Consider the following 53,124-nt stretch of genomic DNA (forward strand, 5'->3'; position numbering starts at 1 on the left):
TGCCAGCCGTACAGGGGGCCGTCAGCCACTGGCCTGCTCGCGTGCTGCGGCTCGGCGCTTCGCTCGCTGCTCAGCAATGTCATCAACCGCGTCCCTCCGAGAGGGAGCGCCCTTCATCCGTATGTCACACGGCCCGACGGACCGCCCCTACTGCGCGCCGGGACGCACCAACCCGCTCTCGTACGCGTACACCGCAGCCTGCACCCGGTCACGCAGCCCCAGCTTCGTCAGCACATGACCGACATGCGTCTTGACCGTCGTCTCACTGACGAACAGATCCGCCGCGATCTCCGCGTTCGACAACCCCCGCGCCACCAGCTTCAGCACCTCGACCTCACGGTCCGTCAACGTGTGCAGCGTGTTCGGCACCGGCTCGTCCCCGGACGGCAGATGCGTGGCGTACTTGTCGAGCAGCCGCCGCGTGATGCTCGGCGCGAGCATCGCCTCACCACCGGCCACCACCCGGATCGCCTGCACCAACTCGTTCGCCGGCGCGTCCTTCAGCAGGAACCCGCTGGCCCCCGCCCGCAACGCCTCCACCACGTACTCGTCGAGATCGAACGTCGTCAGCACCAGCACCTTCGCCGGGCCGTCCCGCCCCGGACCCGTGATCTGCCGCGTCGCCTCCACACCGTCCATCCGCGGCATACGGATGTCCATCAACACCACATCAGGCTGCAGGGCCCGCACCTGATCGAGCGCCTGCAGACCGTCGCCCGCCTCGCCGACGACCGCGATGTCCACCTCCGCCTCCAGAATCATCCGGAAGCCCGTACGCAGCAGCGGCTGGTCGTCCACCAGCAGGACGCGGATGGCCACGTAGATCTCCTTCGCTAGTCCGGCCCCATTCTGCCCTGCTCCCGCTCCCCGGACGCCTCCGCCCTCACCGGCAGCGGATACGGCGGGGGAGTACCCCCGAACTCCGGACAGTGCGCCTGGTGATCGCACCAACCGCACAACTTCGTCGGCCGCGGCCGCCACTCACCCGTCTCCGTCGCCAGCCGGATCGCCTCCCACAGCGCCAGCAGCTTGCGCTCCACCCGCTCCAGATCCGCGGGCAGCGGATCGTAGGTCACCACATCACCGCTGCCGAGATACACCAGCTGCAACCGCCGCGGCAGCACCCCCTTCAGCCGCCACACCACCAGCGCGTAGAACTTCATCTGGAACAACGCACCCTCGGCATACTCCGGCCGCGGCGCCTTGCCCGTCTTGTAGTCCACGATGCGCACCTCGCCCGTCGGCGCCACATCGACCCGGTCGATGATCCCGCGCAGCGTCAGCCCCGACTCCAGCTCCGCCTCGACGAACAACTCCCGCTCGGCCGGCTCCAGCCGCGTCGGATCCTCCAGCGTGAACCAGCGCTCCACCAGCCGCTCCGCCTCACCCAGCCAGCGCGCCAGCCGCTCGCCCCCCGGATCGTCCGCGAACAGCTCCACCACCTCGGGACGGCTCTCCCGCAACCGCTCCCACTGACCCGGCACCAACGACCTCGCCCGCGGCGCCGTCCGCTCCACGGCCGGCGCGTCGAACAGCCGCTCAAGCACCGCATGCACCAGCGTGCCCCGCGTCGCCGCCTCGCTCGGCCGCTCCGGCAACCGGTCGATCACCCGGAACCGGTACAACAACGGACACTGCATGAAGTCACTCGCACGCGACGGAGACAACGACGCGGGCGGCCGCGCCCCCGGCACCGACGCCCCCACGACCACAGCCTGCGGGTCCTGCCCTGCCGTACCGCCGTCGTCCGGCCGTCCGGCACCCTGCGCACTCGTCTCCATGCCCACAGACCATACGGCCAGCCACCGACAACGACCCAGCCACCGACAACGACCCAGCCCCGCCGCGACCGCGGCAGGGGGCGACCGGGCAAACACAGGGGGTGCCGGGGCCGAACGCGTCACCACGGCCGCATACCATCGACCACAGACCTTCCGTCCGGCAGGCGCGGAAGACGCTTCGAACGAGGGGACATCGTGGACGAGAGCGGCGGGAGCGGGCGGCCGCGGCCGGGCAACGACGAACCGGCCGAGCGCCACCCGGGCCACCCGGCCCCGGCAGACGGTTCCGTACACCCGGACCCCACCCCACGCGACCGGACCGCCGGAGCAGAACCCACCGGCCCCGGCACCCACCCCACCCCGGACACCCCCGCGGACACCACCCCCACGGACACCGGCCCGACCACGCCCGACCCCGCCGCACCCGAAGCGCCCGCCCCCGCACCCGGCACGCCCACAGCCCCCACCGGCACCGGCCACGACACCCCGGACACCCCCGGCCGACGCACCCTCGCGCACTCACCCGCCGGCCACAACCGGCCGACCCGACGCGCCCCCGAACCCCGCGGCGGACTCCTCATGGGACGCCCCTTCGGCGTACCCGTCTACGTCGCACCCAGCTGGTTCCTCGTCGCCGCTCTGATCACCTGGGTCTTCGGCAACCAGCTCGACCGCGTCCTGCCCGACCTCGGCGCCGCCCGCTACCTGGTCTCCCTCTTCTTCGCCGTCGCCTTCTACGCCTCCGTACTCGTCCACGAACTCGCCCACACCGTCGCCGCCCTCCGCTTCAAACTCCCGGTCCGCCGCATCCAGCTCCAGTTCTTCGGCGGCGTCTCCGAGATCGAGAAGGAAGCCGAGACCCCCGGCCGCGAATTCGTCCTCGCCTTCGTCGGCCCCCTGCTCTCCCTGATCCTCGCCGGCCTCTTCTACCTCGCCATGCGACCCGTCGAACCCGGCACCGTCCCCGGCGTCCTGCTCGCCGGCCTGATGATCTCCAACCTCATCGTCGCCGCCTTCAACCTGCTCCCCGGCCTCCCCCTCGACGGCGGACGCATGCTCCGCGCCGTCGTCTGGAAAATCACCGGCCGCGCCATGAGCGGCACCGTCGCCGCCGCCTGGGTCGGCCGCGCCCTCGCCGTCTCCGTCCTCATCGGCCTGCCCCTGCTCACCCAGTCCGGCGCCCTCGGCTCCACCGCAGAGGACAGCGTCGGCATGGACACCGTCTTCGACGCCCTCCTCGCAGCCATCCTCGCCGCCATCATCTGGACCGGAGCCGGCAACAGCCTGCGCATGGCCCGCCTGCGCGAACACCTCCCCGAGCTGCGCGCCCGCAACCTCACCCGCCGCGCCGTCCCCGTCGAGACCACCACCCCCCTCTCCGAAGCCCTCCGCCGCGCCAACGCCGCCGGCGCCCGCGCCCTCGTCGTCGTCGACGCCCACGGCGAACCCCTCTCCCTCGTCCGCGAGGCCGCCATCGTCGGCGTACCCGAACACCGCCGCCCCTGGGTCGCCGTCAGCGGCCTCGCCCAGGACCTCACCGACGGCATGCGCGTCTCCGCCGAACTCTCCGGCGAGGAACTCCTCGACGTCCTGCGCGCCACCCCCGCCACCGAATACCTCGTCGTCGAGGACACCGGAGAGATCTACGGCGTCCTGTCCGCCGCCGACGTCGAGCGCGCCTTCGTCAAGGCCATGGCCCGCCCCAGCTGAGACCCGCCCCACAGCCCCGCCCTCACACCGCCCGCATGGTCGGCGGCCCCTCCCGGGACCGGTAGGCTGGTCACATGTCCGAACCGACCGGTGCCGCCCGCAGGCGCGGGCCCTTCAAGGTCGGGGACCAGGTTCAGCTGACCGACCCCAAGGGCCGCCACTACACGTTCACGCTCGAAGCCGGGAAGAACTTCCACACCCACAAGGGTTCCTTCCCGCACGACGAACTGATCGGCTCACCCGAGGGCAGCGTTGTCCGCACCACCGGTAACGTCGCCTACCTCGCGCTGCGCCCCCTGCTCCCCGACTACGTCCTGTCCATGCCCCGCGGCGCCGCCGTGGTCTACCCCAAGGACGCGGGGCAGATCCTCGCCTTCGCCGACATCTTCTCCGGCGCACGCGTCGTGGAAGCGGGCGTCGGCTCCGGCTCGCTCAGCAGCTTCCTGCTGCGCGCCATCGGCGACCAGGGCATGCTGCACTCCTACGAGCGCCGTGAGGACTTCGCCGACATCGCCCGGCAGAACGTCGAGCGCTACTTCGGCGGACCCCACCCCGCCTGGCAGCTCACCGTCGGCGACCTCCAGGACAACCTGAGCGACACCGACGTCGACCGCGTCATCCTCGACATGCTCGCCCCCTGGGAATGCCTCGAGGCCGTCTCCAAGGCCCTCGTCCCCGGCGGCATCCTGTGCTGCTACGTCGCCACCACCACCCAGCTCGCCCGGACCGTCGAGTCCATCCGCGAGATCGGCTGCTTCAACGAGCCGACCGCCTGGGAGACGATGATCCGCAACTGGCACATCGAGGGCCTCGCCGTCCGCCCGGACCACCGGATGATCGGCCACACCGGCTTCCTGCTCACCGCCCGCCGCCTCGCCGACGGCGTCGAGCCGCCCATGCGCCGCCGCCGCCCCGCCAAGGGCGCCTACGGCGAGGACTACGCCGGCCCCAACGCCGACGGAGGCGCCGCCGGCCGCTAGCCGACACCCCGAGGCGGCCCCCGCCGCCCCAACAACACCGCGCCGTGGCCGAGTTGCCCCACCCCACCCAGGAACTCGCCGACCGGGCATACGCGGTGGCCGCAGGCCCCCACCGGGCCCCACCCGCCCCCGGGGACCCCCCCGCCCCCCCCGGCCCCCCCCGCCCGTCCGGTCAGTCCTCCGTGCTCGTCTTCGAAGCCGTCGCCGTCTTCGCGGCGGCCGTCTTCTTCGTGGCGGTCGTCTTCTTCGTGGCGGTCGTCTTCTTCGCCGCCGTGGTCTTCTTGGCGGCCGTCTTCGTCGCGGCGGCCTTCTTGGCCGGGGCCTTCTTCGCGGGCGCCTTCTTGGCCGTCTTCTTGGCGGGACCCTTGGCGCGCTTCTCGGCAAGCAGTTCGAAGCCGCGCTCCGGGGTGATCTCCTCGACGCTGTCGCCGGAGCGCAGGGTCGCGTTGGTCTCGCCGTCGGTGACGTACGGCCCGAAGCGGCCGTCCTTGACCACGACCGGCTTCTCGCTGACCGGGTCCACGCCCAGCTCCTTCAGCGGCGGCTTGGCGGCCGCACGGCCACGCTGCTTGGGCTGGGCGTAGATCGCCAGCGCCTCGTCCAGCGTGATCGTGAAGAGCTGGTCCTCGGTCTGGAGCGACCGCGAGTCCGTGCCCTTCTTCAGGTACGGGCCGTAGCGGCCGTTCTGCGCGGTGATCTCCACGCCCTCCGCGTCGGTGCCGACGACGCGCGGGAGCGACATCAGCTGGAGCGCGTCCTGGAGGGTCACCGTGTCCAGCGACATCGACTTGAAGAGGGAGGCCGTGCGCGGCTTGACCGCGTTCTTGCCGGTCTTCGGGGTGCCCTCGGGGAGCACCTCGGTGACGTACGGCCCGTAGCGGCCGGCCCTGGCGATGATCTGGTGGCCCGTCTCCGGGTCGGCGCCCAGCTCGAAGTCGCCGCTCGGCTTGGCCAGCAGCTCCTCCGCGAAGTCGACGGAGAGCTCGTCCGGCGCCAGGTCGTCCGGCACGTCGGCGCGCTGGTGGCCCTCGGCGTCCTTCTCCCCGCGCTCGATGTACGGGCCGTAGCGGCCGACCCTGAGCACGATGTCGTTGCCCACGGGGAACGACGACACCTCGCGCGCGTCGATCGCGCCCAGGTCGGTCACCAGTTCCTTGAGACCGCCGAGGTGGTCGCCGTCGCCGTTGCCCGCGTCGGCCGCTCCGACCGCCTCGCCCTCGCCGAAGTAGAAACGCTTCAGCCACGGCACGGCCTGCGCCTCGCCGCGGGCGATGCGGTCGAGGTCGTCCTCCATCCGCGCGGTGAAGTCGTAGTCGACGAGCCGGCCGAAGTGCTTCTCCAGAAGGTTGACCACGGCGAAGGACAGGAAGGACGGCACGAGGGCCGTGCCCTTCTTGAAGACGTAGCCGCGGTCGAGGATGGTGCCGATGATCGACGCGTACGTCGACGGGCGGCCGATCTCGCGCTCTTCGAGCTCCTTGACCAGGCTGGCCTCGGTGTAGCGGGCCGGGGGCTTGGTGGCGTGCCCGTCGACCGTGATCTCCTCGGCCGTGAGCGCGTCGCCCTCGGCGACCTGCGGCAGCCGGCGCTCGCGGTCGTCGAGTTCGGCGTTCGGGTCGTCGGCGCCCTCGACGTACGCCTTCAGGAAGCCGTGGAAGGTGATCGTCTTGCCGGAGGCGCTGAACTCGACGTCCCGGCCGTCGGCGGCCGCGCCGGCGATCTTCACCGTGACGGAGTTGCCGACCGCGTCCTTCATCTGCGAGGCGACGGTCCGCTTCCAGATCAGCTCGTAGAGCTTGAACTGGTCGCCGGTCAGACCGGTCTCGGCGGGGGTGCGGAAACGATCACCCGAAGGGCGGATCGCCTCGTGCGCCTCCTGGGCGTTCTTGACCTTCCCGGCGTACGTCCGCGGCTGCGCCGGCAGATAGTCGGCGCCGTACAGCTGCGTGACCTGGGCGCGGGCGGCCGTGACCGCGGTGTCGCTCAGCGTCGTGGAGTCCGTACGCATGTACGTGATGTAGCCGTTCTCGTACAGCTTCTGCGCGACCTGCATGGTGGCCTTGGCGCCGAAGCCGAGCTTGCGGCTGGCCTCCTGCTGGAGCGTCGTCGTACGGAACGGGGCGTACGGCGAGCGGCGGTACGGCTTGGACTCGACCGACCGGACGGCGAACCGGGTGTTCTCCAGGGCGGCGGCCAGGGCGCGGGCGTTCGCCTCGTCGAGGTGGAGGATGTTCGCGCTCTTGAGCCGGCCCAGGGAGTCGAAGTCGCGGCCCTGCGCGACCCGCCTGCCGTCGACCGACTGGAGGCGGGCGACCAGGGAGGACGGGTCCGACGGGTCTCCCGCGCGGCCGGTCGCGAAGGTGCCCGTCAGGTCCCAGTACTCGGCGGAGCGGAACGCGATGCGCTCGCGCTCCCGCTCGACGACGAGCCGGGTGGCGACGGACTGGACACGGCCTGCCGACAGCCGCGGCATGACCTTCTTCCACAGGACCGGCGACACCTCGTAGCCGTAGAGGCGGTCGAGGATGCGGCGGGTCTCCTGGGCGTCGACCATGCGCTTGTTCAGATCGCGCGGGTTGGCCACGGCCTCGCGGATCGCGTCCTTGGTGATCTCGTGGAACACCATGCGCTTGACCGGGACCTTGGGCTTCAGCACTTCGAGGAGGTGCCACGCGATGGCTTCGCCCTCGCGGTCCTCATCGGTGGCCAGGAAGAGTTCGTCGGAGTCCTTCAGCAGGTCCTTGAGCTTCTTGACCTGGGCCTTCTTGTCAGCGTTGACCACGTAGATCGGCTGGAAGTCGTGTTCGACGTCCACCCCGAGGCGACGGACCTCGCCGGTGTACTTCTCGGGCACCTCCGCGGCGCCGTTGGGGAGGTCGCGGATGTGCCCGACGCTCGCTTCGACGACGTAGCCGGGGCCGAGATAGCCCTTGATCGTCTTCGCCTTGGCAGGCGACTCGACGATGACGAGTCGGCGGCCGCCCTGTGCGGTCTCGCTGGTCGGGGACAACTTCGCTCTTCTCTCCGGTCGACGCTGGGGCCTCCCCAGGCCTTCTTCCCGGGGTCGGGTCATGGTGACGCTGCGGAGTGTGACGGTACATCCCGTCCCCGTGTCAAACGGGAAAAGCCCGCAACGGCCACTCGAACGGTAACCCGACTACCGCCATTCCTGCCGCCCGGAGTGTCCACCAGCCCTTTCGGGTAGATCCGGAGTGTGACCTCCCAGTTACTGGCAGGAGGAGGCCGGGGCGGCTATCGGACGCGGGCGATACACCATGCGGCGAGGACCAGCGCGGCCACTCCGGCGAGAGCGGCGAGGGTCGCCGATGCGACCGGGTTCACACCGAGGGCGACGGGTTCGCGACGCCTGACGCGGGTCGCGGTCCACACCAGCAACCCGGTTCCGAACAGGGCGAACACCGCTCCGGTGAAGATCGCCGGCCCGCTCTCCATGGTCTGCCGCGCCCCTTTTCCGCGGCCTTCGACGGGCCGCTGCCAGGAGACTGCCACGCGTGGGCGGCGCGCAGAAGAACCCGGGGTGAACGCGGGGCCGACGCGGCCGTGATCCCGCCACCGCCTCGGGCCGTGCCGGACAGGGTTTCTTTCCGGTCGTCCTCGCGTCGGCTGCGCGGCCGGCTCGAACTTGTTTCCGTGGACCGCGACGCCGTGACCGACGACGCACGTGCGCGCAGGGATTCGCATCAGCCCGTGCGGGCGCTGCGTGGGCGCCGTGCGGGCGCTGCGTGGGCGCCGTGCGGGCGCTGCGTGGGCGCCGTGCGGGCGCTATGCGAGCGCTGCGTGGGCGCCGCCCGAAGCGTCCGGCGCCGGCGGCATGTTGGCTGGTTTCACGTCCCGGAGCGGGACGCCGAGGCGGACGCCCGCGATACCGACGCGGACGCCCGGGATGCCGCGCGGCGGGAGCCGCACGGCACGGTCACGAGGTCAGCCGGTCACGGGGCCGCAGAGCCACCCGGGCGCCGGATCACCGCTCCGGTTCGAGGAAGCCCTGCTCCACCAGCAGGCGGATCTGGGCGGGGGTGCGGTCGCGCAGCAGCACCGGGTCCTCGCCGACGAGTTGGGCGATGGCGTCGAGGATGCGGCCCGCGCTCAGCGAGCCGTCGCACACGCCCGCGAAGCCCGCGCCGACCGTGTCCACCTTGGTGGCCCTGCGCATGCCCCGGTGCTGGCGCAGCACGACATGCTCCGGGTCCTCGGCGCCGGGCAGCCCGACCTGCTCCTGGACGATCTCGGCGGCGAGCCTGAAGTGACCGGCGAGCAGGGCGGCGTCGTCGTGCCCCCGCAGGTAGTCGAGGCGGTCGAAGTGCGCCCGGATCGTGTCGCCGAGCGGTTGTTCGACGGAGTGCGGCCACTCCTCCACGGTGACGGAGGGCTCGGCGGCCGTCCGGCGCAGGGTGATCCAGCCGAAGCCGACGGCCTTCACCTTGCGTGCCTCGAACTCGTCCAGCCATGCGTCGTAGCGCGCCTGGTACTCGACCGGGTCGCTGCGGTGGTCGCCCGCGTCCCTGAGCCACAGCTCGGCGTACTGCGTGACGTCCTGCACCTCGCGCTGCACGATCCAGGCGTCACAGCCGCGCGGGACCCACGCCCTGAGCCTGTCCTGCCAGTCCTCCCCCTCCACGTGCTGCCAGTTGGCGAGGAACTGCGCGAACCCGCCCTCGTTCAGCCGCTGTCCCGCCTGCTGAACGAGCGTGCGGCACAGATCGTCCCCGCCCATCCCGCCGTCGCGGTACGTCAGCCGGGCGCCCGGCGAGATCACGAACGGCGGGTTGGAGACGATCAGGTCGTACGTCTCGTCGTCCCGGACCGGGTCGAACAGCGAGCCCTCGCGCAGGTCGGCGGCCGGTGCGCCGGACAGCGCGAGCGTGAGGGCGGTGATGTGCAGGGCACGCGGGTTGAGGTCGGTCGCCGTCACCCGCGTGGCGTGCCGGGAGGCGTGCAGCGCCTGGATCCCGGAGCCCGTGCCGAGGTCGAGCGCGGAGCCGACGGGGGTACGGACGGTGATGCCTGCGAGGGTCGTGGACGCACCGCCGACACCGAGGACCACGGCGGTGTCCGCCTGCTGGCCCCGGCCGCCGATGCCGCCCGCGCCGCCGACCGCGCAGCCCAGGTCCGACACGATGAACCAGTCCTCGCCGTCGGGTCCGCCGAACGGCCGTACGTCCACGGCCGCGGCGACCTCGTCCCCGCCGGTGCGCACCAGCCAGCCGCTCTCCAGACACGCGTCCACGGGCAGCACACCCGCCACGCGCGCGTGCGGCACGGGCTGCTGGAGCAGGAACAGCCGGACGAGCGTCTCCAGCGGCGTGTCCCCACGGGTCGCCCGGAGCGCGGGGACGGTCTCGCTGCGCGCCAGCGCCGTGTACGCGGGGGCGCCGAGCAGTTCGAGCAGTCCGTCGGCGGTGAAGGAGGCACCGAGCAGGGCGTCGCGCAGACCGGCGACGACGTCGGGACGGTCGGCGGAGGGCAGGGGGATGAGGGTGGAGTCGGTGGAGTTGCTCACGTCCCCATTGTGTCCGCTCCGGATTGTGTCCGCTGCGGCCGACGGCATTGTGTCCGCTGCGGCCGACGGCGCGATCGCGCCCGCACCTCCGTCCCCCACCGTGCGTACTCCGGCGGAACGTGCACGGACCTGCCTGGAGGCCCCGGCACGCGCGCGTACCGGGGCCTCTGGGCGTATGGGGGGTCCGGGCCGGGTCAGCCCGCCGTCGCCGCCGCGGACGAGGACGCGGCGGACTTGCAGCTCGCCTGCTCGGCCATCGCCTTGCCGACGTCGCCCGCTTCCAGCTCCTTGAGGGCGCCGTTGCCGTTCTTGCTCAGCTTGTCGAGCTCGGTGGCGACGTCCTTCAGGCCGTCGGCGAACTTGGCCTGGTCCTTGGTGTCGAGGGCGTCGACCTGCTTCTTCAGGGAGGCGTACGACGCCGAGATGTCGTTGAGCTCCTTGACCGCGCCCTGCTGCTTCTGCTCGGCGTTCTTGGCGTCCCCGCTGTCCGGGGCTCCCGCCTGGTCGACGGCGGCGCCGATCGCCTTGTAGGCGTCCGACATGTCCTGGAACGCCTGGGAGTCGGTCTTCTGGACGTCCTCCGGCGCGCTGTTGTCCGAGGTCTGCTTCTGGATGGCGGCGTTGGCGGCCGCGATCTTCTTGGCCTGGGGCTGGACGGAGTCGCAGACCTGCTTGGCCCAGGCGCTCAGCTTCGCGCTGCTGCCGTCGTCGCTGCTGCCGCATCCCGACAGCGCCATTGCCAGTACCGCACCGCCGGACAGCGCGGCCGCGAGCTTCTTGTTCACCGGATTGGTCCCTTCCATGGCTCTCGGCCCCGGAACATACACGCCGCGCGGACGACGGACCCGAGACGAATGCCCTTTATGGGCACTGATGTAGCCATTTGCACCAAGTGAGAGAAGGCTCACGAGCAGGGGCGCGAACACACAAGAGGGCGGGGGCGGGGGGGCGGGCAGCCCCCCCCCCCCCCCCCCCAGCGCCCGCCACCGCCCGCCCGTGAGCCAGGCCTCGCCCGGACCGCCTACGAAACCACCGCAGGATCCGCCGACTTGGAGGCCCGCTCGGCGTTCTCCTCGTCACCCACGGCGATTCCGCGCCGCTTGGAGATGTACACCGAGACCACGATGACCAGGAGCGAGAGGACCGCGATCATGATCCGCACGCCGATGCTCTTGTCCTGACCGTAGGAGAACTTGATGACGGCCGGCGCGATCAGCAGCGCCACCAGGTTCATCACCTTCAGCAGCGGGTTGATCGCGGGGCCGGCGGTGTCCTTGAAGGGGTCGCCGACCGTGTCGCCGATCACCGTGGCCGCGTGGGCCTCGCTGCCCTTGCCGCCGTGATGGCCGTCCTCCACGAGCTTCTTGGCGTTGTCCCAGGCACCGCCGGAGTTGGCGAGGAACACCGCCATCAGCGTCCCCGCCCCGATCGCGCCCGCGAGGTACGCGCCGAGCGGGCCGATGCCGAGCGTGAAACCGATGAAGATCGGTGCCATGACGGCCAGCAGTCCGGGCGTGGCGAGTTCGCGCAGGGCGTCCTTGGTGCAGATGTCGACGACCTTCCCGTACTCCGGGGTCTCGGTGTAGTCCATGATCCCGGGCTTCTCACGGAACTGCCGCCGCACCTCGTACACCACCGAACCGGCCGACCGGGACACCGCGTTGATCGCCAGTCCCGAGAACAGGAACACGACCGCCGCGCCGGCGATGAGGCCGACGAGGTTGTTCGGCTGCGAGATGTCCATCATCAGGCTCATCGGCGCGCCCGCTCCGGTGAGTTTCTCGCCGACGTCCTGCGCTCCGGTGGTGATCGCGTCACGGTACGACCCGAAGAGCGCCGACGCCGCCAGCACCGCGGTGGCGATGGCGATGCCCTTGGTGATGGCCTTGGTGGTGTTGCCGACCGCGTCCAGGTTGGTGAGCACCTGGGCGCCCGCCCCCTGGACGTCGCCCGACATCTCGGCGATGCCCTGGGCGTTGTCGGAGACCGGGCCGAAGGTGTCCATCGCGACGATCACACCGACCGTGGTGAGCAGGCCGGTGCCGGCCAGCGCCACCGCGAACAGCGCCAGCATGATCGACGTACCGCCGAGCAGGAAGGCCCCGTACACACCGAGGCCGATCAGCAGAGCGGTGTAGACGGCCGACTCCAGGCCGACGGAGATACCGGCGAGGACGACGGTGGCCGGGCCGGTCAGAGAGGTCTTGCCGATGTCCCTGACCGGGCGGCGGCTGGTTTCGGTGAAGTAGCCGGTCAGTTGCTGGATGACGGCGGCGAGCACGATGCCGATCGCCACCGCGACGAGGGCGAGGATGCGCGGATCGCCGCTCTTGCCCTTGATCGCCGCGTCGGTGACACCGTCGAGACCCGCGTACGACGACGGCAGGTAGACGAAGACCGCCAGCGCGACCAGTACGACCGAGATCACCGCGGAGATGAAGAAGCCCCGGTTGATCGCGGACATGCCACTGCGGTCGGTGCGGCGCGGGGACACGGCGAAGATGCCGATCATCGCGGTGACGACGCCGATCGCCGGCACGAGCAGCGGGAAGGCGAGACCGAAGTCGCCGAAGGCCGCCTTGCCGAGGATCAGCGCGGCGACCAGGGTCACCGCGTAGGACTCGAACAGGTCGGCCGCCATGCCCGCGCAGTCGCCGACGTTGTCGCCCACGTTGTCGGCGATGGTCGCGGCATTGCGCGGGTCGTCCTCCGGGATGCCCTGCTCGACCTTGCCGACCAGGTCGGCGCCGACGTCGGCCGCCTTGGTGAAGATGCCGCCGCCGACTCGCATGAACATGGCGATCAGGGCGGCGCCGAGGCCGAATCCCTCGAGCACCTTCGGGGCGTCGGCCGCGTACACCAGCACCACGCAGGAGGCGCCCAGCAGACCGAGCCCCACCGTGAACATGCCGACGACGCCGCCCGTACGGAAAGCGATCTTCATTGCCTTGTGCGAGACGGTGGTGAGGTCCTTTTCCGGCTCACCCTCCGTCGGGGTCGCTTCCCTGGCCGCCGCGGCGACACGCACATTGCTGCGCACGGCGAGCCACATGCCGATATAGCCGGTGGCCGCCGAGAAGCCGGCGCCGATCAGGAAGAAGATCGACCGGCCGGCCCGCTGATTCCAGTCGTCCGCGGGCAGCAGCATGAGCAGGAAGAAGACGACCACGGCGAATACGCCGAGTGTGCGCAACTGCCGGGCCAGATAGGCGTTGGCACCTTCCTGGACCGCTGCCGCGATCTTCTTCATGCTGTCGGTGCCCTCGCCCGCGGCGAGCACCTGGCGCACCAGGACGCCCGCGACCACGAGGGCGGCCAGCGCCACGACACCGATGACCATCACCAGGACGCGGTTGTCGTCGGTCAGAACTGCGGCTGCGAAGGTTGTGGGGTGATCGAACTGCTGAGGGGTAGAAAGCCCCGCCATTCGTCCTCCTTGACGCTTGGGCTGAGCTCAAGATGTGGACGGATTCTAGGTACCGGAACCTGATCAAAACAGGGCGCGGTAAACGGAATTAGCCTTCACTTGCTCTACAGCAAATGATCGAGGTCACGCCATCGAACCCGAAAGAGGTAATGCCCTAAAAGCATTGACGCCCGCACGGGCGCTTGATCAAATGATCGCCCGATTGATCGTGAATTTCTTCACGCATTCCTGCAAACGGGTGAGGAAAACACGAAGGGCCCTGCTCAGCAGGGCCCGAACGGGGGTGATGCGGTGAAGCGCGGAGCCGGCGTCAGGCCGACGCGGCGGCCGGCGGGGTGGTCGGCCAGGTCATACGGATGCGTCCGCCGTTCTGTCCGGCGGTCACCTCCACGTCGTCGACGAGTCCGCTGATGACCGCGAGACCCATCTCGTCCTCCTCGGCCTCGATGTCCGGATCCTCGACCACGTCGCCGACCGGGCCCTCCCGGGGGGCGTGCGGCGCCTCGTCCCCGACCTCGATGGAGAACTGCTTCTCCTCCTCGATCAGCAGGACCTGGATCGGCGCGGTGATGGCGCCGTTCTGGTGCAGTCCGACGGCACGGGAGCACGCCTCGCCGACGGCGAGCCGCACCTCGTCGAGGACGGCCTCGTCCACCCCGGCCCTGCGCGCCACCGCCGCCGCCACGAGTCGGGCGGTCCTGACGTGCTCGGGCAGCGCGCTGAAGCGGAGTTCAACGGTGGCCATGCATCCCCCTCGGAACTACGGGCGTGCGCGTGCGGTCGGGGGCCCGGGCCGCCGAAAGCCCGGTCCCCCTGCTGTGCAACTCGACCCCCCGGGCACACGGCCCGGACGGTGATCAGTCGGTGGCCGCCACCGCTTCGTCGACCGAGGTGTGGATGGGGAACACCTTGGTGAGACCGGTGATACGGAAGATCTTCAGAATGCGCTCCTGGTTGCAGACCAGGCGCAGCGAGCCCTCGTGGGCACGCACCCGCTTCAAGCCGCCGACCAGCACGCCGAGCCCGGTGGAGTCGAGGAAGTCCACGCCCTCCATGTCGACGACGAGGTGGAAATTGCCGTCGTTCACCAGCTCGACCAACTGCTCGCGCAACTTGGGCGCGGTATATACGTCGATTTCGCCACCGACCTCGACGACCGTACGATCGCCGACGGTACGGGTCGACAGGGACAGGTCCACGGATCCTCCAGCACCTTGCTATCGAGCGGTCGCCCCATGGGACACCTCGGCAGAGCCCCCAGGACGGTTCGCCAGCCGCGATGGCATTCAATCACTTACCGGCAGGCGTGCACGACGCCTTGGCTCCATTGTCCGTCACGCCAGTGACACACTCGGTGCCGATGGCCGAGAATCTCCGATCCGATCGACCCCCGACGGGACCCGAGTCCCGCCCCGCGCCGAGCACGGTCCTGAACCGGCTCGCCTCGGGGCCGAGCCGGGCTTCGCGCATCACTCATACGGAGCACTTGCCCCCGCGTGCGGGTCGCCATGCCGTCTGGCCTCACCGGATTCGCTCCGAGGTCGTCGCGGCCGTCCGGTCCGCAGGCATCGAACACCCCTGGGCCCACCAGGCGGAGGCCGCCGAGCACGCCCTGGACGGCGAGTCGGTGGTCGTCGCCACCGGCACCGCGTCCGGCAAGTCCCTCGCCTACCTCGTCCCGGTCCTGTCCGCGCTCCTCGACGGCTCCGAGGCCCCGAACGGCCGCGGCGCCACCGCCCTGTACCTGGCCCCCACGAAGGCCCTGGCGGCCGACCAGTGCCGTGCGGTGAAGGAACTCGCACGGCCCCTGGGCAAGGCCGTGCGCCCGGCCGTGTACGACGGCGACACGCCGTTCGAGGAACGCGAGTGGGTCCGCCAGTACGCCAACTACGTCCTCACCAACCCGGACATGCTCCACCGCGGGATATTGCCGTCCCACCCGCGCTGGTCCTCCTTCCTGAAGTCGCTCAAGTACGTCGTCATCGACGAGTGCCACACCTACCGGGGCGTCTTCGGCTCCCATGTCGCCCAGGTGCTGCGCCGCCTGCGCCGCCTGTGCGCCCGCTACGGAGCCTCCCCGGTCTTCCTGCTGGCCTCGGCCACCGCCGCCGAACCGGCCGTGGCCGCCCGCCGGCTGACCGGCCTGCCGGTCGTCGAGGTCGCCGACGACGCCTCACCACGCGGGGAACTGGTGTTCGCCCTCTGGGAGCCCCCGCTCACCGAGATGCAGGGCGAGAAGGGCGCTCCGGTGCGCCGGACGGCCACCGCCGAGACGGCCGACCTGCTGACCGACCTCGCCGTGCAGGGCGTACGCACGGTCGCCTTCGTACGCTCCCGGCGCGGCGCCGAGCTCATCGCCGTCATCGCCCAGGAGCGCCTCGCCGAGGTGGATCGTTCGCTGGCCCGGCGTGTCGCGGCCTATCGCGGCGGCTACCTCCCCGAGGAACGCCGCGCCCTGGAACGCGCCCTGCACTCCGGCGAGCTCCTCGGCCTCGCCGCCACGACCGCGCTGGAGCTCGGCGTGGACGTGTCGGGCCTGGACGCCGTGCTCATCGCCGGATATCCGGGCACCCGCGCGTCGCTGTGGCAGCAGGCGGGCCGGGCCGGCCGCTCCGGGCAGGGGGCCCTCGCCGTCCTGGTGGCCCGCGACGATCCGCTGGACACCTTCCTCGTCCATCATCCGGAGGCCCTGTTCGACCGGCCGGTGGAATCCACGGTCCTCGACCCCGACAATCCGTACGTCCTCGCCCCGCACCTGTGCGCGGCCGCCGCGGAGCTGCCGCTGGTCGAGGAGGACCTGACCCTGTTCGGCCCGGCGGCCGCGGAACTGCTGCCGCAGCTGGAGGCCGCGAAGCTGCTGCGCCGCCGGACGAAGGCCTGGCACTGGACCCGCCGGGAGCGGGCCGCCGATCTGACCGACATCCGCGGCGAGGGCGGACGGCCGGTGCAGATCGTCGAGGAGGGAACGGGACGGCTGCTGGGCACGGTCGACGAGAGCGCCTCCCACACCGCCGTCCACGAGGGCGCGGTCCACCTCCACCAGGGGCGTACGTACCTCGTCCGCTCCCTCGACCTGGAGGACTCGGTCGCCCTGGTCGAGGAGGCCGCCCCGCCGTACTCGACGGTCGCCCGCGACACGACGTCGATCTCCGTCCTGGAGACCGACACCGAGATCCCCTGGGGCGCCGGCCGCCTGTGCTACGGCTCCGTGGAGGTCACCAACCAGGTCGTCTCCTTCCTGCGCAGACGTGTCATCACCGGCGAGGTGCTGGGCGAGACTAAGCTCGACCTTCCCCCTCGCACGCTGCGGACCCGGGCCGTGTGGTGGACGGTCACCGAGGACCAGCTGGACGAGGCCCGGATCAACCCGGAGATCCTGGGCGGCGCCCTGCACGCCGCGGAGCACGCCTCGATCGGGATGCTGCCCCTCTTCGCGACCTGCGACCGCTGGGACATCGGCGGCGTGTCCGTACCCCTGCACCCCGACACCCTCCTGCCGACGGTCTTCGTCTACGACGGCCACCCCGGCGGCGCGGGCTTCGCGGAGCGCGCCTTCCACACCGCCCGCGCCTGGCTCACCGCCACCCGTCAGGCCATCGCCTCCTGCGAGTGCGAGGCCGGCTGCCCGTCCTGCATCCAGTCGCCCAAGTGCGGCAACGGGAACGATCCCCTGCACAAGCGGGGTGCCGTACGCCTGCTCACGGTTCTGCTGCGGGGAGCTCCGCAGGAGGAGCCGCGGGACGAGCCGCGGAAAGAGCCGCAGGGCGAGTCGCGGGGGGAGGGGCAGGATCGGGGAGCACCGGAGCCGGGACAGGTCCCGGGACCGGCCGGGGAGCCGGGGCAGGATCCGAGGTCGGCGCGGGAGCAGGGACGGGACCCGCGGTCGGGCCGGGAGCAGGAGCGGGAGTAGCGGCGGGTCCCGGGATCGGTCTGAGAGCAGGGGCGGGTCCCGGGATCGGCGCGGGCCCGGGAAACGGCGCGGGGGGAGTCCGCGGGACCTGTTCCGCCGGGCCCGCCCGGGCCCTGACCTCGGCCTCGAACGGCCCCCGCCCCGAGGCCGCGGACACGTCGGAGACCGCGCCCAGCACGGCGCACCGCACCAGCCGGGTGCCCTGGGCCCGAGCCACCCGCTCCGCTCGCGCACAGGCCGCCGCGCCGCCCTCCGCCGCGTGATCGGCCGCCGCCAGCGCCGCGAGGTCGGCGCCGCCGGCCGCCCGGTGCCGGGTCACGACGGCCTGGCCGAGCGCCAGCACCGCCCCGAACACGACGCACAGCACGGCGATCGCTCCGACACTCCAGACGGTGGCGGAGCCGCGGTCGCTCCGGACGGTGGCGGAGCCGCGATCGCTCCAGACGGTGGCGGAGCCGCGGTCCGAGCGCGGTCCGCCGCCAGACCCGGCGCCCTCCGACGGGACCGCCCGGGCCGCCTGGGCCGCCCGGAGCTCCCGACTCCCCGTCACGGGTCCGCCTCCCCCGGCTCCACCGTCTCCTCGGCCCATGCCACGGCCTCCTCCCGTACCTCGAACGGCAGCCCGTGCAGCGCCGGGGGTCTGGCCACGACCACCACGCGGACCTGGTCGCCCGAACGGCCCACCGAGACCTCCGCACCGCTCGGCGCCGCCGCCCGGGTGACCGCCAGCACCAGGTCGGCCGAATCCTGCCGGGCCGCCGCCCGCGCCCCCGTCCGCGCCGCGTCCACGCACTGGATCCGTACGGCCGCCACGAGCAGCGCCCACACCAGCGCCAGCGCGAACAGCACCAGCACGGGCAGCACCACTGCCGACTCGGCCGTCACGAACCCCCGGTCCGCGCCTCGCTCACACCGACGCACTGAGCGCTCGCTTCACGATGGCCTCCAGCTCCGCGCTGACCGCACCGCTCGTCACCACCTTGTAGAGGAGCACGGCGAACGCCACCGCCGCGACGATCCCCATCGCGTACTCGGACGTGACCATCCCCGCGTCCTTGCGCACCGCACGTGCCCTGCGCTCCAGGGCGCGCAGCCGCACCCGTACCGTCTTGTACATCTCAGCCCCCGTAAGGTCCGCTTCCGTCGATCTCTCTGGTCCTCGGCGGCCGGCCGTGTGTCCAGCCGCCGCTTCCGGTCGTGCGCCCTCAGGCCCGCCGTCCTGTCATCCGCCACCCCCTCCCATCACTTCGCCCGCCAGCCCGATCACCACGGGCACCACGCCGACGGCGATGAACGCTGGCAGGAAGCACAGCCCCACCGGCACGGTGACCATCACCGCCGCCCGTCTGGTCCGTACCGCCGCGTCGCGCGCCCGCTCCGCGCGGGCGTCCGCGGCGAACCGTGCGACGGGACCTGCCGCGGGGAGCCCGGAGTCACCGGCCCGTTCCAGCAGCCGCGCCAGTGCCTCGGCGCCCGGGATCGAGGCCAGCCGCCGCCAGGCCTCGCCCGGTTCGCCCCCGAGCCGCACCTCCGCCGCGCCGCGCGCCAGCGCCGTGCCGACCGGACCGCCGAGCGCCTCGCCGGTCGCCTGGGCGGCGATCACCGGACCGGCTCCGGCCTCGACACAGGCACCCAGCAGTTCCGCGGCGAGCGGGAGCTGCCGGGCGGCCTCCCCCACGTCGACGTCCGCCGCGCGGCCCGTGGACGCCTGCGCCTGCCGCAGACGCCACCGCCGCAGCGCGGCCGCCATGAGCACGCCGACCACCACGCCGGTGAAGCCGCCGACCACCACCCACCCGGCAGCCACAGCTCCCGCCCAGGGCAGCCGGCGCCGTACGGCCTCACCGATCTGCGGGCGGGCACCCGCCGATCCCGTTTCCCGGGCGAGCAGTTCGGCGATCCGCCGCCGTGCCCTGCGCCGCCGCCGCACCGCCGCCGCCCAGGCCCCCAGCCCACCGAGGGCGAGCGCCGCCCCCAAGGTCACCCCCAGCCTGTGGAAAACCTCCGCGCTGACGCTCATGCGACCTCCGCCCCTCGTACGATCCGCAGCGCCCACCACATCCCGACGCCCTCGAGGAGACCGCCGGCCAGCAGACAGCCCAGGCCGGCTCCGGTGTGCAGGAGGACGTGCAGCGGGTCGGCACCCAGGGCACCGCCGAGGAGCAGCCCCAGGACGGGCAGACCGGCGAGCATCACCGCCGTGGAGCGGGCACCGGCCAGCTGGGCACGGAGGTCGGCGCGCTGGTCCCGTTCGGCGCGCAGCGCCCGCTCGATCCGGTCGAGTCCGACCGCGAGGCCCGCGCCCCGGTCGACGGCGACCCGCCAGCACGCCGCGAGGCCCAGCAGCCCCTCGGCCCCCGGTTGCCGCGCCGCGGCCGCGAGCACCGTGGGGACGTCCCCGCCGAACCTCGCCGCCGCCAGCACCGCCGCCTGCGCGTCGCCGAGCCCCTCGGAGTCGCGGGCGGCGCGCAGCAGCGCCTCACCCGGCTGCCGCCCGGCACGCACCTCTCCGGCGAGCGTCCCGCACAGAGCGATGACCGCGTCCTCCCGGTGCTCCCGCTCCTTCCTGGCCCGCCCGGCCAGCCGGGCCCGGCGCGCCAGCGGCACCCCGGCCGCCCCCGCCGCGACCGGCAGCACCGAGGCCCCCAGCACCGCCAGCACCAGCCCGGCGGCCAGCGACCACCACTCGGCCCGCCAGCGCCCACGGATCAGCAGCAGCACGCAGGTCAGATGCCGCCGCACGGGCGGCCCGGTGGCGACCGCCCCGCCCCCCGCGAGCAGCAGCTGCGCCCGGCGGGCCGCGGAGTGCCGACCGCCCGTCCACCACAGGGCCGCTCCCGCACACGCCACGGTCGCGCCCGTCACCGACTCGCTCCATGAGATCCCGCCCGTTGCGCTCACGTCTCCCGCCGTCCCTTCTCCTCATCCGGCACCTCCACCCGTAAAGACCGACCGTCCGCCGGCCGGAACCGCCCGTCCCTCGCAGTCCCGACGGCCCGTCACCCCGAACCTCTCCACCCGGACCGCTCCACCCGGACCACCACCGCGCCCGGCCCACGGCCGCCCCGGCCCCCGACCTCGTCGTCCGCCCCGAACCGGTCACGTGAACCCGTCAGAACCCACGCCCACACCCGTCGTCCCGTCCGCACTCGCCCTCCTGTCCTCTCCCGCCGGTCCGTCCGCTCCCGCCGCCCGGGCCGTGAAGCAGTTCCCGCAGCCGCTCCCACCCCTGTTCGCGGGCGAACTCCTGCGTGCCCCAGCGCAGTGCCGGCACCGTCCGCACCAGCCCGGTCGCGTCCCGCTCCAGCACGTGGACCTCGGCGATCCGCCGCCGGCCCGCCCGGTCGCGCGCGAGATGCAGAACCACCGACAGCGCCGCCGCGACCTGGCTGTGCAGCGCGGCCCGGTCTAGCCCGGCCGCCGTGCCGAGCGCCTCCAGCCGGGCCGGCACGTCGGCGGCCGCGTTGGCATGGACCGTTCCGCACCCGCCCTGGTGGCCGGTGTTCAACGCGGCCAGCAGATGGACCACCTCGGGACCGCGCACCTCGCCGACGACCAGGCGGTCCGGGCGCATGCGCAGCGCCTGCCGCACCAGGTCCTCCAGGGTCACCAGGCCTGCGCCCTCCTGGTTGGCGGGTCTCGCCTCCAGGCGTACGACGTGCGGATGGTCCGGCCGCAGCTCCGCGGAGTCCTCCGCGAGCACGATCCGCTCCCCCGGGCCGACCAGCCCGAGCAGCGCGCTCAGCAGGGTCGTCTTGCCGCTGCCGGTGCCGCCGCTGATCACGAAGGACAGCCGGGCTCTCAGCAGCGCCCGCAGCACCCGGTCCCCGCCCGGCGGCACCGTGCCCGCCGCGACCAACTCGTCGAGGGTGAAGGCGCGGGGTCGTACCACCCGCAGGGAGAGGCAGGTGCAGCCGACGGCGACCGGCGGCAGCACCGCGTGCAGCCGGGTGCCGTCCGGCAGCCGGGCGTCGGCCCAGGGCCGCGCGTCGTCGAGCCGGCGTCCGGCCACCGCGGCCAGCCGTTGCGCGAGGCGTCGTACGGCCGCCGCGTCCGGGAAGGAGACCGCGGTCAGCTCCAGCCCGCCGCCCCGGTCCACCCAGACCCGGTCCGGAGCCGAGACCAGCACGTCGGTCACCGTGGGATCGCCGAGCAGCGTCTCCAGCGGCCCGCTGCCGACCAGTTCGCGGCGCAGCTGCTCGGCGGCGCCGAGCACTTCGGCGTCCCCGAGGACCCGTCCCTGTTCGCGCAGGGCCTGCGCCACGCGCGCGGGGGTCGGTTCGGCCCCGCTCTCGGCCAGCCATCGCCGTACGCCGTCCAGAAGGGCCGAGCCGGTGGCCCGCTCGGTTCCGGGGAGGGCGCTCATGGGCCGGCCGTCTCGACCAGGGCCCGTGCCCAGAACTCCTTGCAGAACCGCGCGAGCGGTCCCCGCGCGGCCGCTCCCGGTGGCGCCTTGCCCCCGTTCGGCCGCAGCAGTGCGGACTCCGCGGGCACCTCGCCGACCAGGGGCAGGCCGAGCAGCCGCGCCACCTCGCGGTCGTCGAGTCCGGGCGAGTACGGCCCGCGTACCGCCACCCGCAGGTCGCGCAGGACCATGCCGACGGCCGACGCCACCCGTCCCGCCGCCGCCACGGCGCGCAGCTCGGCGGGGACCACGAGCAGTCCGAGATCGAGCTGGGCGAGCGCCTCGGCCACACCGTCGTCGATGCGGCGCGGCAGGTCCACGACCACGGTGCCGCCCCGGCGCCGGGCCGCCGCGAGCACCGCCCGCACGGCCTGGGGCGGGATGGCGACGCAGTCGCCGCGGTCCCAGCTGAGCACCCGCAAGGCGTGCAGGCGCGGCAGGGACTCCTCCAGGGCGCCGCCGCCGACGCGTCCGCGCGAGGCGGCGAAGGCGGGCCAGCGCAGTCCCTCGGCCGTCTCGCCGCCGAGGAGTACGTCGAGTCCGCCGCCCAGCGGATCGGCGTCCACGAGCAGGGTGCGCAGCCCCTCGCGTGCGGAGGTGACAGCGAGGGCGCACGCGAGCGTGGAGGCTCCGGCGCCGCCGCGGCCGCCGATCACGCCCACGGTGAGCGCGGGCCGGCCGACGCCCTCGGCGACGTCGGCGATGCGGTCGACCAGCCACTGCTCCCCGTCCGGCAGCATCAGGACGTGGTCGGCGCCGATCTCGACCGCACGCCGCCACACCCCCGGGTCGTCCTGGTCCCGTCCTACGAGCACCACTCCGCGCCTGCGGGCGGCCCCACGCACCCGCCGGGCGGCGTCGTCGCCGACCAGGACGAGCGGTGCGGCCTCCCAGCTTCCCCGCGGTCTCGGCACCCCGTGGTGGACCTCGGGGGTGGCGCCGGCCGCCGCGCACAGGCGCAGCAGGTCGTCCAGGAGTTCCGCGTCCTCCGTGACGATCAACGGCTTGCCCGGCCGGCCTCCGGTGGTCGGCGGCGGGTCGTGTGTGACGGTTCCGGCCACGGTTTCCATCCCCCTTCGCTGCTTCTCGCGCAGCCTCCGTGGCCCCGCGATTCCCGTACGTGTGAAGACCCGGCGTCCGGCCGCCCTATGAACGGCCGCCGGAAACCGGCCAAACGCGCCCGGCAATCGGAACCGGCCATGGAACTCGCCGTGGGCCGGACGCGTTGGAATCACGGTGCAGCGATCCCGGAAATCTTGTGGATCTTGGTCGAAAACTGTGGACAACTCGCCTGTTGTGAATATCGCCGTCACTCATACCGGCGGCCCGCGGGGGCCTGTGGGCGACTTCCGCAGAGCAGCGTTTCAACTACGCACAGTGACCGATCGCGGGTTCACGAAGAGGGCGGCTCCGGCCGCCTCGAAGCGGCTCCGCGGCCGCGCAGGAGAGGGGAAAACCCGTCCGGACATGCGACGACCCCCGCCGGGGGGGAGAGCGGGGGTCGTCTCCACGGCCGACTCGGGGGGGGAGGAGTCGGACCGGGTTAGCACGGTCGCGAACGATCCGTGACTTCCATGGTGTACCCGAGAGCCCTCTCAGGCAAACCCACGCGCCCACCTTACGCCGAATGGGCTGCGCCTATGCTCGGGGCGTGGAAAACCACTCCTTGCCTCGCACAGCTGCCTTCTTTGACCTGGACAAGACGGTCATTGCGAAGTCGAGCACACTCACCTTCAGCAAGTCCTTCTACCAAGGCGGACTGATCAACCGCAGGGCCGCCTTGCGGACCGCATACGCCCAGTTCGTCTTCATGCTGGGCGGCATGGACCACGACCAGATGGAACGCATGCGTGCGTACCTGTCCGCGATGTGCCGCGGCTGGAACGTCCAACAGGTGAAGGAACTCGTCGCCGAGACCCTTCACGATCTGATCGACCCGATCATCTACGACGAGGCCGCCTCCCTCATCGAGATGCACCACACCGCCGGACGCGACGTCGTGATCGTGTCCACGTCGGGCGCCGAAGTGGTCGAGCCCATCGGCGAGCTGCTCGGCGCGGACCGCGTGGTGGCCACCCGGATGGTCGTGGGCGACGACGGCTGCTTCACCGGAGAGGTGGAGTACTACGCCTACGGCCCGACGAAGGCCGAGGCGGTCAAGGAACTGGCCGAGTCCGAGGGCTACGACCTCGCCCGCTGCTACGCCTACAGCGACTCGGCGACCGACCTGCCGATGCTCCGCTCCGTCGGCCATCCGCACGCCGTGAACCCGGACCGCGCGCTGCGCCGCGAGGCGGTCGCACAGGGCTGGCCGGTCCTCGACTTCCACCGGCCGGTGCGGTTGAAGCAGCGCATTCCGGGGCTCGCCGTACCGACCCGGCCCGTCCTCGTCGCGGCCGCGGCGATAGGAGCCGCGGCGGCCACGGCGGGGCTGGTCTGGTACGCGAGCCGGCGGCGAGCGGCCATAGTCTGACCTGCGACTTCACACCGATACGGCACGCTTTGCCGGAGAGGTGACCGATTAGCACGTCTTTGGTACTGAAAGTAAAGAAGTGCGGTCAGGGGTTCCACTTCCTCCGGACGTGCAGTACAAAGGATTCAGTGGCCCGCGAGACCGAAGGACATCCGAGAGGATCACCTTTTAAACGCATTTGGCCCCACGGACCCCGCATGAACACTGGGCACCCACGCGACGTCGACCCGTCGATTACGGGCCAGCCGCACCAGGCACGGGCAAAGCCCCCGGCCTGATGGGTATATATCGAGGACGCTTGGTAACCGGGTGAACATGCCAGCGGCGGTACGGACATCCGTACCGCCGCAACCCTGCGAGGCCCCTTCGGGGGCCTCTTCTCATGCCGCCCCGCGCTGCAGCGCCTCGCACACCGCCGTCGACTCGCGGGCCCCCAGCCCGACCGCCCTGCCACAGTGGGCGATCCAGGCCGCCACACCCTCCGGGGTGCCCGACACATAGCCGTCCAGGGCCGCGAGGTAGGCCGCCCGGCCCAGCTCGGCGTGGCCCACCTCGGCGGGGCAGACCGACTTGGGGTCGAGGCCGCTGCCGACCAGCACGATGCGCTCGGCGCTGCGCGCCACCAGACCGTTGTGCGAGGTGAAGGGGCGCAGCGCGAGGATCTCGCCGTGGACCACGGCCGCCGTCACCAGCGCCGGCGCGGAACCGCCCGCGATGATCAGCTCGGACAGGCCCTCCAGCCGGCCGGACACCTCCGCCGCGCTCGGCAGCGGCAGCCCGATCAGCGGCTCGTCGACCTCCTCGCCCGCCTGCCGCGGCCGCCCGACCTCGTCCCCCTGGCTCGCGGCGGCGACCAGATGCAGCCGGGCCAGCACCCTGAGCGGCGACTGCCGCCAGATGGACAGCAGCTGGCCCGCCTCGGCGGTCAGCCGCAGCGCCGCGCCCATGACGCGCGCCTCGTCGTCGCCGCTGAAGTCGGTACGCCGGCGCACCTCCTCGAGCGCCCAGTCCGCGCCGGACAGGGCCCCGGAGCCGCGGGCGCCCCGCAGTGCCGCCTCGGAGGTGATCTCGTTGCTGCGGCGCCGCATGACCCGGTGCCCGTAGACCCGGTCCACGGCCTTGCGCACGGACTCCACGGACTCGGCCACCCCGGGCAGCGAGCCCAGGGCCGCGAGCGGATCGGCGGACGCACCTGTCGTACTCATGAGTACGACATTACGCAGTCGGGGGGCGCGCCCCACGAAGGAGTGGTCTTCTTCACTCCGTTCACCACGCAGTGCGATCACGCGACTACGCTTGGTGAACATGAAAATTGCTTTCGTCGGGAAGGGCGGCAGCGGCAAGACGACCCTGTCCTCCCTGTTCATCCGTCACCTCGCGGCCGCCGGAGCGCCGGTCGTCGCCGTCGACGCCGACATCAACCAGCACCTGGGCGCCGCCCTCGGCCTCGACGAGCAGGAGGCGGCGCGGCTGCCCGCGATGGGCGGACAGCTCCGGCTGATCAAGGACTATCTGCGCGGCTCCAACCCGCGCATCACCTCCGCCGACACGATGATCAAGACGACCCCGCCCGGCGAGGGCTCGCGCCTGCTGCGGGTCCGGGATCCCAACCCGGTCTACGACGCCTGCGCCCGGCCGGTGGAACTCGACGGCGGCGCCGTCCGTTTGATGGTCACCGGCCCCTTCACGGACTCCGACCTGGGAGTCGCCTGCTACCACTCCAAGACGGGAGCGGTGGAACTCTGCCTGAACCACCTGGCGGACGGCCCCGACGAGTATGTCGTGGTCGACATGACGGCGGGTTCGGACTCCTTCGCCTCCGGCATGTTCACCCGCTTCGACATCACGTTCCTCGTCGCCGAGCCGACCCGGAAGGGGGTCTCCGTCTATCGCCAGTACAAGGAGTACGCCCGCGACTTCGGCATCGTCCTGAAGGTCGTCGGCAACAAGGTGCAGAGCCAGGACGACATCGACTTCCTGCGCTGCGAGATCGGCGACGACCTGCTGGTGACGGTCGGGCACTCGGACTGGGTCCGCGCCATGGAGAAGGGCCGGCCGCCCCGGTTCGAACTCCTGGAGGACGGCAGCCGCCGCGCCCTGCGCCTGCTGCACACGGCCACCGACGCGACCTACGAACTGCGCGACTGGGAACGCTACACACGGCAGATGGTCCACTTCCACCTGAAGAACGCCCAGTCCTGGGGAAACGAGCGCACCGGGGCCGACCTGGCCGCGCAGATCGACCCCGGGTTCGTGCTCGGCGAGGGAGTCACCGCCCCCGCGTAGCCGGATCGGCCGGCGGCGCCCCGGGCACGCCCCTGGGCGCGGGTGCCGGGCGAGCCGACAGGAAGGACGCCCAGCCCCGCCCGGGGGCCTGGCCCACCTTCAGGGTGCGCAGTCTGGCCAGGATCTGCGGGTCCTGGGCGTCCAGCCAGTCGGCGAGCTGCCGGAAGGAGACGCAGCGCACCTCGGGCTTGTTGCAGACGTTCGTGATGACCTGGTCGAGGGCGCGCATGTAGGTGCCGCCGTTCCAGGACTCGAAGTGGTTGCCGACGACCAGGGGTGCGCGGTTGCCGTCGTAGGCGCGCTCGAAGCCCTTGAGCAGGCCGTCCCGCATCTGGTCGCCCCACAGGGCGTACTTGTCGGGGTCGCCCTGGGTCGATGTGCCCGACTGGCTGACCATGAAGTTGTAGTCCATGGTGAGCTGCTCGTAGGAATGGCCGGGGAAGGGCACGAGCTGCATGGACAGGTCCCACAGACCTTCCCGCTTCTTCGGCCAGACCTGGTTGTTCACACCGCTGGTGTCGTACCGGAAGCCCAGCTGGGCGGCGGCCTTCACGAAGTTGTCCCGGCCCTCCAGACAGGGGGTGCGGGCGCCGATGAGCTCCTTGTCGTAGTCGAAGGGCAGCGGGGACGACTTCGTCATGCCGCTGTTGGTCTTCCAGGACTCGACGAACCGCTTGGCCTGGGCGATCTCGTCCTTCCACTCGCTGACGGACCACTCGCCGACGCCACCGTTCGGGCCGCAGAAGTGGCCGTTGAAGTGGGTGCCGATCTCGTTGCCCTCCAGCCATGCCAGACGCAGCTGCTTGACGGTGTCGGCGATGCCCTGCTCGTCGTTGAAACCGATGTCCGAGCGGCCCGGCGAGTGCTGTGGCGGCTTGTAGAGGTCGCGCTTCTCCTTGGGCAGCATGTACACGCCGCTCAGGAAGTACGTCATCGTCGCCCGGTTCTCCTTGGCGACCTTGCGGAAGTGGGAGAACAGCTTCTGGCTGTCCTCGCCCGCCCCGTCCCAGGAGAAGACCACGAACTGCGGGGGCTTCTGGCCGGGCTTGAGCCGCTCCGGCCTCGGCAGATGCGGCTGCGCACCGGTGTACGCGGTGGAACCGTCGCCGATCAGGCGGACCACACTCCCCGGCGCCGGGGCGCCCTTGACCTTCTGCGGGCCGGACACCCCTGCGTTCGCGCCGGGGGAACCCCCGGCTCCCGTCGTGCAGCCGGCGAGCGAGACGGCTACGGCCGCGGCGGCCGCAGCGCCCGCGGCGATCCTCTGGGTGGCGGCCATGTTCTGCCCACCTTCTTCCTTCTCTCAGGCCGACGCCGGTGACGGCGTCTTCGGGGACGTGCCGGGCCGAGCCGACAGCGCCGTCAAGGTCGCACGAGGCCGAGAAGGAATTAATACGACAAGCCGACCAAATGCATAGATCACCCTGCTGAGTGATTTAGTGACCCGTTTGCCTGTAATGCCCATCAAAGGTCTTTACTTTGCATTACGGTCTATTTACCGAACGTTGATTTATCCCGCCGCAGTACGCCGTGACCCACGGCCGCGACCAGAGCCCCGCCATCGACGGGGACCATCCGTTCCGCGACCGCGCTGCCCCGGAGGAGACGGGAACATGTCAGCCAGCGTCCCCACCCGATCCCACACCCAGGCCCTCGGCCTCGGTCTCGCCCGGCGGACCGCGGCCCCGGCCGCCGCCCCGCCCCGGACGAAGGACCACCACTCGCCCGACCACCCCCCGCCCGCCCCACCCCGGCGCTTCCCCCTCGCGGGGGCCGACCTGTCCGCGTCGATCGCCGTCTTCCTGATCGCCCTGCCCCTGTCCCTGGGGATCGCCCTGGCCACCGGCGCACCGCTCCAGTCCGGCCTGGTCGCCGCGGCCGTGGGCGGCCTGGTCGTCGGCCGGCTCGGCGGCTCCCCGCTCCAGGTCAGCGGCCCGGCGGCCGGACTCACGGTCGTCACCGCCGACCTCATCCACCGCTACGGATGGCGTACGACGTGCGCCATCACCGTCCTCGCCGGACTCGCCCAACTCGGCCTGGGCTGCCTGCGCGTGGCACGCGGCGCGCTCGCGGTCAGCCCCGCCGTCGTGCACGGCATGCTCGCCGGCATCGGCATCACCATCGCCGTCGCCCAGCTGCACATCGTGCTCGGCGGCAGTCCGCAGAGCTCGGTCCTCGCCAACCTCCGCGCGCTGCCCGCGCAGTTGGCCGGTCTGCACCCGGCCTCCGTGTCCGTGAGCGCGCTGACCCTCACCCTGCTGCTGCTCTGGCCCCGGATCCCGGGCCCGGCCGGCCGGCTGCTGCGCCGGATCCCGGCGGCGCTCGTCGCCGTCGCCGGAGCCACCACGGTCGCGGCCCTGACCGGACTGGACCTGCCCCGGGTCGACCTGCCGTCCTGGCACAGCCATGCCCTGGCCGGACTGCCCGAGGGCCCGGCGCTCGGTCTGGTCGCCGCCGTGCTCACCACCACGCTGGTGTGCAGCGTGCAGTCGCTGCTCGGCGCGGTCGCGGTGGACAAGCTGGTGGCCCGGACCCCCGGCCTGAGCACCCGCGTCGGCCGCTCCCGGCTGGACCGCGAGCTGCTCGGCCAGGGCGCCGCCAACATGGTCTCCGGGGCACTCGGCGGGCTGCCCGTGGCCGGAGTGGCCGTACGCAGTTCGGCGAATGTCCAAGCCGGTGCGGTGAGCCGGAACTCCACGATGCTGCACGGCGTTCTCGTAGTGATCGCCGCGCTGCTGATGGTCCCCGTCCTGGAGCTCATCCCGCTCGCCTCGCTCGCCGCCCTGGTGATGGCCGTCGGCATCCAGATGGTGTCCCTGCACCACATCCGCACGGTGACCCGCCACCGAGAAGTGCTGGTGTACGCCGTCACCACACTCGGCGTGGTCGTCCTCGGGGTCCTGCAGGGCGTGATGCTGGGCATCGCCGTCGCCGTGGCCGTCGCCCTGCACCGCCTCACCCGCACCCGCATCACGCACGACGAGAGGGAGGGAGTCCATCACGTACACGTACGAGGACAGCTGACGTTCCTGGCGGTGCCCCGGCTCAACCAGGCCCTGCATCTCGTACCCCAGGGCGCCCACGCCGTGGTGGAGCTGGACGGTTCGTTCATGGACCACGCGGCGTACGAGTCGCTGCACGACTGGCAGAAGACGCACACCGCACAGGGCGGTTCCGCCGAACTGACCAGCCGCAGCGCCCGGGTCCGGATCGCCGAGCCCTTCCCCGCGACGGGGCGCCGCACCGGCACCGCGACCGCCGAGGCCGCGGAGTCCGCCGACTGCCGCTGCCGGCCCTGGACGGCCTGGCGCAACCACCAGTGCGAGGGCCCGCAGTCCGTGGCGGCGCCCGGCGGGCACCCGGCGGGGGCAACAGGCCCGCACGGCGCCGGAGCAGCCGAGGCAGCCGGGTACGGCCCGTCCCGTCCTGCGCAGGACCACCGGGCCGGCGCACCGAACGGAGCGAACGGCGGAGCACCCGCCGGGGGGAACGGCAGAACACCGGGCGGCGACCCGGCGGCCCCGTCGCCGTCGCCGTCGGAGCCCAGTGAGCACCAACTGGTGCGCGGCATCAGCGCGTTCCAGCGCAACACCGCTCCCCTGGTACGGGGTGAACTGGCCCGGTTGGCCCGCGAGGGCCAGCGCCCGACCCAGCTCTTCCTGACCTGTGCCGACTCACGGCTCGTCACCTCGATGATCACCTCCAGTGGTCCGGGCGACCTCTTCGTGGTGCGCAACGTGGGCAACCTCGTACCGCTGCCCGGCGAGGAGGGCGGGGACGACTCGGTGGGGGCCGCGATCGAGTACGCGGTGGACGTGCTGAAGGTGCGCTCCATCACGGTGTGCGGACACTCCGGGTGCGGGGCCATGCAGGCGCTGCTCGGCGCCGGTCCGGGCGACGCCCGTACCCCGCTGGAGCGCTGGCTGCGCCACGGCAGGCCGAGTCTGCGACGCGTGGCCGAGGAGGCCGTCGCCGACCGGCCCGGCGCCCGGATGACCGGGCGCGAGCCCGAGGACGTGGTCGAGCGGCTCTGTCTGACCAACGTCGTCCAGCAGCTGGACCATCTGCGCGCGCACGAGTCGGTGACCCGGGCCCTCGGGGAAGGAGCACTGGAACTGCACGGGATGTACTTCCATGTGGGCGAGGCCCAGGCCTATCTGCTCACGGAGACCGACGGAGGCCAGGTCTTCGGTCATGTGGGGGCGGCGGATCTGACCGCGTGATCCCGGCACCCCGCCCCGCCGGGGAGGCTGAACCGGGCCGTGCGGGCGTCCGTGGGTAGGGATGACCTCGACTTCCCGGACCCCGCACCACCCTCGGCATAGGTCTAAACCAATTTCTCGGCGGCCCTTGTCATCGGACCCCCGTGTCTGATGAGGTGTGGTCTGGGACACAACGGACACCCTTCGAAAGGGAGATGTCGTGAGCAACGAGAGCCTGGCCAACCTGCTCAAGGAAGAACGCAGGTTCGCGCCACCCGCCGACCTGGCCGCGAACGCCAATGTCACCGCGGAGGCGTACGAACAGGCCAAGGCTGACAGGCTCGGCTTCTGGGCCGAGCAGGCCCGACGGCTGACCTGGGCCGAGGAGCCGACGGAGACGCTGGACTGGTCGAACCCGCCGTTCGCCAAGTGGTTCAAGGACGGCACGCTGAACGTCGCGTACAACTGCGTCGACCGGCATGTCGAGGCCGGGCACGGCGACCGGGTGGCCATCCACTTCGAGGGCGAGCCGGGCGACAGCCGCGCCCTCACCTACTCCGACCTCAAGGACGAGGTCTCCAGGGCCGCCAACGCGCTGCTGGAGCTGGGGGTCCGCAAGGGCGACCGGGTCGCCGTCTACATGCCGATGATCCCCGAGACCGCGATCGCGATGCTGGCCTGCGCCCGTATCGGCGCCGCGCACTCGGTCGTCTTCGGCGGTTTCTCCGCGGACGCCCTCGCCACCCGTATCCAGGACGCCGACGCCAAGGTCGTCATCACCTCCGACGGCGGCTGGCGGCGCGGCAAGCCGTCCGCGCTGAAGCCGGCCGTCGACGAGGCGATCACCAAGGTCGACAACGTCGAGCACGTGCTCGTGGTCCGCCGCACCGGCCAGGAGGTCGCGTGGCACGACGAGCGCGACGTGTGGTGGCACGAGATCGTGGAGCGGCAGTCGGCCGAGCACACGCCGGAGGCGTTCGAGGCCGAGCAGCCGCTGTTCATCCTCTACACGTCCGGCACGACGGGCAAGCCGAAGGGCATCCTGCACACGTCCGGCGGCTACCTCACCCAGGCCGCGTACACCCACCACGCCGTCTTCGACCTCAAGCCGGAGACCGACGTGTACTGGTGCACGGCCGACGTCGGCTGGGTCACCGGGCACTCGTACATCGTCTACGGGCCGCTGGCCAACGGCGCGACCCAGGTGATGTACGAGGGCACGCCCGACACCCCGCACCAGGGCCGCTTCTGGGAGATCGTGCAGAAGTACGGGGTGACGATCCTGTACACGGCGCCGACCGCCATCCGCACGTTCATGAAGTGGGGCGACGACATCCCCGCGAAGTTCGACCTGTCCTCCCTGCGCGTCCTGGGTTCGGTGGGCGAGCCGATCAACCCCGAGGCGTGGATCTGGTACCGCAAGCACATCGGCGCGGACCGGACGCCCATCGTCGACACCTGGTGGCAGACCGAGACCGGCGCGATGATGATCTCCCCGCTGCCGGGCGTCACCGAGACCAAGCCGGGTTCGGCGCAGACCCCGCTGCCGGGCATCTCCGCGACGGTCGTCGACGACGAGGCGAACGAGGTGCCGAACGGCGGCGGTGGCTACCTCGTCCTCACCGAGCCGTGGCCGTCGATGCTGCGCACCATCTGGGGCGACGACCAGCGGTTCCTCGACACGTACTGGTCCCGGTTCGAGGGCAAGTACTTCGCCGGCGACGGGGCCAAGAAGGACGACGACGGCGACATCTGGCTGCTGGGCCGGGTCGACGACGTGATGCTCGTGTCCGGCCACAACATCTCGACCACCGAGGTCGAGTCGGCGCTCGTCTCGCACCCGTCGGTCGCCGAGGCGGCCGTGGTCGGCGCGGCGGACGAGACGACCGGGCAGGCGATCGTCGCCTTCGTCATCCTGCGCGGCACGGCGAACGCCGATGACGAGAACCTCGTCGCCGAGCTGCGCAACCACGTCGGCGCCACCCTCGGCCCGATCGCCAAGCCCAAGCGGGTCCTGCCGGTGGCCGAGCTGCCGAAGACCCGCTCCGGCAAGATCATGCGCCGGCTGCTGCGGGACGTGGCCGAGAACCGGCAGCTGGGGGACGTCACGACGCTGACCGATTCGTCTGTCATGTCCCTTATCCAGTCCAAGCTCCCGGCGGCGCCGAGCGAGGACTGAGAACGGCCCGAGGGGCGCCCGGCCACACACCGGGCGCCCCTTTTGTGTATAAGGGGGGATTTGCCGGTGTAATGGTCGGGTAACCTGACGGCTCAAGGGTGTGCCGGGAAGTCTGGTCGGCGATGCCGTCGGCGACCCCGCGCGACGGCCGTCAGCAGCCGTACCGACCCGGAGGTGCCCGCCGTGGCCGCGCCCAGCACCACCCGACGCAAGTTCCTCGGACGCCTTTCGCTGCCCGAGCGCACCTACGTCATGGACGCCCTGCGCGCCGAGACGGTCGGCGGCGTGCTGCTGCTCGCCGCCGCGGTCGCGGCGCTGATCTGGTCGAACGTGCCGGCGCTGCACCACAGTTACGAGAGCGTCAGCCACTTCGAGTTCGGCCCCGAGGCCCTCGGCCTGCATCTGTCCGTCGCCCACTGGGCGGCCGACGGACTGCTCGCCCTCTTCTTCTTCGTCGCCGGTATCGAACTCAAGCGTGAGCTCGTCGCCGGGGATCTGCGCGATGTCCGGGCGGCCGTACTGCCCGTGGCCGCCGCCCTGAGCGGCATGGCGGTGCCCGCCCTCGTCTACGTGCTCACGAACGTCGTCGGCGGGGGCTCCCTGGACGGCTGGGCGGTCCCCACGGCCACGGACATCGCGTTCGCGCTGGCGGTGCTCGCGGTCATCGGCACCTCGCTGCCGAGCGCCCTGCGCGCCTTCCTGCTCACCCTCGCCGTCGTCGACGACCTGTGCGCGATCCTGATCATCGCCGTCTTCTTCACCGCGCGCATCGACTTCGCCGCGCTCGGCGGCGCGGTCGTCGGCCTCTGCGTCTTCTGGCTGCTGCTGCGCAAGGGCATCCGCGGCTGGTACGTGTACGTTCCGCTCGCCCTGGTGATCTGGGGGCTGATGTACAACAGCGGCGTGCACGCCACCATCGCCGGCGTCGCCATGGGCCTGATGCTGCGCTGCACCACCCGTGAGGGCGAGGAGCACTCCCCGGGCGAGCAGGTCGAGCATCTGGCCCGGCCCCTGTCGGCGGGCCTCGCCGTGCCGCTGTTCGCCCTGTTCAGCGCGGGTGTGGCGGTCTCCGGCGGCGCGCTCGGGGACGTCTTCACCAAGCCGGAGACCCTGGGCGTCGTACTGGGGCTCGTCCTCGGCAAGGCGATCGGGATCTTCGGCGGCACCTGGCTCACCGCCCGCTTCACCCGGGCCTCCCTCAGCGAGGACCTGGCCTGGCCCGACGTGTTCGCCGTGGCCACGCTCGCCGGCATCGGCTTCACCGTCTCGCTGCTGATCGGCGAGCTCGCCTTCGCGGGCGACGACGTACTGACGGACGAGATCAAGGCCGCCGTCCTGACCGGCTCGCTGATCGCGGCGACGCTGGCGACCGTGCTGCTGAAGCTGCGCAACGCCAAGTACCGCGCGTTGTGCGAGCGCGAGGAGCGTGACGACGACCTCGACGGCATCCCGGACATCTACGAGCAGGACGATCCCGCGTACCACCTGCGGATGGCCGAGATCCACGACCGCAAGGCCGCCGAGCACCGCAGGATGGCCCGGGAGACGGCCGCGGCCCGCAGCAGGCTTGCCGAAGTGGCGGGCGGGGCAGGCGAGGAGGACGACGGTCCGGCATGATCTGACGAGACGGTACAAAAGAGCGGGACCGGACGCAGCCGGACAGACGTCGGACAGACTCCGCGCCGACGTCGTCCGAACGGCCGCACCTTCCGCACGCAGACACAGGGAGACCTCGATGAGCGCACCCGACGGCAGCCCGGTCGGCGCCGAACGCAGCATCGGCCAGCTGTTCGCCTCCGCGACGACCGAATTGTCGGCGCTGGTGCACGACGAGATCGCGCTGGCGAAGGCCCAGCTGAAGCAGGACGTCAAGAAGGGCGCGACGAGCGGCGGCGCGTTCTCCGTCGCCGCCATGGTCCTGCTGTTCTCCCTGCCGATGCTGAACTTCGCCCTCGCCTACGGCATCCGGACCTGGAGCGGCTGGAACCTCGCCATCTGCTTCCTGCTGTCCTTCGCCGCGAACGTCCTCGTGGCGGCCGTACTGGCCCTGATCGGCGTCGTCTTCGCGAAGAAGGCCAAGCGCAGCAAGGGCCCGCAGAAGGTCGCCGCCTCGATGAAGGAGACGGCCGTCGTACTCCAGCACGCCAAGCCGCACCCGCGCCCGGAGCCCCTCGCGCTGGAGGACGGGGCGCCCGCGGCCATCGAAGCTGTGGCACGCTCGTCCTCATGACGGACCCCGGCACCCCCTCGGCGCAGCCCACCTCGGTCGTACGCTCGGACGTACCCGGCGGACACCGGGTGACGCACCGGGACGTCGCCGCCAACGGCGCCCGCTTCCACATCGCCGAGCTGGGCGACGGTCCCCTGGTGATGCTGGTGCACGGCTTCCCCCAGTTCTGGTGGGCCTGGCGGCACCAGCTGGTCGCGCTGGCCGAGGCGGGCTACCGGGCCGTCGCCATGGATCTGCGCGGGGTGGGCGGCAGCGACCGCACCCCGCGCGGCTACGACCCGGCCAACCTCGCCCTGGACATCACCGGCGTGATCCGCTCGCTCGGCGAGCCGGACGCCGCGCTGGTCGGCCACGGTCTGGGCGGCTATCTGTCGTGGACGGCGGCCGTGATGCGCCCGAAGCTGGTACGACGCCTCGCGGTCGCCTCGATGCCGCACCCCCGGCGCTGGCGCTCCGCGATGCTCTCCGACGTCAAGCAGTCCGCGGCGAGTTCCTACGTCTGGGGGTTCCAGCGGCCCTGGATCCCGGAGCGGCAGCTCACCGCGGACGACGGCGCGCTGGTCGGCCGGCTGATCCGTGACTGGTCCGGGCCGCGACTGCCGGACGACGAGGCGGTCGAGACGTACCGCCGCGCCATCTGCATCCCCTCGACCGCGCACTGCTCCATCGAGCCGTACCGGTGGATGGTCCGCTCCCTCGCCCGGCCCGACGGCATCCAGTTCAACCGCCGGATGAAGCGGCCCGTACGGGTGCCGACCCTCCATCTGCACGGCTCGCTGGACCCGGTGATGCGCACGCGCAGTGCGGCCGGGTCCGGGGAGTACGTCGAAGCGCCGTACCGCTGGCGTCTGTTCGACGGGCTGGGCCACTTCCCGCACGAGGAGGATCCGGTCGCCTTCTCTGCCGAACTCGTCAACTGGCTGAAGGACCCCGAGCCCGACCGGTGACCCGCGCGGTGTGCCCGGTAGCCGAGGCCCGATCGGTCACCCTCGTGGCGCGCCCGGTATCCGAACGTGAACAACTGTCCTACGAACAGCCAATTGCCTGGCGCATAGGCCAATTGAGGGCCCGGGAGGCGGTTATCGACCTTGGGGCAGGGGCAGACGTCGGGGTATGGGCTGGACGCACGACTACAGTGACGCAGCACGCAACCGCCGCTCCGCCGGTGGTCTGAGCTCCCACCAGAGGGGCGCCCCACAGCTCGCGGGCGCGGACCCCAGGGTGGGAATCCCGCGCATCCTGCGCCGCCGGGCCCGCTGGGTCTCGGTGCGTCTGCGCCACCCGCGCGGCTGACCCGCGCGGGCCGCACCGGCCCGGGGACGGTCCGGCGGCAGTCCGGCGGCAGTCCGGCGGCAGTCCGGCGGAGAACGCCTCAGAGTGCGCAGCTGTCGCTGTCCACCTGCTGGTTCGCGGTCCGTCCCGCGGCGATGTCCTGCCGGATCTCGTCCACGGTGAGCGCGTATCCGGTGTCGGCGTCGTCGAGCGACTTCGCGAACACCACGCCGTACACCTTGCCGTCGGGTGTGAGCAGCGGGCCGCCGGAGTTGCCCTGCCGGACGATCGTGTAGAGCGAGTAGACGTCGCGGCGCACGGTGCCCCGGTGGTAGATGTCCGGACCGTTCGCCGAGATGCGGCCGCGCACGCGCGCGGCACGGACGTCGTACGACCCGTTCTCCGGGAAGCCCGCGACGATCGCGCTGTCGCCGCTCGCGGCGTCCTCGGACGCGAACCGCAGCGCGGGGGCCTGGAGATCCGGTACGTCGAGTACGGCGATGTCGCGCCGCCAGTCGTAGAGGACGACCGTGGCGTCGTAGCGCTTGCCCTCGCCGCCGATCTGGACGGTGGGCTCGTCGACGCCGCCCACGACATGGGCGTTGGTCAGCACCCGGCGGTTGCCGAAGACGAAGCCGGTGCCCTCCAGGACCTTGCCGCAGCTCTCGGCGGTACCGGTGACCTTGACGATGGAGCGCTGCGCGCGCAGGGCGACCGCGCTGTTGGCGAGGGCCTGGTCCGGCGGCCGGACATCGGTGATCGGTTCGTTCGAGAACGGGCTGAAGACCTGTGGGAAGCCGTTCTGCGCAAGGACCGAGGAGAAGTCGGCGAACCAGGTGTCGGCCTGGTCGGGCAGCGCCCGGGACACCCCGAGGAGCACCTTGGAGCTGCGGACCTCCTTGCCGAGGGTCGGCAGGGTGGTGCCCGCCAGTGCCGAGCCGATCAGCCAGGCGACCAGCAGCATGGCGACGACGTTGACGAGGGCGCCGCCCGTCGCGTCCAGGGCGCGGGCCGGGGACCAGGTGATGTACCGGCGCAGCTTGTTGCCGAGATGGGTGGTCAGGGCCTGCCCGACGGAGGCGCAGACGATGACGACGACCACCGCGACGACGGCGGCCGTGGTGCTGACCTCCGAGTTGTCGGTGAGCCAGTCCCAGATGACGGGCAGGAGATAAACGGCTACGAGCCCGCCGCCCAGGAAGCCGATCACCGACAGGATGCCGACGACGAACCCCTGGCGATAGCCGACGATCGCGAACCACACGGCCGCGACCAACAGCAGGATGTCCAGCACGTTCACCGCTTCAGGCCTCGCCTCAACACTTGCCGGTTACTCCAGACGGCCGGGGGTCCGGAGCTTGTCCTCCGGATGGACACGACTTGGTGGACACCCTGTCATGACCGCCAGTCGAGTGGCACCGTCTTCTCACGGTCCCAGGGCCGCTCCCAGCCCGCGTAGTGGAGCAATCGGTCGATCACACCGGCCGTGAATCCCCACACCAGGGCCGATTCGACCAGGAATGCCGGACCTCGGTGGCCGCTGGGGTGGACGGTGGTGGCACGGTTCGCCGGGTCCGTGAGATCCGCCACGGGGACCGTGAAGACCCGGGCCGTCTCGTTCGGGTCGACGACCCCGACCGGGCTCGGCTCACGCCACCAGCCCAGCACCGGGGTGACGACGAAGCTGCTGACCGGGATGTACAGCTTGGGCAGCACACCGAAGAGCTGGACACCGGCCGGATCGAGGCCGGTCTCCTCCTCGGCCTCGCGCAGGGCCGCCCGCAGGGGGCCGTCGCCCTTCGGGTCGCCGTCCTGCGGATCCAGGGCGCCGCCGGGGAACGAGGGTTGGCCGGCGTGGGAGCGCAGCGAGCCGGCTCGCTCCATCAGCAGCAGTTCCGGGCCGCGTTCTCCCTCGCCGAACAGGATCAGTACGGCCGACTGCCGTCCCGCGCCGTTCTCCGGGGGCAGGAAGCGGCTCAGTTGGAGCGGCTCCACCGTCTCGACGGCGTGCACCACCGGGTCGAGCCACCGGGGCAGTCCGCTCTTGCTCAGCGCCACCGGCCCGCCCTGGGTATCACTCGCCCGCGTCATCGCCACCCCCGTCGTCCTGCCTGTTCCAACGCGTCACACCCCCGAGATCGTTCCGGCCCCGGTCCGCCGGTCATCCGGCCCCCAGCGGAGGCGCCGGCCTGCCGCCCGCGTCCAGGTAGGACTGCGGGGGGTTCAGGCGCTGGCCCGGGAAGCCGCCCTTCTCGTACTTGAGCAGCTTCCGTGCCTTCTCCGGGTCCGTCTCGCCCTCGCCGTACGCCGGGCAGAGCGGGGCGATGGGGCAGGCGCCGCAGGCCGGCTTGCGGGCGTGGCAGATGCGGCGGCCGTGGAAGATCACGTGATGCGAGAGCATCGTCCAGGCGCTCTTGGGGAAGAGCGCCCCGACCGCCGCCTCGATCTTGTCCGGGTCGCTCTCCTCGGTCCATCGCCAGCGCTTGACCAGCCGTTGGAAGTGCGTGTCCACGGTGATGCCGGGTCGGCCGAAGGCGTTGCCGAGCACGACGAACGCGGTCTTGCGGCCGACGCCGGGCAGCTTGACGAGATCCTCCAGCCGGCCCGGGACCTCACCGCCGAACTGCTCGGCCAGGGTCTTGGAGAGGCCTATCACCGACTTGGTCTTGGCCCGGAAGAAGCCCGTGGGGCGCAGGATCTCCTCGACCTCCTCGGGGTCGGCCGCGGCCAGGTCCTCGGGGGTGGGGTACCGGGCGAAAAGGGCGGGCGTGGTCTGGTTGACCCGCAGGTCCGTGGTCTGGGCGGACAGCACCGTGGCGACCAGCAACTGGAAGGGGTTCTCGAAGTCCAGCTCGGGGTGGGCGTAGGGGTAGACCTCGGCGAGCTCGCGGTCGATGCGCCGGGCACGGCGGACGAGGGCGGTGTGCGACTCGGCCTTCGGGGGCCGCGCGGCCTTGACCGGCGCGGCGGCTCCGGCCGACTTGGCGGCCTTCGCGGGCGCGGCGGCTCGGGACGACGCGGCCGGCTTCTTCACCCGACCCGCCGTCACCGGCTTCTTCGCCGGGGCCTCGCCGGCCGTCTCCGCCGCCTGCGGGGCCTCGGGGGTCTCGCTCACGTGCGCCGCTTTCGCCGCCTTCTTTCCACCATCGGACTCCTGTTCGCCCACAGCGGAATCACGCCGTGCACCCACCCGTACAGCCCCCTTGGCCTGTGCTCTCACCGGCTTTTTGGACACCCGGCCAGCCTAGAGCCCGGCACCGACATCCGCTTTGGAGCCCGAAGATCGGCCCCCAATTGGCCCCCTGCCGCTTACCTCGGGACATGTGTGCGGCATCCTTGTGACAGATCACACTGTTTGGACCGTCCGGCAAAATGGGGAACACGGTCCCCTGATACACCGGGGAGCAAGATCCCCTGAGCAGGTCGACAAGGAGAGAACTCGTGGACGATGTTCTGCGGCGCAACCCGCTCTTCGCGGCACTCGACGACGAGCAGGCCGCGGAGCTTCGCGCCTCCATGAGTGAGGTGACCCTGGCTCGCGGCGACTCCCTCTTCCACGAGGGCGACCCGGGAGACCGGCTCTACGTGGTCACCGAGGGCAAGGTCAAGCTGCATCGCACCTCCCCCGACGGCCGCGAGAACATGCTCGCGGTGGTCGGCCCCAGCGAACTCATCGGCGAGCTGTCGCTCTTCGACCCGGGCCCGCGGACCGCGACGGCCACGGCGCTGACCGAGGTGAAGCTGCTCGGCCTCGGCCACGGCGACCTCCAGCCCTGGCTGAACGCCCGCCCCGAGGTGGCCACCGCGCTGCTGCGGGCCGTCGCCCGCCGGCTGCGCAAGACCAACGACGCCATGTCCGACCTGGTCTTCTCGGACGTCCCGGGCCGCGTGGCCCGCGCCCTGCTGGACCTCTCCCGGCGCTTCGGCGTGCAGTCCGAGGAGGGCATCCACGTCGTCCACGACCTGACGCAGGAGGAGCTGGCCCAGCTCGTCGGCGCCTCGCGCGAGACGGTGAACAAGGCGCTCGCCGACTTCGCCCAGCGCGGTTGGCTCCGCCTGGAGGCGCGCGCCGTGATCCTGCTGGACGTGGAGCGACTGGCGAAGCGCTCGCGCTGACCCGGCATCGACCGGCCGGCTGACGACACCGCACACTGACCCGTCGTCACCCGGCCGCCCGTCACCACGAGCCGACCCCGTCGGGCCGTCGACCCGGCCCCGCCGCACCGATGTCGCCGGACCGAGGTCACCGAGCCGGCACCCCGTCCCGTACCGCGCCGAAAACGCGGGGCGCGACCGCGGTCGCCGGGACACAGTGAACGCGTGACCGAAACCGCTCGCCGCCCCGGCCTCGACGCCGGGGGACACATCGTCCGCGAAGGCTCCCTCGCACGCGTGCCGCCCGACTACCACCCCGTCGTGGCCACGGCACGGCAGCGGCTGACGGACGTGTTCGGCGCGCGCCTGCACAGCGCGTACCTCTATGGATCGATCCCGCGGGGCACCGCGCGCGTGGGGCGCAGCGACCTGGATCTGCTCCTCGTCCTGCACGCGGAGCCGACCGAGGCGGACCGGGCGGACGCACGGGCCCTCGACACGGAACTCGACGCCCGGTTCACGCAGCTCGACGGGTGCGGCACGCTGCTGTTCGGCCGCGAGCGGGTGCTGAGCGGCCTGGAACGCCACGACCTCGGCTGGTTCGTCGCATGTCTGTGCACACCGCTGCTGGGCGAGGACCTCGCCGCCCTTCTGCCCCGCTACCGCCCCGGCACGCTGCTCGCCCGGGAGACCAACGGGGACCTGGCCCTGCTCCTGCCGCGCTGGCGCCGGCGGATCGCCGACGCGCAGGACACCGAGCAGGCGCGGCGGCCCCTCGTCCGCTTCATGTCGCGCCATCTGGTCCGCACCGGCTTCACCCTGGTCATGCCCCGCTGGAACGGCTGGACCAGCGACCTGCACGAGATGGCCGGGGCGTTCGGCGCCCACTACCCGCAGCGGGCCGGGCAGCTGCGGGCCGCAGCCGTGCTCGGGTACGAGCCGACGGGCGACCCGGACGTCCTGCGGTCGTACGTCGACGACCTCGGCCCGTGGCTCGCCGAGGAGTACGCGCGCGTGCACGGCGTCAAGGCGGCCAGGCCCGGCTGAGCCGCCGGGGACCGCTGAGCACGGCGGGCGGACCCGGCGGGCGGACCCGGCGAGCGGGCTCGGCGAGCGGGCTCGGGGCAGGGACCGGAAGTCCGGTCAGAGGCGCCGGCCCGGGATGAGCCCGTGCTCCTCCAGGTACTCCAGCTGCGCCCGTACCGAGAGCTCCGCCGCCGGCCACAGGGAACGGTCGACGTCCGCGTACACGTGGGCGACCACCTCGGCCGGGCTGCGGTGGCCGTTCTCGACGGCCGTCTCGATCTGGGCGAGCCGGTGGGCGCGGTGGGCGAGATAGAACTCGACGGCGCCCTGGGCGTCCTCCAGGACCGGCCCGTGGCCCGGCAGCACCGTGTGGACGCCGTCGTCGACCGTGAGCGACCTCAGCCGCCGCAGGGAGTCCAGATAGTCGCCCAGGCGGCCGTCGGGGTGCGCCACCAGCGTCGTACCGCGGCCCAGGACCGTGTCACCGGTCAGGACGGCGCCGTCGGCCGGGAGGTGGAAGCACAGGGAGTCCGAGGTGTGGCCGGGGGCCGGCACCACCCGCAGCTCCAGGCCGCCGACCTCGATGACCTGCCCGGCGGCCAGCCCCTCGTCGCCCAGCCGCAGGGCCGGGTCGAGGGCTCGCACCTTCGTGCCCGTCAGCTCGGCGAAGCGGGCGGCACCCTCCGCGTGGTCGGGGTGGCCGTGCGTCAGCAGGGTCAGCGCGATCCGCTTGCCGGCCTGCCCGGCCATGTCGACGACGGCGCCGAGGTGGCCCTCGTCCAGCGGACCCGGGTCGACCACGACGGCCAGGTCGGAGTCCGGCTCGGCGAGGATCCAGGTGTTGGTGCCGTCCAGGGTCATCGCGGAGGCGTTGGGAGCCAGGACGTTGACGGCCCGTCGGGTGGCGGGGCCGGAGAGGACACCGCCCCGCGGCTGACCGGGAAGGGCTGCTGCGTCCGTCATTCGGGGGCTCCACCGGTCGGGATGTGCTTGGTGAACTCGTCGTGGCCGGGCCAGGAGAGGACGACCTCGCCGTTCTCCAGGCGGGCGCGCGCCAGCACGGGGGTCAGATCGCGGCCGGGCGCGGCGGCCAGTGCCTCGGCCGCGGTGGCGTACGGGACCAGCTGGCGCAGGGTCGCCACGGTGGGCGGCATCATCAGCAGCTCGCCCTTGTCGTACGAGGCCGCCGCCTCCGCCGGCCGGATCCACACCGTGCGGTCGGCCTCCGTGGAGGCGTTGCGGGTGCGCTGGCCCTCGGGGAGGGCGGCCACGAAGAACCAGGTGTCGTAGCGGCGCGCCTCGAACTCGGGGGTGATCCAGCGCGTCCAGGCGCCGAGCAGGTCGGAGCGCAGGACCAGGCCGCGACGGTCGAGGAAGTCCGCGAAGGACAGGTCGCGGGCGACCAGCGCGGCGCGGTCGGCCTCCCAGTCCGCACCCGTGGTGTCGCCGACGACCGTGTCGGGGGTCGGTCCGGCCAGCAGGACGCCGGCCTCCTCGTACGTCTCCCGTACGGCCGCGCAGACGATCGCCTGGGCGGCCTTCTCGTCGACGCCGAGCCGGTCGGCCCACCACGCGCGCGTGGGGCCCGCCCAGCGCACGAGGTGGTCGTCGTCGCGGGCGTCCACGCCGCCGCCCGGGTACGCGTACGCGCCCCCGGCGAAGGCCATGGAGGCGCGTCTGCGCAGCATGTGCACGGCGGGGCCGCCGTCGCTGTCCTTCAGGAGCATGACGGTGGCCGCGCGCCTGGGGGTCACAGGGGTGAGTGTGCCCTCCGTGAGCGCACGGATGCGCTCGGGCCAGTCCGCGGGAAACCACTGCCCATTCGCCATGGGCGGAGGCTATCCCGTAGCGCGCGGATGTTCGAGGGCCACGATCACCGAGCCCGGCGGAAGAACCCCTGGAAGGACCCCAGGGAGCCCTTCGCGGGGCCCCTGGGGAACCCCGGACGGAGTAGCCCGGGGGAAAGGGTTCACGCGTGCGTGAGCTCCACCTGGATCTCGACCTCGACCGGGGCGTCCAGCGGCAGCACCGCCACGCCGACCGCGCTGCGCGCGTGCACGCCCTTGTCGCCGAGCACCTCGCCCAGCAGCTCGCTGGCGCCGTTGACGACACCGGGCTGGCCGGTGAAGTCGGACGCCGAGGCCACGAAGCCGACGACCTTCACCACGCGCGCGATGCGGTCCAGGTCGCCGGCGACGGACTTCACGGCGGCCAGCGCGTTCAGCGCGCAGGTGCGGGCCAGTTCCTTGGCCTCCTCGGCGGTGACCTCCGCGCCCACCTTGCCGGTGACCGGAAGCTTGCCGTCCACCATCGGGAGCTGGCCGGAGGTGTACACGTACACGCCGGACTGCACGGCCGGCTGGTACGCGGCGAGCGGAGGCACGACGGCCGGCAGGGTCAGGCCCAGTCCGGCGAGCTTCTCCTCGACGGCGCTCATGCCTGCCGCTCCCGCTTCAGGTAGGCCACGAGCTGCTCGGGGTTGTTCGGCCCGGGCACGACCTGGACGAGCTCCCAGCCGTCCTCGCCCCAGGTGTCCAGGATCTGCTTCGTGGCATGGACGAGCAGTGGCACGGTTGCGTATTCCCACTTGGTCATGTGGCCGACTTTATCCGCTGTGACCGGTGGGACCGGCGGTCGGCCACGACGGTAGGTACGAGCGGCGGTACGAACAGCAGTGCACCGGCCTTCACAGCGGTCCTCGGAGCGCTTTCCGGACCGCCGACGACCGCTCCTGCGCCCTTGCGCCGCCCGGGAAACCGCAGGCGGGCGGCCGTGTCCCGGCCTCGTCGCGCACGGGCCATGTGGCCGAGTTCCGCCCCTGTTGTCCACAGCCTGCCGATTGGCTCGGGCGCGGACTGGTTACGCTCGAAGACGTGAGCAGGCTCCAGGTCGTCAGCGGCAAGGGCGGGACCGGAAAGACGACGGTCGCCGCCGCCCTCGCGCTGGCCCTCGCGACCGAGGGGAAGCGGACGCTTCTCGTCGAGGTCGAGGGCCGGCAGGGCATCGCGCAGCGCTTCGAGACGGAGGCGCTGCCCTACGAGGAGCGGAAGATCGCCGTCGCTCCGGGGGGCGGGGAGGTGTTCGCCCTCGCCATCGACCCCGAACTGGCCCTGTTGGACTACCTCCAGATGTTCTACAAGCTGGGCAGCGCCGGCCGGGCCCTGAAGAAGCTCGGCGCGATCGACTTCGCCACCACCATCGCGCCCGGCCTGCGGGACGTGCTCCTGACCGGCAAGGCCTGCGAGGCGGTGCGCAGAAAGGACAAGACCGGCCGGTTCAAGTACGACTACGTCGTCATGGACGCGCCCCCCACGGGCCGCATCACGCGCTTCCTCAACGTCAACGACGAGGTGGCGGGCCTGGCGAAGATCGGGCCGATACACAATCAGGCCCAGGCCGTGATGCGGGTGCTGAAGTCGGCGGAGACGGCCGTGCACCTGGTGACGCTGCTGGAGGAGATGCCCGTCCAGGAGACCGCCGACGGCATCGCCGAACTGCGCGCCGCCCGGCTGCCGGTGGGACGGGTCATCGTGAACATGGTGCGGCCCGAGGTGCTGGACGCGGCCGACCTGGAACTCGTACGGACCGTGCCGCGCGCCGCCGTGGCGCGCTCGCTGTCGGCCGCCGGACTCGGCGGGGCACGGCGCGGCGGGCACGCCGAGCGGCTGGTGGACCCCCTGCTGGCGCAGGCCGAGGAGTACGCCGAGCGGCACACGCTGGAGCACGAGCAACGCGCCGTCCTGGGCGAGCTGGGCCTGCCGCTGCACGAACTGCCGCTGCTCGCCGAGGGCATGGACCTGGCGGGCCTGTACGAGCTGGCCACCGAGCTGCGGAAGCAGGGGATGTCATGAGTCCGGACCCGACGCCCGCGCAGGACACCGCGCGCCGGCTCGCCCCCGCGCGCGTGCTCGACCTCGATCCGCTGCTCGACGACCCCGGGACCCGCATCGTCGTGTGCTGCGGCTCGGGCGGGGTCGGGAAGACCACCACCGCGGCGGCGCTGGGCCTGCGCGCGGCCGAGCGGGGCCGCAAGGTCGTCGTCCTCACCATCGACCCGGCCCGCCGGCTGGCCCAGTCGATGGGCATCGACTCGCTCGACAACACCCCGCGGCGCGTCAAGGGCGTCGAGGGCAGTGGTGAGCTGCACGCCATGATGCTCGACATGAAGCGCACCTTCGACGAGATCGTCGAGGCGCACGCCGACCGGGAGCGGGCGGCCACGATCCTGGGCAACCCCTTCTACCAGTCGCTCTCGGCGGGCTTCGCGGGCACGCAGGAGTACATGGCGATGGAGAAGCTCGGGCAGCTGCGGGCCCGGGACGAGTGGGATCTGATCGTCGTCGACACACCGCCGTCGCGCTCGGCGCTGGACTTCCTCGACGCGCCGAAGCGGCTCGGGTCGTTCCTGGACGGACGGCTGATCCGGCTGCTGACGGCGCCGGCGAAGCTGGGCGGGCGCGCGGGCATGGCGTTCCTGAACGTCGGAATGTCGATGATGACCGGCACGCTCGGCAAGCTGCTGGGCGGTCAGCTGCTGAGGGACGTACAGACGTTCGTGGCCGCGATGGACACGACCTTCGGCGGCTTCCGCACCCGCGCGGACGCGACGTACAAGCTGCTCCAGGCGCCCGGAACGGCGTTCCTGGTGGTCGCGGCCCCGGAGCGGGACGCGCTGCGCGAGGCCGCCTACTTCGTGGAGCGGCTGGCCGCGGAGAAGATGCCGTTGGCCGGTCTGGTGCTCAACCGGGTCCACGGCAGCGGAGCCGCCGGGCTGTCGGCCGAGCGGGCGCTCGCCGCCGCCGAGAATCTCGACTTCGCCGCCGATGTCACCGATGCCGCCGAGGACAGTTCCGGCCCCGCCGTCGGACCCGGTGCGGAAAATCTTGAAGAGTCCCGCATTGTGGATCAGGACGGCGGGAAGGTTCGTCTTCGTAACTCTCCCGACACGTACGACAGTTCAGAGTCCCCCGCGTCGCGGCCCGGCCCCCCGGCCCCGGAGCGGCCCAGCGAAGCCGATCAGCCCACCGGAGCTCATCAAAGCGTCGAGCAGCTCACCGCAGGCCTGCTGCGCCTGCATGCCGAACGTATGCAACTACTCTCCCGCGAGCAGCGCACACGTGACCGCTTCACCGCGCTCCACCCCGAGGTGGCCGTGGCCGAAGTGGGCGCGCTGCCAGGTGACGTGCACGACCTCACAGGGCTACGGGACATCGGGAACCGGCTCGCGGCCAACCGGCCGGAGCTGCCCGAGGCCGCCGACGACTGAGTCGCCGCCGGCCGAGCCGATGGTCCCGCTCAGCCCACCGCCGCGTAGTTCTCGTACACCTGGTCGTCGTCGAGCGACACGATGCCCACGCCGCGCTCGTACTCCGTACGAGCCGTCTCCAGCAGCCTGCGCCAGGAGGTCACGGTGGGCCGCCTGCGCAGCAGTGCGCGGCGTTCCCGCTCCGTCATGCCTCCCCACACGCCGAATTCGACGCGGTTGTCGAGCGCATCCGCCAAGCATTCGGTGCGTACCGGACATCCGGTGCACACCGCCTTGGCCCTGTTCTGCGCTGCTCCCTGCACGAACAGTTCATCCGGATCGGTAGTGCGGCAGGCAGCCTGCGCACTCCAGTCGGTAACCCAGCCCATACCGGCGCCGTCCTCTCCCGAATCGAGGCTCCCCCACGGCGGCAGCGGCATATTCACCGCCGCCAGTTGAGGACGTTACGGAAGGCGGGGACAGCGCAACACCCCCTTCGGGCCCAATCTTGAATGGCCCGAACGGACTATGGGTAAGCGGCAGATCACCCGGGGGAGTGAGCTGACGACATACGCGACTATCCCGGCAAAAACGGGACAGTTCTGTCTGGTCACAACGGGCGCCATGCGACACAGAAGGCGGATTCGGACACGCCCCCATCAAAAAAACCGGGGAACCTCCGGAACGATTCGGGGTCGCCGGACGTATTGATACGTAGCCCTACTGCTGTGACAGTTGAGAGCAGCTTAGGCCAAGGCATATACGCGTGTCCGGCGAATGAGAACGTAGGCTGCCCTCATGCCAAAGAAGCGCTCGGGCGGTGGCCTGTCGGCAACGCAGCAGGCCGCCAAGTTCCTCGGTGTCAGCGTGCTCGCGGGAGCCGTCCTGGCCGGTATCGCCCTGCCCGCCTTCGGCGTGCTGGGCCTGGCCGCCAAGGGATCGGTGGAGAGCTTCGACGAGCTCCCGGCCAACCTGAAGACGCCGCCGCTGAGTCAGCGCACCACCATCCTCGACGCCGACGGCGGCCAGATCGCCACGGTGTACTCGCGCGACCGCACGGTGGTCGAGCTCAAGAACATCTCGCCGTACATGCAGAAGGCGATCGTCGCGATCGAGGACTCGCGCTTCTACCAGCACGGCGCCGTCGACCTGAAGGGCGTCCTGCGCGCCCTGAACAAGAACGTGCAGAGCAGTGGTGTCGCCCAGGGCGCCTCCACGCTCACCCAGCAGTACGTGAAGAACGTCTTCGTCGAGGAGGCGGGCGACGACCCCACGAAGGTCGCCCAGGCCACCCAGCAGACCCTCGGCCGCAAGATCCAGGAGCTGAAGTTCGCGATCCAGGTCGAGGAAGAGCTCGGCAAGAAGAAGATCCTCGAGAACTACCTGAACATCACGTTCTTCGGTGAGCAGGCCTACGGCGTCGAGGCGGCGGCCCAGCGCTACTTCTCCAAGCACGCCAAGGACCTCACCCTGCCGGAGTCGGCAATGCTCGCCGGCATCGTGCAGTCCCCGAGCCGCTACGACCCGGTGAACGACGAGGCGGAGGCCACCAAGCGCCGCAACGTCGTGCTCCAGCGCATGGCTGATGTCGGCGACATCTCCCAGGCCGAGGCCGACCAGGCCAAGGAGACGCCGCTGAAGCTGAAGGTCAGCCAGCCGAAGAACGGCTGCATCACCGCCGCCCGGGGCGCCAATTTCTTCTGCAAGTACGTCGAGAAGGTCTTCCTGAACGACCCGGTCTTCGGCAAGACGCAGGAGGAGCGGGCCAAGCTCTGGAACCAGGGCGGCCTGACCATCCGCACCACGCTCCAGCCGCAGGCCCAGGAGTCGGTGCAGGCCTCGCTCAAGAGCCACGTCAACAAGTCGGACAAGGTCGCCGCGGCGGCCACCCTGGTCGAGCCCGGCACCGGCAAGATCGTCGGGATGGGCCAGTCGAAGCCGTACGGCTACGGCAAGAACGAGACCGAGTACAACTTCTCGGTCAACGCCCAGATGGGCGGATCGAACTTCGGCTTCCCGACCGGCTCGACGTTCAAGCCGTTCGTGGCCGCGGCCGCGCTGGAAGGCGGCAAGCCCGCCACCCAGGAGTACTCGTCGCCGTACGACATGGACTACCCGAGCCCGGTCCAGACGTGCAGCAGCAAGCCGTGGACCAACCAGTACGGCGACAAGGTCGAGAACGAGAGCGAGTCGGAGTCCGGCCCGTACCAGATGAAGGAGGCCATGGCGAAGTCGGTCAACACCTACTTCGTGCAGATGATCTCCGACATCGGCCTGTGCCCCGTGGTGAAGATGACCGACGCGCTGCACGTCACGCAGGGCAACGGCACCAAGCTTCCCGAGACCCCTTCCATCGCTCTCGGCGCCGTCGGCCTCTCGCCGCTGACGATGGCCAGCGCGTACGCCGCCTTCGCCTCCCGGGGCATGTACTGCACGCCGATCGCCATCGAGTCGATCTCGCAGAAGCTCGGCAACCAGCGCAAGTCGCTGGAGGTCCCGAAGTCGACCTGCTCGCGCGCGATGACCGAGAAGACGGCCGACACGGTGAACACGCTGCTGCGCGGTGTGGTCGACTCCGGTACGGGCCAGCAGGCCGGTCTCACCGACCGCGAGAGCGCGGGCAAGACGGGTACGACGGACGAGCGCAAGAACGCCTGGTTCGTCGGCTACACGCCGAACCTGTCGGGTGCCGTCTGGGTCGGCAGCGCCTCCCAGAAGGTCAAGATGACCAACATCACGATCGGCGGTGTCTACCGCGCGCTCGTCTACGGCGGTCAGGTCCCGGGCCCGATCTGGAAGGACGCCATGACCGGCGCCCTGTCGGGCAAGCCCGCCCAGTCCTTCAACCTCGTCGACATCCCGGACGCCCCGAAGGACGACGAGGACCACGACAGGGGCGACGACCACGGCAACAACGGCAGCAACCCCACCAAGGGCGGGTTCATCCAGGGCCTGACGAACGGCGGCAACAACGGCGGGAACCTCCCGAACCCCACGTACTCGCTCCCGGACGGCTTCATCCAGGGCAACAACGGGAACGGGGGACGGCGCTGAGCCGCCCCGCCGGGACCTGAACCACGTCCTCGAACGAGGACCGGCCCCTTCCCCCGCGCCATCGCGACGCGGAGGAAGGGGCCGGTGCCGTTCAGGAGCCGGTGCCGATCGGGAGCCGGCACCGTTCAGGAGCCGGCTCCGTTCGAGGGCGGCGGTTCAGCCCGCCAGGAGCTGCTTGACCACGGCGGCCACCCGGCCGCCCTCGGCCAGACCGGCCACCTTCGGGTTCACGATCTTCATGACGGCGCCCATGGCCCGCGGCCCCTCGGCACCGGCCGCCCTGGCCTCCTGCACGGCCTGGGAGACGATCTCGTTCAGCTCGTCGTCGGACAGCTGCTTGGGCAGGTAGGCACCGAGCAGCTCGCCCTCCGCCTTCTCCCGCTCGGCCGACTCCAGGCGACCACCCTGCTCGAAGGCCTCGGCGGCCTCGCGGCGCTTCTTCGCCTCCTTGGTGATCACCTTCAGCACCTCGTCGTCGGAGAGCTCGCGCTTCTCCTTGCCCGCGACCTCCTCCTTGGTGATCGCGGTGAGCGTCAGGCGGAGCGTCGAGGAGCGGAGCTCGTCGCGCTCCCGGATCGCGGCGTTGAGGTCTTCCTGCAACTTCGACTTGAGCGTGGTCATGCGTCCGATTGTCGCAGGTGCGGAACCCGGAACGCCCGCTGATTTAAAGGGCCGGTCGCGAGCGGCCACGGAAGCCCGCGCGGGCGGGCCGGACGGCACCGCGCACGACCGGGCGGAGCGGTCGCGGGACGACTGCCGGACGGCCGAGGGGCGGAACGGCCCTGGGGGACGGCCGAGTACGGCGTGCAGACGGGGTCTGACACGATGGTCGTATGCGCGCGCGATACGGAGTACCCCTGGGCATCACGGCGGTCGTGGCCGGCGGACTCCTCTACTCTGCGGGCTTCGAGGCCCGCTCCTTCCGTCTCCGTCGGGTGACGGTGCCCGTCCTCCCCGCCGGAATGCGCCCCCTGCGCATACTCCAGGTCTCCGACATCCACATGGTCGGCGGACAGCGCAAGAAGCAGCGCTGGCTGCGTTCGCTGGCGGGGCTGCGCCCGGACTTCGTGATCAACACGGGTGACAACCTCTCCGACCCGGAGGCCGTCCCGGAGGTCCTGGACGCGCTGGGCCCGCTGATGGACTTCCCGGGCGCGTACGTCTTCGGCTCCAACGACTACTACGGGCCCACGCTGCGCAACCCCGCCCGCTACCTGCTGGAGAAGACCAGCGGCAAGCACGGTCTGAACGGCAACGCGCCCGCCGTGGGCGTGGTCCACAACCCGTGGGAGGACCTGCGCGACGGCTTCGACGGCGCGGGCTGGCTCAACCTGACCAACACCCGCGGCACGCTGAAGGTCGAGGGCGTCTCGATCGAGCTGACCGGCGTGGACGACCCGCACATCAAGCGGGACCGCTACGCCCGGGTGGCCGGCGGCCCGTCGGACTCCGCCGACTTCTCGATGGGCGTGGTGCACGCCCCGTACCTGCGGGTGCTCGACGCGTACGCGGCGGACGGCTACCCGCTCATCCTGGCCGGCCACACCCACGGCGGCCAGCTGTGCATCCCCTTCTACGGCGCGCTGGTCACCAACTGCGACCTGGACACCGACCGGGTGAAGGGCCTGTCCGCGCACACGGCGGACGGCCGCAGGGCCTTCCTGCACGTCTCGGCGGGCTGCGGCACCAGCCGCTACACGCCGGTACGGTTCGCGTGCCCGCCGGAGGCGACGCTGCTGACGCTGGTGGGCAAGGAGTAACCACGAGGGGGCCGGGGGCCACGGAACCGCCGTCGGACGGCCGGCGTGGTCCCCCCCGCGCGGGGCGGGACACCGACCCGCGGGGCCGGACACCGGCCGTCACCCACACGCACCACCCGTATCGCCCGACATGCCGGTTCTGCCTAGCTTGAGGGCATGACCGCGCCGATACCCAGGGACATCCCCGACCTCCCCGCCATCCCGGGCATGGTCGCGCCCACACTGCTGCCGTCCGGCTACGTCCCCGCCACGGCGGTGATGAACCCCGTGCGCCGCCCGCTGACCGCCGTCTTCCGCCTGCTGGTGGCCGGCACGGCGGCCGCGGGCGTGACGATCGAACTGCTCGTCGGCAGTCCGGTCCGGGTCCTGAGCCACTTCGCGATCCAGAGCAACATCCTGCTGGCCGTGGTCATGGCCCTGTCCGCCCGCCGGGCGTGGTCGGCCCGGCGGCCGCTCCCCGCCCTTGTGACAGGCGCCGTACTCCTCTACATCGTCATCACGGCCCTGGTCCACCATCTGCTCCTGACCGGTACGACGCCCACGTTCTCCCTGACGAACGCGCCGGGCGTCCACCCGTTCCGGCAGACGGTGGCGAACCACATCCTGGTCACGATCACCCCGGCCGCGGCCGTACTGGACTGGCTGCTCCTGACCACCCCCGGCCGACTGCACCTGCGCCAGGCCGCCACCTGGCTCCTCTATCCCCTGGCCTACCTGCTGTTCTGCCTCGGCCGCGGCGAACTGATCCTCCCCGGCACGCCGGGCCGCTACCTCTATCCGTTCCTCGACGCGGACCGCCACGGCTACAAGGGCGCCCTCGCCAACGCCCTCCTCCTGGGCCTCTCCTTCTACGCCCTGGCCATCCTCCTGGTGGCCCTCGACCACCTCCGCCCCGACCCGATGCGCCACCTCGGCAAAACCGGATTTCGTCTCAGGCCACCGGTGGGCTAAAGTAAACGACGTCGCCGCGACAAGCAGGACAAGCAGCGACATCGGGGTGTAGCGCAGCTTGGCAGCGCGCTTCGTTCGGGACGAAGAGGTCGTGGGTTCAAATCCCGCCACCCCGACAGCCGAAACACCAGGTGAGGCGCCTACTGAATTCAGTAGGCGCCTCACCTGTTTCTGCGTGCGTGTCTAACTGCGTGACTACCGCTTCCCGAGTGTCTACGGCCGCCGATCCTGCGGACCGAAGATGCCGTCCATGGCTACGGCGCCAGTCTGGATCACAGGCCGGATCTGCTTCCGGTAGACCTCCTCGGTGACAGCCGTCCCGGAGTGCCCGACGAGTCGGGAGATCTCCTCAAGGGGCGAGCGTGGGGTGCTCCCATCCCGTCCGCCATCGACCCAGGCAGAGCCGAGCAGACGCGGCCCATGGCGTCACAGTCGTTCGTTACAGTGGCGCGCTCCACCTGGACGCCATGAACCACGCCCGCTCCACGGTGTGTGGGTCGACGGCGGACGGGATGGGAGCTGGGGAGAGTGGTGGGTCGGGAGGGTGACCTATCGACCGAGGCCATGATCACTCGTGCCGACGCCGCTTGGTGATCTCCCACCAGGTTGCAAGTGCC

The 53,124-nt window shown here is 71.6% G+C and carries 44 protein-coding genes, 1 tRNA gene and 2 pseudogenes; 19 read left to right on the plus strand and 28 right to left on the minus strand.

Annotated elements, in window-relative coordinates; all coding sequences use genetic code 11:
* Positions 1-147: 147 nt before the first annotated feature.
* Positions 148-819: a response regulator gene (locus ABT085_RS06145; RefSeq protein WP_162470060.1), complete on the minus strand. Its 672-nt coding sequence runs from the start codon at positions 817-819 to the stop codon at positions 148-150.
* A gap of 14 nt (positions 820-833) precedes the next feature.
* Positions 834-1,781 carry a RecB family exonuclease gene (locus ABT085_RS06150; protein ID WP_351602677.1) on the minus strand — a complete coding sequence of 316 codons (948 nt, stop codon included), beginning with the start codon at positions 1,779-1,781 and terminating at the stop codon, positions 834-836.
* A 195-nt stretch (positions 1,782-1,976) separates the two neighbouring features.
* Here ABT085_RS06150 and ABT085_RS06155 point away from each other — a divergent pair, with 195 nt between their 5' ends.
* Positions 1,977-3,491 (plus strand): site-2 protease family protein, encoded by a 1,515-nt coding sequence (locus ABT085_RS06155; RefSeq protein ID WP_502982652.1) that lies wholly within the window; start codon positions 1,977-1,979, stop codon positions 3,489-3,491.
* 74 nt (positions 3,492-3,565) lie between these two features.
* Complete coding sequence (locus ABT085_RS06160; RefSeq protein ID WP_351602679.1) at positions 3,566-4,471, plus strand: tRNA (adenine-N1)-methyltransferase; 906 nt, start codon at positions 3,566-3,568, stop codon at positions 4,469-4,471.
* Positions 4,472-4,643: 172 nt separating this feature from the next.
* Here ABT085_RS06160 and topA read toward each other — a convergent pair whose 3' ends face one another.
* The 7 genes from topA to bldG all read right to left on the minus strand — a co-directional run bounded on the left by topA (position 4,644) and on the right by bldG (position 14,618).
* A complete protein-coding gene (gene topA, locus ABT085_RS06165; protein ID WP_351602681.1) occupies positions 4,644-7,481 on the minus strand; it encodes a type I DNA topoisomerase in 2,838 nt (945 codons plus the stop codon).
* A gap of 242 nt (positions 7,482-7,723) precedes the next feature.
* Positions 7,724-7,924, minus strand: coding sequence for a hypothetical protein (locus ABT085_RS06170; RefSeq protein WP_351602683.1), 201 nt, complete (start codon positions 7,922-7,924; stop codon positions 7,724-7,726).
* 529 nt (positions 7,925-8,453) lie between these two features.
* A complete protein-coding gene (locus tag ABT085_RS06175; protein ID WP_351602757.1) occupies positions 8,454-10,040 on the minus strand; it encodes a DUF7059 domain-containing protein in 1,587 nt (528 codons plus the stop codon).
* Between the two features lie 146 nt (positions 10,041-10,186).
* A complete protein-coding gene (locus ABT085_RS06180; RefSeq protein ID WP_351602685.1) occupies positions 10,187-10,795 on the minus strand; it encodes a small secreted protein in 609 nt (202 codons plus the stop codon).
* Between the two features lie 218 nt (positions 10,796-11,013).
* Positions 11,014-13,419 carry a sodium-translocating pyrophosphatase gene (locus ABT085_RS06185; protein ID WP_351602687.1) on the minus strand — a complete coding sequence of 802 codons (2,406 nt, stop codon included), beginning with the start codon at positions 13,417-13,419 and terminating at the stop codon, positions 11,014-11,016.
* A gap of 310 nt (positions 13,420-13,729) precedes the next feature.
* On the minus strand, positions 13,730-14,164 hold the full coding sequence (locus ABT085_RS06190) for an ATP-binding protein (protein ID WP_351602689.1): 435 nt from the start codon (positions 14,162-14,164) through the stop codon (positions 13,730-13,732).
* Positions 14,165-14,276: 112 nt separating this feature from the next.
* Positions 14,277-14,618, minus strand: coding sequence for an anti-sigma factor antagonist BldG (gene bldG, locus ABT085_RS06195; protein ID WP_009189842.1), 342 nt, complete (start codon positions 14,616-14,618; stop codon positions 14,277-14,279).
* Positions 14,619-14,698: 80 nt separating this feature from the next.
* Between bldG and ABT085_RS06200 the strand changes: the two genes are divergently transcribed.
* Entirely contained in the window at positions 14,699-17,329 is a 2,631-nt protein-coding gene (locus tag ABT085_RS06200) for a DEAD/DEAH box helicase (RefSeq protein ID WP_351602691.1), read from the plus strand.
* A gap of 157 nt (positions 17,330-17,486) precedes the next feature.
* Here ABT085_RS06200 and ABT085_RS46655 read toward each other — a convergent pair.
* The 7 genes and pseudogenes from ABT085_RS46655 to ssd form a co-directional block, all read right to left on the minus strand.
* A pseudogene (locus tag ABT085_RS46655) lies at positions 17,487-17,918 on the minus strand (Rv3654c family TadE-like protein); the annotation flags it as partial.
* Positions 17,876-18,250, minus strand: coding sequence for a TadE family type IV pilus minor pilin (locus ABT085_RS06210; protein ID WP_351602693.1), 375 nt, complete (start codon positions 18,248-18,250; stop codon positions 17,876-17,878). The gene ABT085_RS06210 and the pseudogene ABT085_RS46655, both read right to left, overlap by 43 nt.
* Entirely contained in the window at positions 18,237-18,446 is a 210-nt protein-coding gene (locus ABT085_RS06215) for a DUF4244 domain-containing protein (RefSeq protein ID WP_351602695.1), read from the minus strand. The genes ABT085_RS06210 and ABT085_RS06215 overlap by 14 nt, the downstream gene beginning before the upstream one ends.
* Before the next feature lie 105 nt (positions 18,447-18,551).
* A complete protein-coding gene (locus ABT085_RS06220; RefSeq protein WP_351602697.1) occupies positions 18,552-19,349 on the minus strand; it encodes a type II secretion system F family protein in 798 nt (265 codons plus the stop codon).
* The gene (locus ABT085_RS06225; protein ID WP_351602699.1) at positions 19,346-20,194 is read right to left on the minus strand and encodes a type II secretion system F family protein; all 849 of its coding nucleotides are present in this window, start codon (positions 20,192-20,194) and stop codon (positions 19,346-19,348) included. Before ABT085_RS06225 ends, ABT085_RS06220 begins: the two co-directional genes overlap by 4 nt.
* A 247-nt stretch (positions 20,195-20,441) precedes the next feature.
* Positions 20,442-21,695 carry a TadA family conjugal transfer-associated ATPase gene (locus ABT085_RS06230; protein ID WP_351602701.1) on the minus strand — a complete coding sequence of 418 codons (1,254 nt, stop codon included), beginning with the start codon at positions 21,693-21,695 and terminating at the stop codon, positions 20,442-20,444.
* A complete protein-coding gene (ssd, locus tag ABT085_RS06235; RefSeq protein ID WP_351602703.1) occupies positions 21,692-22,804 on the minus strand; it encodes a septum site-determining protein Ssd in 1,113 nt (370 codons plus the stop codon). Before ssd ends, ABT085_RS06230 begins: the two co-directional genes overlap by 4 nt.
* Before the next feature lie 557 nt (positions 22,805-23,361).
* Here ssd and ABT085_RS06240 point away from each other — a divergent pair.
* A complete protein-coding gene (locus ABT085_RS06240; RefSeq protein WP_351602705.1) occupies positions 23,362-24,207 on the plus strand; it encodes an HAD family hydrolase in 846 nt (281 codons plus the stop codon).
* Between the two features lie 380 nt (positions 24,208-24,587).
* Here ABT085_RS06240 and ABT085_RS06245 read toward each other — a convergent pair whose 3' ends face one another.
* A complete protein-coding gene (locus ABT085_RS06245; protein WP_351602707.1) occupies positions 24,588-25,412 on the minus strand; it encodes a Fic family protein in 825 nt (274 codons plus the stop codon).
* A 100-nt stretch (positions 25,413-25,512) separates the two neighbouring features.
* Between ABT085_RS06245 and ABT085_RS06250 the strand changes: the two genes are divergently transcribed.
* Entirely contained in the window at positions 25,513-26,493 is a 981-nt protein-coding gene (locus ABT085_RS06250) for an ATP-binding protein (protein ID WP_351602709.1), read from the plus strand.
* On the opposite strand, the gene ABT085_RS06255 is transcribed toward ABT085_RS06250, so the two are convergent.
* Positions 26,477-27,772 (minus strand): polysaccharide deacetylase family protein, encoded by a 1,296-nt coding sequence (locus ABT085_RS06255; RefSeq protein WP_351602711.1) that lies wholly within the window; start codon positions 27,770-27,772, stop codon positions 26,477-26,479. The genes ABT085_RS06250 and ABT085_RS06255 overlap by 17 nt on opposite strands.
* A gap of 334 nt (positions 27,773-28,106) precedes the next feature.
* Here ABT085_RS06255 and ABT085_RS06260 point away from each other — a divergent pair, with 334 nt between their 5' ends.
* From ABT085_RS06260 to ABT085_RS06285, 6 genes are all read left to right on the plus strand, one after another.
* A complete protein-coding gene (locus tag ABT085_RS06260; protein ID WP_351602713.1) occupies positions 28,107-30,716 on the plus strand; it encodes a SulP family inorganic anion transporter in 2,610 nt (869 codons plus the stop codon).
* Positions 30,717-30,915: 199 nt separating this feature from the next.
* Positions 30,916-32,874 carry an acetate--CoA ligase gene (gene acs / locus ABT085_RS06265; protein ID WP_502982655.1) on the plus strand — a complete coding sequence of 653 codons (1,959 nt, stop codon included), beginning with the start codon at positions 30,916-30,918 and terminating at the stop codon, positions 32,872-32,874.
* A 183-nt stretch (positions 32,875-33,057) separates the two neighbouring features.
* Complete coding sequence (nhaA, locus tag ABT085_RS06270) at positions 33,058-34,491, plus strand: Na+/H+ antiporter NhaA (protein ID WP_351602717.1); 1,434 nt, start codon at positions 33,058-33,060, stop codon at positions 34,489-34,491.
* A gap of 118 nt (positions 34,492-34,609) precedes the next feature.
* The gene (locus tag ABT085_RS06275) at positions 34,610-35,104 is read left to right on the plus strand and encodes a phage holin family protein (RefSeq protein WP_351602719.1); all 495 of its coding nucleotides are present in this window, start codon (positions 34,610-34,612) and stop codon (positions 35,102-35,104) included.
* Complete coding sequence (locus ABT085_RS06280; RefSeq protein ID WP_351602721.1) at positions 35,101-36,051, plus strand: alpha/beta fold hydrolase; 951 nt, start codon at positions 35,101-35,103, stop codon at positions 36,049-36,051. Before ABT085_RS06275 ends, ABT085_RS06280 begins: the two co-directional genes overlap by 4 nt.
* A gap of 166 nt (positions 36,052-36,217) precedes the next feature.
* Positions 36,218-36,397 carry a hypothetical protein gene (locus tag ABT085_RS06285; protein ID WP_351602723.1) on the plus strand — a complete coding sequence of 60 codons (180 nt, stop codon included), beginning with the start codon at positions 36,218-36,220 and terminating at the stop codon, positions 36,395-36,397.
* 79 nt (positions 36,398-36,476) lie between these two features.
* On the opposite strand, the gene ABT085_RS06290 is transcribed toward ABT085_RS06285, so the two are convergent.
* The 3 genes from ABT085_RS06290 to nth form a co-directional block, all read right to left on the minus strand.
* Complete coding sequence (locus tag ABT085_RS06290) at positions 36,477-37,676, minus strand: MarP family serine protease (protein WP_351602725.1); 1,200 nt, start codon at positions 37,674-37,676, stop codon at positions 36,477-36,479.
* Positions 37,677-37,771: 95 nt separating this feature from the next.
* Positions 37,772-38,467 carry an NUDIX hydrolase gene (locus ABT085_RS06295; RefSeq protein WP_351602727.1) on the minus strand — a complete coding sequence of 232 codons (696 nt, stop codon included), beginning with the start codon at positions 38,465-38,467 and terminating at the stop codon, positions 37,772-37,774.
* A 70-nt stretch (positions 38,468-38,537) separates the two neighbouring features.
* Positions 38,538-39,566 carry an endonuclease III gene (gene nth, locus ABT085_RS06300; protein WP_502982656.1) on the minus strand — a complete coding sequence of 343 codons (1,029 nt, stop codon included), beginning with the start codon at positions 39,564-39,566 and terminating at the stop codon, positions 38,538-38,540.
* 251 nt (positions 39,567-39,817) lie between these two features.
* Here nth and ABT085_RS06305 point away from each other — a divergent pair, with 251 nt between their 5' ends.
* Positions 39,818-40,492, plus strand: a complete 675-nt coding sequence (locus ABT085_RS06305) for a Crp/Fnr family transcriptional regulator (protein WP_020129286.1) — start codon at positions 39,818-39,820, stop codon at positions 40,490-40,492.
* 204 nt (positions 40,493-40,696) lie between these two features.
* Positions 40,697-41,518, plus strand: coding sequence for a nucleotidyltransferase domain-containing protein (locus ABT085_RS06310; RefSeq protein WP_351602731.1), 822 nt, complete (start codon positions 40,697-40,699; stop codon positions 41,516-41,518).
* Positions 41,519-41,614: 96 nt separating this feature from the next.
* On the opposite strand, the gene ABT085_RS06315 is transcribed toward ABT085_RS06310, so the two are convergent.
* The 4 genes from ABT085_RS06315 to sp36 form a co-directional block, all read right to left on the minus strand.
* Positions 41,615-42,460 (minus strand): MBL fold metallo-hydrolase, encoded by an 846-nt coding sequence (locus ABT085_RS06315; protein WP_351602733.1) that lies wholly within the window; start codon positions 42,458-42,460, stop codon positions 41,615-41,617.
* Entirely contained in the window at positions 42,457-43,326 is an 870-nt protein-coding gene (locus tag ABT085_RS06320) for an NUDIX hydrolase (RefSeq protein ID WP_351602740.1), read from the minus strand. The genes ABT085_RS06315 and ABT085_RS06320 overlap by 4 nt, the downstream gene beginning before the upstream one ends.
* Positions 43,327-43,466: 140 nt before the next feature.
* Positions 43,467-43,934, minus strand: a complete 468-nt coding sequence (locus ABT085_RS06325) for a RidA family protein (RefSeq protein ID WP_351602743.1) — start codon at positions 43,932-43,934, stop codon at positions 43,467-43,469.
* Positions 43,931-44,092, minus strand: a complete 162-nt coding sequence (sp36, locus tag ABT085_RS06330; RefSeq protein ID WP_010986011.1) for a Sp36 family protein — start codon at positions 44,090-44,092, stop codon at positions 43,931-43,933. The genes ABT085_RS06325 and sp36 overlap by 4 nt, the downstream gene beginning before the upstream one ends.
* A 278-nt stretch (positions 44,093-44,370) precedes the next feature.
* Here sp36 and bagA point away from each other — a divergent pair, with 278 nt between their 5' ends.
* On the plus strand, positions 44,371-45,348 hold the full coding sequence (bagA, locus tag ABT085_RS06335; protein ID WP_502982657.1) for an ATPase BagA: 978 nt from the start codon (positions 44,371-44,373) through the stop codon (positions 45,346-45,348).
* Positions 45,345-46,763: an ATPase BagB gene (bagB, locus tag ABT085_RS06340; protein ID WP_351602747.1), complete on the plus strand. Its 1,419-nt coding sequence runs from the start codon at positions 45,345-45,347 to the stop codon at positions 46,761-46,763. The genes bagA and bagB overlap by 4 nt, the downstream gene beginning before the upstream one ends.
* 29 nt (positions 46,764-46,792) lie before the next feature.
* Here the strand turns inward: bagB and wblA are convergent, their stop codons facing one another.
* Complete coding sequence (gene wblA / locus ABT085_RS06345; protein WP_351602759.1) at positions 46,793-47,131, minus strand: transcriptional regulator WblA; 339 nt, start codon at positions 47,129-47,131, stop codon at positions 46,793-46,795.
* Positions 47,132-47,540: 409 nt separating this feature from the next.
* Here wblA and ABT085_RS06350 point away from each other — a divergent pair, with 409 nt between their 5' ends.
* A complete protein-coding gene (locus tag ABT085_RS06350; protein ID WP_351602749.1) occupies positions 47,541-49,796 on the plus strand; it encodes a transglycosylase domain-containing protein in 2,256 nt (751 codons plus the stop codon).
* Positions 49,797-49,952: 156 nt separating this feature from the next.
* Here ABT085_RS06350 and ABT085_RS06355 read toward each other — a convergent pair whose 3' ends face one another.
* Positions 49,953-50,417: a GatB/YqeY domain-containing protein gene (locus ABT085_RS06355; RefSeq protein WP_351602751.1), complete on the minus strand. Its 465-nt coding sequence runs from the start codon at positions 50,415-50,417 to the stop codon at positions 49,953-49,955.
* Positions 50,418-50,629: 212 nt separating this feature from the next.
* Here ABT085_RS06355 and ABT085_RS06360 point away from each other — a divergent pair, with 212 nt between their 5' ends.
* From ABT085_RS06360 to ABT085_RS06370, 3 genes are all read left to right on the plus strand, one after another.
* Positions 50,630-51,556: a metallophosphoesterase gene (locus ABT085_RS06360; protein ID WP_351602753.1), complete on the plus strand. Its 927-nt coding sequence runs from the start codon at positions 50,630-50,632 to the stop codon at positions 51,554-51,556.
* 156 nt (positions 51,557-51,712) lie between these two features.
* Positions 51,713-52,507 (plus strand): Pr6Pr family membrane protein, encoded by a 795-nt coding sequence (locus tag ABT085_RS06365; RefSeq protein WP_351602755.1) that lies wholly within the window; start codon positions 51,713-51,715, stop codon positions 52,505-52,507.
* A 42-nt stretch (positions 52,508-52,549) separates the two neighbouring features.
* Positions 52,550-52,623, plus strand: a tRNA-Pro gene (locus ABT085_RS06370).
* Between the two features lie 97 nt (positions 52,624-52,720).
* Here ABT085_RS06370 and ABT085_RS06375 read toward each other — a convergent pair.
* Positions 52,721-52,864 (minus strand): annotated as a pseudogene (locus tag ABT085_RS06375) (site-specific integrase); the annotation flags it as partial.
* Between the last annotated feature and the right edge of the window lie 260 nt (positions 52,865-53,124).

The organism is Streptomyces sp. NPDC002265 (assembly GCF_040296125.1).
Lineage (GTDB): Bacteria > Actinomycetota > Actinomycetes > Streptomycetales > Streptomycetaceae > Streptomyces.

What these genes read in the sequence shown, in the direction of transcription:
- ABT085_RS06150 (WP_351602677.1), bottom strand. Translation starts at nt 1,781, where the DNA reads ATGGAGACGAGTGCGCAGGGTGCCGGACGGCCGGACGACGGCGGTACG.
- ABT085_RS06160 (WP_351602679.1), top strand. Translation starts at nt 3,566, where the DNA reads ATGTCCGAACCGACCGGTGCCGCCCGCAGGCGCGGGCCCTTCAAGGTC.
- ABT085_RS06170 (WP_351602683.1), bottom strand. Translation starts at nt 7,924, where the DNA reads ATGGAGAGCGGGCCGGCGATCTTCACCGGAGCGGTGTTCGCCCTGTTC.
- ABT085_RS06175 (WP_351602757.1), bottom strand. Translation starts at nt 10,040, where the DNA reads ATGCCGTCGGCCGCAGCGGACACAATCCGGAGCGGACACAATGGGGAC.
- ABT085_RS06180 (WP_351602685.1), bottom strand. Translation starts at nt 10,795, where the DNA reads ATGGAAGGGACCAATCCGGTGAACAAGAAGCTCGCGGCCGCGCTGTCC.
- ABT085_RS06185 (WP_351602687.1), bottom strand. Translation starts at nt 13,419, where the DNA reads ATGGCGGGGCTTTCTACCCCTCAGCAGTTCGATCACCCCACAACCTTC.
- ABT085_RS06190 (WP_351602689.1), bottom strand. Translation starts at nt 14,164, where the DNA reads ATGGCCACCGTTGAACTCCGCTTCAGCGCGCTGCCCGAGCACGTCAGG.
- ABT085_RS06200 (WP_351602691.1), top strand. Translation starts at nt 14,699, where the DNA reads ATGGCATTCAATCACTTACCGGCAGGCGTGCACGACGCCTTGGCTCCA.
- ABT085_RS06215 (WP_351602695.1), bottom strand. Translation starts at nt 18,446, where the DNA reads ATGTACAAGACGGTACGGGTGCGGCTGCGCGCCCTGGAGCGCAGGGCA.
- ABT085_RS06220 (WP_351602697.1), bottom strand. Translation starts at nt 19,349, where the DNA reads ATGAGCGTCAGCGCGGAGGTTTTCCACAGGCTGGGGGTGACCTTGGGG.
- ABT085_RS06230 (WP_351602701.1), bottom strand. Translation starts at nt 21,695, where the DNA reads ATGAGCGCCCTCCCCGGAACCGAGCGGGCCACCGGCTCGGCCCTTCTG.
- ssd (WP_351602703.1), bottom strand. Translation starts at nt 22,804, where the DNA reads ATGGAAACCGTGGCCGGAACCGTCACACACGACCCGCCGCCGACCACC.
- ABT085_RS06240 (WP_351602705.1), top strand. Translation starts at nt 23,362, where the DNA reads ATGGGCTGCGCCTATGCTCGGGGCGTGGAAAACCACTCCTTGCCTCGC.
- ABT085_RS06245 (WP_351602707.1), bottom strand. Translation starts at nt 25,412, where the DNA reads ATGAGTACGACAGGTGCGTCCGCCGATCCGCTCGCGGCCCTGGGCTCG.
- ABT085_RS06250 (WP_351602709.1), top strand. Translation starts at nt 25,513, where the DNA reads ATGAAAATTGCTTTCGTCGGGAAGGGCGGCAGCGGCAAGACGACCCTG.
- ABT085_RS06255 (WP_351602711.1), bottom strand. Translation starts at nt 27,772, where the DNA reads ATGGCCGCCACCCAGAGGATCGCCGCGGGCGCTGCGGCCGCCGCGGCC.
- ABT085_RS06260 (WP_351602713.1), top strand. Translation starts at nt 28,107, where the DNA reads ATGTCAGCCAGCGTCCCCACCCGATCCCACACCCAGGCCCTCGGCCTC.
- ABT085_RS06275 (WP_351602719.1), top strand. Translation starts at nt 34,610, where the DNA reads ATGAGCGCACCCGACGGCAGCCCGGTCGGCGCCGAACGCAGCATCGGC.
- ABT085_RS06280 (WP_351602721.1), top strand. Translation starts at nt 35,101, where the DNA reads ATGACGGACCCCGGCACCCCCTCGGCGCAGCCCACCTCGGTCGTACGC.
- ABT085_RS06285 (WP_351602723.1), top strand. Translation starts at nt 36,218, where the DNA reads ATGGGCTGGACGCACGACTACAGTGACGCAGCACGCAACCGCCGCTCC.
- ABT085_RS06295 (WP_351602727.1), bottom strand. Translation starts at nt 38,467, where the DNA reads ATGACGCGGGCGAGTGATACCCAGGGCGGGCCGGTGGCGCTGAGCAAG.
- ABT085_RS06315 (WP_351602733.1), bottom strand. Translation starts at nt 42,460, where the DNA reads ATGACGGACGCAGCAGCCCTTCCCGGTCAGCCGCGGGGCGGTGTCCTC.
- ABT085_RS06320 (WP_351602740.1), bottom strand. Translation starts at nt 43,326, where the DNA reads ATGGCGAATGGGCAGTGGTTTCCCGCGGACTGGCCCGAGCGCATCCGT.
- ABT085_RS06325 (WP_351602743.1), bottom strand. Translation starts at nt 43,934, where the DNA reads ATGAGCGCCGTCGAGGAGAAGCTCGCCGGACTGGGCCTGACCCTGCCG.
- sp36 (WP_010986011.1), bottom strand. Translation starts at nt 44,092, where the DNA reads ATGACCAAGTGGGAATACGCAACCGTGCCACTGCTCGTCCATGCCACG.
- bagB (WP_351602747.1), top strand. Translation starts at nt 45,345, where the DNA reads ATGAGTCCGGACCCGACGCCCGCGCAGGACACCGCGCGCCGGCTCGCC.
- wblA (WP_351602759.1), bottom strand. Translation starts at nt 47,131, where the DNA reads ATGGGCTGGGTTACCGACTGGAGTGCGCAGGCTGCCTGCCGCACTACC.
- ABT085_RS06350 (WP_351602749.1), top strand. Translation starts at nt 47,541, where the DNA reads ATGCCAAAGAAGCGCTCGGGCGGTGGCCTGTCGGCAACGCAGCAGGCC.
- ABT085_RS06355 (WP_351602751.1), bottom strand. Translation starts at nt 50,417, where the DNA reads ATGACCACGCTCAAGTCGAAGTTGCAGGAAGACCTCAACGCCGCGATC.
- ABT085_RS06360 (WP_351602753.1), top strand. Translation starts at nt 50,630, where the DNA reads ATGCGCGCGCGATACGGAGTACCCCTGGGCATCACGGCGGTCGTGGCC.
- ABT085_RS06365 (WP_351602755.1), top strand. Translation starts at nt 51,713, where the DNA reads ATGACCGCGCCGATACCCAGGGACATCCCCGACCTCCCCGCCATCCCG.